We start from the raw sequence: 57671 nt of genomic DNA, 5'->3' as shown, positions 1-57671 counted from the left end.
GCAGTAATAAAGATAACAAACAAGGCGGCGGGTTCATTTTGACGTAAAGCGGCAAGTGCAATGGGAACCCATGCTAGGGGTGGCACTGTTCGCAAAAATTGGAACAATGGATCGAGGGCTTTATCAATAACTGCATTAGTCCCCACCAGAATCCCGACACTAATACCCACGATCGCCGCCAGTGAGTAACCCTTAGCAACGCGCTCAAAACTAGCGAGGGTTTGCCAGAACAAGCCTTTATCCGTACCACCGCGATCGAAGAAGGGATAAAGTAACAGGTTACGAGTGTTTTTTTCATAAATAATGTCGAATGGGCTAGGCAGTTTTAGTAAACCAGTAGCCGAGAGAACTTGCCAAACCAGTAAAAATCCTAATAGTCCGATGATTGGGAGCGCCCAGTTTTGAGCATTCTTTTGCCAAAATTTGCTGAGCGATCGCCCAAAGCTACCGTTACGATTACCAACACTTACTGCCATAATTTTTTAATCCTAGAGAATCAAGTAAATTGTTTTTTGATAAGAGCGAATCGCTTTTAACTATTCGCTCTTTTAGCTGTTATTTAGAACGTAAACGTAGTACGAACTACTCCAACGGTCGCGGTAGGTGCGTTGTTGATACCTTCGGGGTTAAAGACGAAGAACACTCCTGGGGTAACGCTGATATTTTTAGAAAGTTTGAAATTGAAATATCCTTCCAAGTGATAGGGTTTAGCGGTAATCCCAGTGGGATTAGCAAGCCCACCAACAGCATTACGTGCTAGAGGCTGTCCAAAGATAAGCCCAGCCGTGTTGCCTTCATTGAAGACATCATTGAAATGAAATCCTGTCATCCAACTAGTAAAGGTGGTGGAAGCATCCTTATTAGTAAGGTTGGCAAAAATCCAAGCGCCAGATAGATTAAAAGCAATCTTGGGAGTAATCCGCCATGTCAAAGTTGAACCGATAGAATTCATTTTGATTGGGTCGGTTAGTGCTGTCCCTGCTCCACTAATTGCATTAATGTCTGCGGAAGCTAAACCTGTTCCCAAAATATTAATCTGGTGATAGCTATTGGCATAGTTGAGTCCGATATCAAGAGTAGAAGTGGGTTTGAGGGTTAATTGGGCAGCTGCAACGCTACTACCGCCAAAGAAGCCCGCCCCAAGCAAAGTCGTGGCACTGTTGGTCGGAATCGCAGAGTTAACACTTCCATATAAAGCTCGAAAATCAACCTTATCGGAAGGAGTCCAGATAAAACCAACGGCAGCGGCTAGCCCAGTACCAGATGTCCCTCCAGATACACGGGTCGCAGCATTTAAACCCTGACCAAAGCGGGAGATAGAGCCTTGCCCTTCACTAGCAAATGGGCTAATTGCGGGGAAAGCATCAGAAACTTCCGCATTAGAACCTGCAAACATTGTCAACTTATCAGCAACTGGGAAAATGTAGAGTAACTTGTAAAGATTGACCGAGTTTGCGGCTGCTGTATTGGAGTTAGATGGATTGAAATTGAGGAATTGATTCTCAAATCCCAATTTCACGTTACTAGAACTGCCAAGGGGATCGGCATAGCCTAAAGGTGCAGCTAGACTGTTGATATTGGTAGCTTGTAAGCCTGTAATCAATAAGTCCTTACCAGAAAAACTGGTCAATAAATTTAGGCGTACACGGTTATTAAAAACAATGTTAGTGTTTGTGCCACTGTTGTTAGGATTTGCTCCTGTTGCGCCTGACACGCTGAAAATTGCTTCACCGCTTAGTTTGGTTGTAGTGGAGAACTGTTGAGCCTCAAGCTTGGCAGTCTTCGCGTCAAGGGCATCAACCCGACCTCTCAAAGTTGCAAGTTCCGCAGCAAATTCCTCTTGGAGCTTTTGCAAGGTTGCGAGGTCTTCTTTGCTAACCTTGTCAGCTAATCCCGCCGAAATAATCTCATTGATTTTGTCAAGACAAGCATTTAAACCAGCCGCAAATTCGTAGCGGGAGGTCGCTTGTTTGCCGCGAAATGTGCTATCGGGATAGCCTGCGATGCAGCCATAGCGCTCAACTAGCGATTGTAAGGCGGTAAAAGCCCAATCCGTAGGACGCACATCTGATAATTGAGAAACAGAGGTGACATTCTGAGCGATAGGATCGGTAGCGATCGCCTTAAGTTGAGTTTCGCTAGAAACTTGGGGGATAGTAGTTTTAGTTTCAGTGGATGCAACTGTTGAAGAACTAGTAGGATTTGCCTCTGCTGACAAAGATATCGAGCCTAAAGCTAGTGGCAAGCTTAGTAGAAGCAATCCGAGACGACTGGCATGAATTTTCAAGATTAATTTTCCTCACACAATACTTATTTGTTTTTTAAATTTTTTGACCGAATTTTTTGACCTATGCCTTCTTGATCTTTAGGCTGTCAAGATAGGCTTGAGGATTTTCGGGGTCGAACTTTGTACCGTCAAAGAATTCTTCAATACCGCGAGATGTGCTAGTGGGAATGTCGGCGGCGGTGAATCCTGCTTCCTTAGCTGCCTCGCGCCATAGATCCTCACGGTTGACCTTCTTAATCAAATCCTTAGCCGTAGCTAAAGACTCTTTTGGTAAGAAGCCCCAGCGCACACTCTCTGTAATGAACCAAAGATCATGACTTTGATAGGGATAGGAAACACTTCCCTTGGCATCTTTCCAATAGAGTGGAGCCATGCTCTTGTCATCGATAATGCGTCCGTCACCCATGTCATACTTGCCCATCATCGGATCGGCAAGTACCTCAGGTGCAACCCCAAAGTAGTTTTGACCAGAAACAATCTGGATTAGTTCTTTGCGATTATCGAAGTTATCACACCATTGCTGTGCTTCCATAATTGCCTTCAGCAAGGACTTAGTTGCTTTAGGATATTTATCGACCCAATCCGCACGTAGCGCTAGATATTCTTCAGGATGTCCCTTCCAAATTTCCGCAGTCAGTGCAGGAATGAAACCGATCTTCTCTTTGACGATGCGATAGGGCCAAGGGTCGCCTGTGCTGAAGGCATCCATTGAGCCAGTTTTCATGTTGGCTACGGTTTGCGCCGCAGGTACAGTCAATAATTCGACATCCGTATCAGGATCGACTCCATTGGCCGCTAACCAGTAACGAATCCAAAATTCTTGATTGGCTTTAGGGAAAGTGTAAGCAGCTTTAAATTTCGCTCCTTCAGATTTAGTTTTCTCAAAGAAATCCTTGGCTTTGTCGATTTTGAGGGTTAGTCCTTTGTTTTTGTGCTTATCAGCGATCGCGATCGCATTGCCATGGGTATTTAACTGCAACAGCACATACATTGGGATTTTGAGACTATCAGTAATAATTCCTTCGGAAATTAAATAGGGCATGGGCATTTGCCACTGACCGCCATCAATTCCACCTGCGGAGGAACCAATTTTGACATTATCTCTAGCGGCTCCCCAGTTGGCTTGCTTAGAGATTTCCACATTATCCATGCCATACTTCGCAAAGAAGCCCTTCTCTTTAGCAATAACTAATGGTGCAGCTTCAACAATTGGCAAATAGCCAAGTCTGGCTTTGTTAATTTCAGGAACTTGTTCAGGAGGCAGATTTATTTTGACCGCCTGTGCTGATGTAATCGTCGGTGTGTCTTCTGGAGGGTTACCAAGACATCCCTTAAGTAAGACTGAACTGAGAGCGGTAGCTCCTGCGGTTGCTAAAAAGCGCCGCCTTGAAAAGTTGTTATTGAAACCAGACATAGTTTCTCTCCTAAAACATAATAAATAGGTTTTTTCAAAAAAATAAGACAGCAAAAATTAAGCTGCGATCGCTCTTGAAGTTAATTTGCAAATTTGACTTGCACATTTCAAGGCAATCTCAACGGATCGTGATTAAGAAGCTAAGTTATAAGGTGACTTAGCAAAAATCTTTGAGAACGATTGATTGGTTGCTATTGATATATTAGAGTTAAGTCTTGATAGAGTAAAGTCTATTATTTTTATAATTATCATAGATAATACTCTATTTAACTTACCCTATCAATTACAAACTTCGATTACACATCTCTGTAATACCAATTCGCGAAAGTGTGACAACACTTTTGTGAATTAAAAACTAAACCCCGTAAGGATTTTCAAGTTAAGCAATAGCGTAGCCATTGCTTAACTTGGCACAAAGTAGTTGTCATAAAAGAAGAAGGGAGCAAGAAATTAGAGCGACTCAAGTTTTGCTATACAATTGCCATAGCAACAACACATGAATTAAGTATGGATACAGCAAGTCTCAATGCTCTGCTCAATAGTGGTGCGATCTTGCCAGAACTAATCGTCATTGGGACATTGGTACTCGTATTGATTGTCGATCTGATTGCATCAGGGCGAAAGTCGGTAAATGTTCTACCCTATATTGCGATCGCAGGTTTAGCAGCTTCTACTGCGGCTCTTGTGTGGCAATGGACGGGCTTAGAAAATCCAATCGCCTTTTTGGGCAGTTTTAATAGTGACAAACTCAGCATTATTTTTCGTGGCATTATTGCCCTATCAGCTCTCCTAACGATTCTCGTTTCGGTACGTTATCTAGAGCAGTCAGGTGTGGTAGTTGGCGAGTATCTCGTAATTTTGCTCAGTGCGACCCTCGGCGGTATGTTCCTCACTGGCTCCGACGAAATGGTGATGGTATTTGTCTCCCTTGAAACCCTGAGTATTTCGTCTTACTTGCTGTCGGGTTATACCAAACGCGATCCGCGCTCCAATGAAGCGGCGCTCAAATATTTATTAGTCGGTGCGGCTAGCTCGGCGATTTTTCTTTATGGGATGTCTTTGCTATACGGACTTTCGGGCGGCGAAACCTCTCTGTCGGCGATCGCCTCAAAGATCACCGTTAGCAACACAGCCCTAATCATCTCGATGGTGTTTGTAATTGCAGGGGTTTCCTTCAAGCTCTCCGCAGTACCTTTTCACCAATGGACTCCTGATGTATATGAAGGTTCACCCACGCCTGTAGTAGCCTTTTTATCAATCGGCTCGAAAGTTGCAGGTTTTGGACTTGCTCTCAGATTTTTAATTACCGTTTTTCCTCTGGCTTCTTTGCAGTGGCATTACGTGTTTGTGGTCTTAACCGTTTTGAGCATGGTCTTGGGTAATGTGGTGGCGATCGCTCAAACAAGCATGAAGCGGATGTTGGCATACTCCTCCATCGGTCAAGCAGGATTTGTAATGCTCGGCATGGCTATCGACTCCGAAGCGGGTTACGCCAGCATGATCTTTTACTTGATCCTGTATCTATTCATGAACATGGGGGCTTTCGCCTGTGTGATCCTGTTTGCTTCTCGCACAGGAACTGATCAAATTAGTGAATACAGTGGTCTCTACCAAAAAGATCCTCTTCTCACCTTGGCTTTAAGCGTTTGCCTCCTATCCCTCGGAGGTATTCCGCCCCTTGCAGGTTTCTTTGGTAAGCTCTACATTTTCTGGGCAGGTTGGCAAGCTCAAGCTTACGGCTTGGTATTGCTAGCTCTAGTCATGAGTGTAGTTTCTCTCTATTACTACATCCGCGTTGTCAAGATGATGGTAGTTAAGGAGCCTCAAGAAATGTCTGAGTCGATTAAGAACTATCCTGAGATCACATGGACTCAGGTAGGTATGAAGCCTTTACAAGCGGCGCTTGTATTTACGCTGATCTTTACAGCGATCGCTGGTATTGCATCTAATCCTCTCTTCTCTCTATCCAATCAAGCTGTAAAAGAAACCAAGTTTCTCCAAGCTAAAGCACCAATATCAAAACCAGTTGCAGTCTTACCAACAACTGCACAATAAAGCAAAAGAAAGGGGCGCGTCGCGCCCCTTTCTTTTGCTAATTAATAAGCAATACCATTTTGTTTAAAAATCATGAAAAGCAATTCTTCGCAACAAACCGATAATTACTTACAATACGAAGAAAAGATTGTTTGGCTTAAGGATGTAGAAAAATATCCATGGGTTCGAGTTTCCGAACCTTTCTACCATAAACAAAAAGGTCTTTCCGAATCTAAACTAAAAGAGTTTTCACGTAATGGAGAAATTGTTGTTGGTTATGCAGATCTTTCAGAAGATGCTCCGTCAATGGAGCAAATAAAAGGGGTCAGAAAACACTTCAAAAGACGTATTTTTATTGTTCAGAAATCTGACTATGAAGTTTATGATAAACGTGAAGATTCCCCTTTAGAAGCTGTCATTACTAAAAGTTTAGAACCTAAACTTAAAGGAGTACCTCAAAGCCAACATTTATCATATTCGGAATACTTAAAAAACAAGACTGAAGTCGAAGTCAATATAGTTCTTCCCGATGAAGAAATTACTACAATTTTTCCTGATGAAGAAATCATAGCTAGTTCTCCTGATGAAGAAACTGATAATATTATCTCTGGCGGAGAGATTACTGCTATTTTCCCTGATGAAATAGATTCAACACAAGAGTTTCGTGAGGGTTCCATACGCCAGATTTTAGTCAATGCCTATGAAAGAGATCCAAAAGCGCGACAAAAATGTATCGATTATTACGGGGTGAGTTGCTCAGTTTGTGATTTTAACTTTGGTCAAATGTTTGGAGAATTGGGGGAAGGTTTTATCCATGTTCATCATTTGCGACCTATTTCAGAAATTGGAGAAGAGTATGTAGTTGATCCCATTGAAGATTTACGTCCTGTTTGTCCAAACTGTCACGCAATGATTCATCGACGCTCACCACCACTGAGCATTCAGGAAATTAAGGATTTACTGCGATTCCCAAACAAATATCTGAGCTAAGATAGCACTTACATAGAAGAGTCAATACCTATACTTTTTGAAGACTATTTCGACTTTCTCAGTCCAGATGACATCCACATTAAAGTTCATCGTATTGGCATCCAAGATGTTATCAAAAAATATCCATAGGAAGTAAGACAATGCAAACAATCCAAACGACAGCCCAAGTTGATGAAAAAGGCATACTCCAAATACAACTTCCCGAACATTCAGGAGAAAAACTAGATATTTTATTGGTGTATCAAATTGTTCAGAAGACTCAAAAGCGCCGATGGTCACAACGATTTCTGAGTACATTTGGATCATGGCAAGGAGAACTGTTGGAAAGAGACCCACAGCCCTAATTGGCGGAATAATACGCGCCAAATTACAAAAGCTGAGAACTCCGATTGGAAGCTATGATTTACAGATCGCTGCGATCGCTTTAGCCAATGATATTATCCTTGTAACCCATAACACTAGAGAATTTGAGCGTGTTGAAGGATTAAAACTTGAAGATTAGCAAGAATAAAGGTTTCCTCTCATTTCTTGAAAATATATCTATTTGACGGAGGTGGCGATCACCTTCAAAATACAGGCACAGCCCTATCAAGAATGGTTAAAAAAGAACCTTTAGAAGCGATCGTAAGACTGCGATCGCATAGAGAGCAGGCAAAAAAAGAACTTTTACTCATTTCATGAAGATACGTTTTTTACTTGATGAAAACCTCTCACCAACATTAAAGATAAACTTCAATTTATTTATCTCTCAATAAAGCAATAAAACCTTCCTGTTGGAAATGATGATCGTGGGTCAGCACTTGATCAATCTCCTTTTCCTTCATAATCACCATCGAAGCACAATCCGTGAGGCTATATTGCTTATCTGGTCGTTGTCTGTAATATTGACAAGCCTACTCAAACAATTCACTAGATTGCGGGATAATCTCAACGTTGGAATCGGATCGTAAATCATCTAGAACATTTAGAACCATCTGCCGAAAAAATTTCCCTCTAGTACAGAACGCATTTAGCAATTCAGTCAAAACCATTTCGCTGGTTACTTGTTGATAACCGTCTAAAGACCGTGATACAGTTTTTGCCTTTTCATGTCGATCATCAGTAGGTTCAAGAATTGCAATTAGATAAGATGTATCAACAAATACTCTCATTATTCTTCTTTCTTTGCACCATACATATAATGCTCAAAGTTGCGAGACAAGTCTGTTGGTAGTTTTGCCCACTCCTCATCTGGAACTTGCCGACCGATTTCGACAAGGCGCACCCATAAAGGTGGTTTCTCTTCCCCGAAACTAGCGATTACAATATCAAAATATTCTGAGGCTTCTTTAGAGAGTTCACCATCATCAATTAAAGCGATCGCCGCATTTTTGATTAGCTTAATCAACCGAACAACAAAGAAAGGCAAAATATTGAGAGCAGTATAAACTTCCTTCAAACCATTCAAACATCGATCCAAAACAGATGAATCCTTAGCTAATATTGCATAGCTAATGTAACGGAGAATAACCCAACAATCAGGAAAATCAGGAATATAGGAAGCGGATTGATATGTGGAGATAAGGTATTCTAAGTAGCTATATTCACTAGCTAAAGACTTTAAAGCATCAGTAACGAGGTTGTTAGCATTGACTGTAATTTTTTGAGCCGTTGCAGATCTAATCGAACTTGCTTGCACAATTTTTTGGAAAGATGCAAAATCTTGATGACTGAATACATCACTTTTAGCTTCTATGTTATCTATAGTTGGTAAAGCATTCGTCATTGATTTGCCCTCTTTCAAAAAATCAAATCATCAAAAAGTTTTGCAATCTTTTTCTGTGAGTATTATAGCAACCCATTCAAAGGATAGACAGTAAAGTGATCGCAAAAATTTCTTCCCGCAAATTTCTTAGGCAACCTGTAAAATAGCAATATTGATGAGCTGACAATACTCTTATGGCTGTCACATTACCTATTTCTAAAACTATTTTGTCTGTAGCGGATGTTGAAGACAAATTTCAACTGTTTCCTTGCACCGCACCTACATTTTTTAGAGAGTGGCAGGACAATTTACCAGAACTCAACGAGATTGAAAAAGCTGCACTTGATCGCCTATTAGTAAGATTTGCAGCCCATAGAAGGCGAAGGCGTGGCATTTTAGCCGAAGGTGCTGTTGACAAGCTCATGATCTCGCCATTGCTAGATTTAGTAGGATTTTATGAGCCTGAATACGAGGTGCGAACTGAAGAATCAGTTGAATTTGCACTAGAAAGTGATGAAGAAGTTTTACGCGGTAGAATTGACACCTTAATTGTGCGAGATTGCTTTTGGATATTAGTGATTGAAGTAAAACGCACGATTATGGCTTCATTAGCAATGCCACAAGCTTTGTCATATATGTGTAACCTACAACATGGTATTCCATCGTTTGGAATGATCACAAATGGTGATGAGTTTATTTTTCTGAAGGCGATCGCTCAGCCAACGCCACTCTACAGTGCTTCGCGATCGTATTCTATATTTTCCCTACTGGCAGTCAAGATTTAGTCGAAGTGTTCCGTGTCTTAAAAAAGATTAAGAATCTTCAGAAGTAATCGCAAGATCGCGATCGCATAGAGAACAGACAAAAAATGTTATGCATCTCATGAAAATGCGCTTTTTACTCGACAAAAACCTCTCACCAGCATTGATGAAAAATCTTAATCTATTTATAGCAATGTAATACCAATTCACAAAAGTGTGGCTACACTTTTGTGAATTAAAAACCAAACCCAGTAAGGGTTTTAAAAACACAAAATGGCGTAGCCATTTTGTGTTTTGGTATAAGTTTTGCTTAGGACATCAAACCCAAAAGATGAGTGGTGGCGCGAAGCGCCACCACTCATCTTTTGGGTTTTGATTATACTTTGCCAATGTCATCAAACTGTAATCACATTCTGTAATCACATTATTTACGATTGAAAACTTCTAAGGTTTGACGGCTAAACTCGCGCAAATTTTCAATTCCATCTTCCATTGGCATCTTATCGCCAAAAAATTGCCAGTTATCCACCGTCGAGAAGCGCCAGCATTCGCCCTTATAGTCATGTCCACTTGCCTCAATCCCGATCGCTCGCAAATCTCCATCGACAGGATCTTCGTACAGTCGAATTTGGAAGAGAATGCTGCGAACCTTGAGCCGCCAACTTACCCCTGGGAAATGGAAGCCGACATCAATCGAGTCTGGATCGAGTAGTCTGCGTGTATCGGAATTATTTAGCCAAGGTTTCAAATCAGAGCGTGCAGCAGGGTAAATAGCTTTAAACAAATTGACAATCGTGGCGATTTTGGTCGCTACTTCGACATTTCTAGCTTGTTCAGCAGCATTCACAGGTCATACCCTCACATAAAACCTACAAAACCAATATTTATCAGCTTGTAATTGCTGATTTTAGCATCTGCCAACAATAAACTTTATTAACTCGCGATCGCTGTAGCAATTCTGACTATAAAGCCAATTTGAGGGATTTGCTGCGAAATCCCTCAATTGCTTCTGGTAGGGACTAAATCAGGAATAGACTCAAAGTTTGGCAGTACAGACGGATCAAGACTTAAGCGATCAAGTAATTTGGCAAACTCCTTACAGCACTGGGCTGAGCTTTGCAAGATTTGCTTTTGCGAGAACTTGATCATAATCCAGCCTGAATCTACTAAAAAGCGATCGGCAAGGTCATTTTGCATCACATTTGCTGCACTTTCCGAAGGCGCACTAATCTCGATCGCAATATGCACATTCAACGCAGGATCAATATAGGTCAAAGCAGGAACCCAATCATGATTAATACTAGGAATATAAATCTTGACACCTTGATAGAGAGTTCCCGATAAATACCGTTGAAGGGTCATACCAAAATCATAAATAGCCGATTGATCTCGATCCGCAGGGTTAAGACTCTTGGTTAAGGCGATCGCATTTTCGGCAGTTGGAATCTTTGCAAAGAACTTCTGAAATTGCTGATGGCGAAACTCAAGGATACGTTCAGGCGCGTGGGCGATCGCCAATTGTTGCTGATAACTCACCTCTTCGCGGGAATAAGCTTCTAGCTTTGTAAAGTAGTTTTGTAGAGTGTTTTGGTAAGTTTGGTAACGTCTTTTGTAAGACAGAAACTGAAATCTAATCCGCAGGACAATTGCTACTGTTCCAACAATAAGCATCATTATTCCTAATTCTTTAGCGAACGCGGTTACCAGTGCTACTAAGACAATTAGCCCCAAGCTCAAGGCGATCGCTTCTTGAATTTGAATCGGTGTTGGCTGTTGATTAGAGGGCAAACTTGGTAATGCCATACTTAGCTTAGGCGCAACAGGTTTAGACTGAGCAATGCGCTGCACTTCTGGAGGGATAAGAATAATAGGAAACTGACGCATTGATAGATTGCCTGAAAGATTGATTAAATTTAATTCAAGGTAATTCTTACAGTGCTTTGAGAGATTTGCAAGCCGCTAACGAGAGGGGCGCATAGCGCCCCCTCTTTATCTAGACATTAATATACTTGATGCACCAAATCTCTAGCCCCCCCTCTAACTCTCCTTTGGAAGAGGGAGAACTTAGACTCCCTTCTCAGGGGGGGCTGAGGGGGGTGAAAAATTTGCATGTGCGTCAGTTATTAATGCCTTTATCTAGGCGTTATCTAGCCCAGGGATAGAACGGTATAGCTGGATATACTTCTCGGCGGAAGCTTGCCAACTGAAGTTGTTATTCATGCCACGTTGTTGTAATAAACGCCATGCATCGGTGTAGCGATAGCTTTCCCAAGCACGTACCATGCAGGTATACATATCCAAAGGCTCATAGCGATCGAAGCTAAAGCCCGTACCTGTCTGCCCAATTGGATCATGGAAGGAAACAGTATCTACCAATCCACCAGTACGACGGACAATCGGTACACAACCATAGCGCAGTGCAATTAGTTGGCTCAGTCCACATGGCTCAAAACGACTAGGCATCAAAAAGGCATCGGAACCAGCATAAACACGGTGGGAAAGTGCTGAATTAAATAAGATCTGTGCCGACATACGACCTGGGTAACGGGACGCGATTTGCCAGAGTTGCGATTCGTAATAACGCTCACCTGTTCCTAAAACTACAAATTGAGCATCGGTGTAGGCTAAGTAACGTTCGAGAGTTTGTAGTAGTAGATCAATACCTTTTTGTTCTACCAAACGTCCGACCATGCCAATCAAGAAAGTCGCAGGATTTACGGCTAGTCCTAACTCTTTTTGCAAAGCAATTTTATTTGCCATGCGATCGTCAAGGGTTTCTACAGAATAGTTCTGCACCAAAGATTGATCGGTGGCAGGATTTTCTAGTTCGGTATCGATACCATTTAAAATACCCCAAGGCTTCAGGAACGATAGTAAACCTTCTAAACCTTCCCCATAGGTGGGTGTACAAATTTGCTGGGCATAGGTTGGGGATACAGTATTTACGCGATCGGCATACTTTATACCTGCTGCCATCGTGTTGTGGGCATCCATATACCAAGGAGTCCAAGTAATTTTATCGAGGAACCATTTCCAAGGTCCTTGATAGGCTAAGTTATGAATCGTGAATACTGTGCCAATGTCAGAGACTTGGTGCATCCACACAGGAATCATCCCCGTGTGCCAATCATGACAGTGAATAATATTTGGCTTCCAATAGTTCCATGCAAATTCCGCAACGGCATTGGCAAACATCGTGAACCGCCAATCTTCATCTTCACCGCCATACACACGGGCAGGAATAAATGATCCATGCCCCATTAAGTACAAGGGGACATCCGTACCTGGTAATACTGTCTCAAAAATATCAAACTCCTGAAACATGGCATAGCCTTTCCATTTCCATTCAGGGTTTTCCTTGAGTTTGTCTGGGATTACGCCGTAGTAAGGCATGATGATCCGCACGTCATGTCCCATCTTCTTGAGAATCGGCGGGAGTGCACCCACCACATCTCCCATGCCACCAACTTTGGCAAGAGGTGCAACTTCAGCCGCCGCAAATAAAATTTTCATTTGTTGATCATTACTCGTATGTCAGGCTATCTAAATTATTTTCAGGCATATAGCGATCGCTATAGCAGCAATTTTTACAAGCATGGCTTGAGAGACAAAAAAGAAACCTTACACAGTGGGGTTTCTTTTGATGATGGGCGAGATCGCTACAGCAGTAATTTCTACAAGCTATAGCAATGTAAGAATAGCTAGGACAAATCAAAACCCAAAAGATGAATGGCAGCGATTCGCGCCGCCATTCATCTTTTGGGTTTTATGTCCTAAGCAAAACTTACGTTGCTATACAATTCACCAAACAAAAAGAAAACCCACAAAGCGGGTTTTCTTTTTGTTTGCTAAGGAAATGTGCAAGCCGCATTAGGAATTTGCACAGTATTACTTTGGACTCTGTATTTACTTGCAGTACCTGTATTACCTCTAGCTGTTAGTTCAGTTACCAATGTTGGACTGGGATTTCCAGTATTGATTGCGGTGGTTAACCCTGCTAGTTGCAATGTTGAAGTACCATCCTCCCGACGGAAGAGATAATCTAGACTAGAAGTAGGATTATTGAGCTTATTGCCCTCAAATCTCACGCAAAGGGTAGCCGTCCCATGAGTACGCATGGTTACAGCCGAAGCATCTTCATTGCCAGTCTCTGTATTGGTGAGGTTGTTATTTAAAACTGCTGCCCTCACCGATGGATTATTGAGGACCACTGCGGGATCGACATCGGCTGGATTGCCGAGGCGTACTTGGATGCCTGCACCACGAACATTGCTGATGTTGTTATTAGCAATCGTGGTAGTCGCGATCGCACCATTCACAGCACCAAAGCTAATGCCCTTATTCACAATATTATCGAGGGTATTATTCGTAATATTGACAGTGGCATTGGCAAAATTACCCAAGTTAATATCGATACCATCTGCCCCATCAAGAGCGCCTGTAATATTTTTAACCGTATTACCCGTGATATTTACAGTTGCATTGGCAGTCGCAGTACAAGCAGGCAAATCAGCATAGACACGACAGAGACTAAACTCGATTCCGTCGATTTCGACAATACCTACGGTAGCGGTATTGTCTCTGACGATGTTGTTGGAGATCGTCAGATCGACATTGCCTGTGTTATTACGAACGAGAATACCTGCTTCCACATTGGTTTGAGTGTTGGGCTGGATCGTATTAACGACCGTGTTACCCGAAATTACAGCTTTACCAGTGATATTATCTAGACGAATGCCTTCAGCGATCGCATTGTTAACTTGGTTATTCAAAACATTGGTATTGCCGCTCGCACCAATCAACACAATCCCGCGACCCGAAGTGCCGACACCTGTAGTCGATGGAGCCGTGATCGTGACGATATTAGAAGCGATCGTCGGATTGATATTATTATTGCCGATAATCCCTGCACCCGCACCCGTTGCCACATTTTTATTAATCGCAAAACCAATCAAAGCTTGATTTGTACCAGCCGTTGCCAAGGTCACAGTATCGGTAATGACTGGGAAAACGCCAGTATTAGAAGGTAACGGTAAACTTGGAAGAGTTGTGCCACCAACAAGACTAGCAAGATTAATCGTCGCTGGTGCGCTGGAAATCACGCGCACTTGGTCAGGAATGGTAAAGCCGCCCAAGGTTGGAGCCGCCGAACCTGCTGGCACATGGGCAAACACAATGCCATCTGAGCCTAACGCCCCTGCATTTGCTACAGCATTCGCAAAGTTGGCATAACTTACGACATTGGGATTTCCCTCCAAACCTGAAGTATTATCGGCAACAACAAAAAAGCTGTAGGGACGACCCGTAGCAGGATTAGTCGCAATTACTTGATCGCGGACAACTTGATTCTCGATCATGACTGAGCCATTTCGCGCCACCGACTCATTCATGCGATCCAACAAAGTTGGGGGCTTCGATGATGGACTGTTGCCAATATTCACGCCAATATTAAAAAGAATGCTAGTGCCGAAAACACGGTCATTCTGAACTGAAATCCCCGCATTAATTAGACTGCCATAATATCCAAATCCACCCCGAATCCCTAACGCCCCAGCGCTATTTGCCGCCGTATAAAAATACGTACCTGCGTAAGGACGCAAATAGCCATCGAGTCCTTCGATATTAACGATTGTGCCAGCTTCGACATCCACTCCTCCCATTGCGGCATCAATACGACGATCGCGATCGACCCCAAACTGATTGCCAATAAATTTGCCCGAACCCAGTAAGGTCTCGCCTAACTGCACGGTACTCTGACCAACAGGCATATAAGCATTAAGACGCAAGTCAAATGTCTCAGCAAAAAATTCTAGCCCTGCGGAAACCTGTTGAAAAAAACGCGCCCCCGTATCACGGTTGTCGTAGGCAATATAGCCACCCAGAATATGCTTAGCAGCTTCATCAAGCGATCGATAGCCCACAATCAAATTAGAGCCAATCTTGCCATTGTTAAAAATCCTCACTTGAGGCGTGACATAAAAAAAGTTGTCGGGAGTTTGATTGAGCGGAATTCGTAATCCAACGTTAGTATTGCCATCGATACCAGCACCACTGCCGTTGTAGCGGAGTTGAGCATCTAAGGGAAATGGACTAGTTTGACTGAAGGCTTCCGATGCAAACCCTAGACCTATGCATACTAAGGATAAACAACAAGGTTTAAAGATTCTAGATACTGATATTTTACGCATAGCCCTGACGATCTATCTCTCTATAGGAAAATCCACACTTTCCTATTCTGAAAGGTAAGGGCTTAAAAGCCATGTGTTGCCTAACACTTGGCTTTATAGAAATAAAAAAAAGAACTTGCGAAACAAGTTCTTTTTGGTTTATTCAGCGATCGCCCCTTCGTCTGGATGGTTATCATCGTCTTTGGGAAGCTCCAAGCAATAGCCAGCACCATATACAGTTTTAATATATTTAGGATGCCGAGGATCTGGTTCTAACTTGGTGCGTAAATGTCGAATATGCACCCGAATAGTTTCGATATCATCATCGGGTTCATAGCCCCAGACTTCTTTGAGAATCTCACTAGGCGATACTGTCTGACCATGACGCTGTAACAGACAATGCAATAACTCAAACTCTAAATGAGTCAACTTGACGGTCTTATTAAACCAAATCGCCTCAAAGCGCTCAGGCACAAGTGTCAGCGAACCAAAGATTAAAATTTCACCATGCTTAGCAGTGTCAATAATCCGATTTGTCCGCCGTAGCAACGCACGGACTCGCGCTAGCATCTCTTCAAGCTCAAAGGGCTTGGTCAGATAGTCATCTGCGCCAGCATTAAATCCTTCGACCTTATCTTGGGTCTGCCCCATAGCCGTCAGCATCATCACAGGAATTTCTTTAGTCCGTTCATCACGGCGCAATCTTTGACAGACTGTAAACCCATCTACTCTAGGCAGCATCAAGTCAAGAATGATCATATCTGGCATCAATTGAATGGCAAGCGCTTGTCCTTTGATGCCATCACTCGCTTGACTAACTTGATATCCAGCATGTTCGAGGTTCAGCGTCACCATTTCAGAGATTATCGGATCATCATCGATCAAGAGCAGCCTAGGCATCATTAGTCAAAGTTCCATCTATACGATTGGATTACGATTTGTTAAATAATATATATCATTGCGATACATAACGAGTAAAGGTTATGAAGTGCGTTATCCCTACTCACTGATACTTATAGCGATCGCCAAAAAATTTCTGGCTAAAGGAGTAGTAGGTACAGAGTATCAGCCGTTTGCAGTCGTTTGAATGATGATGACCATAAAAACAAACTAAGTCGGACTTTAACTCTTACAACATTACTCATACAATATATGAAGATATGTAAAAATCGATTTAATATTTAATACTGGTTTATTCGCATGAGCCTTCCAACTACTTCTGTCACCGAACTTTTTGCACCAGTCAAAGATGACTTGCGTATGCTCACGGATAATCTGAAGCAGTTGGTTGGGGCAAGACATCCAATTTTGTATGCTGCTGCTGAGCATTTGTTTGAAGCTAAAGGCAAGAGTATGCGCCCCGCACTTGTCTTATTGGCTTCACGGGCGACCATGAGCGATCGCGATATTACCTCACGCCATCGCCGCCTTGCGGAGATCACGGAAATGATCCACACTGCAAGTCTGGTGCATGACGATGTGATTGACTCGGCTGATTTACGGCGCGGTATGCCCACTGTGAATAGCAGTTTTGGTAATCGCATTGCAGTATTAGCAGGAGACTTTCTGTTTGCTCAAGCATCTTGGTATCTTGCCAATTTGGATCATCTGGAAGTCGTTAAGCTTTTGTCAAAGGTGATCACTGATTTTGCCGAGGGTGAAATTCGGCAGAGCTTGACTGCGTTTGATAGTAGTTTGACCTTAGAGGATTATCTAGAAAAAAGTTTTTATAAGACGGCTTCGTTGATGGCAGGTAGTGCTAAGGCGGCGGGGGTGTTGAGTGGTGTTAGTCAAGTACAGGCTGAGCAATTATTTAACTTTGGTAAGCATTTTGGCATTGCCTTTCAAGTTGTCGATGACATTCTTGATTTCACCAGTTCCACTGAGACTTTAGGTAAACCTGCTGGCTCTGACCTCAAGCAAGGTAATTTGACAGCACCAGTGTTATTTGCGATAGAGGAATATCCACAGTTGCGCGGCTTGATTGAGAGAGAGTTTAGTGAAGTGGATGATCTCGATAAGGCTCTAGAACTAGTGAATAAAAGTGAAGGTATTTCGCGATCGCGTGATTTAGCAAAGAGTCATGTTAAGTCTGCGCTAACGGCGATCGAGTGGTTGCCATCTTCTGCGCCTAAGCACTCTCTTATTGGCTTAACCAACTACGTTTTAGATCGTTTGTATTAAGAGGATCTCGCTATACTCATAAGTGCCATAGGCTTATTTATCGCGGTTAACCAAATTGGCTATGCGACTGAAGAGTTGTATTGCATATCAATCACGGGTTAATCAAAAAAGAAAGAAGTGAGAAACAAGAAGCATAGGAGTTTAACCCATGCAAATTACCACTGAAATACCCGATAAACTCAGCAACATCATCCAAAACAAAGGGAAACTCTCTAATGGTTTCTATTATTGAAGTACTAGGGCTATACGTCCAACATGACACGCCATTCTAAATCCCATATATCCAGAAGTCGACTGAGCAGCAAAATAGGAACAATGGTTTGCAGAATCTGAAACTATTTCTTCTTGCTAAACCAAAGTTCCAAATTTGCAAGACTGTGAAAATCCAAAATCGCTTCAGCAAGACTCTCTAGACGAGGGATATGTAACCGTGTAATTCTTGTATGTAGCTTTGGTGGCAAAGTCCAAAACTTGTGGGTCAACAATCTTAAAACAATCGCCACTAACCCTTCCTTGCGACCTTCTTGAAGCCCCTCCTGCAAAATTTCTTGATATGTCACAGATTCACGCATGATATCTCTCCTCAAAATTTTCTTAATGATATTTTCTTTATTTTAAATAGGAACACCAGTCGCTCCAACTTCCTGCATAGAGTCTGCCAGTCTCAATTTCTGCCAATTTCAGCGATAGCAAATTTACGCAAGCCGTTACACCTGAGCCACAATAGACGATCGCTTCTTGAGCATTTTTTACATCTTGCCAGCGATCGCTTTGATTCTCAATTACAAAACCCTGATCATTGGTAACTTCCATCCAAGGATAATTGACTGCACCTTCGATATGACCAGCGATCGGGTCGATCGGTTCACGCTCACCTCGATAGCGATCGCCTTCTCGCGAATCAATTAAAACTACTTCTGGCAGATCTTTGCGAGACTTCACCGTTTCGATATCAACGACTAATTCAGGTTGGAATCTAGGAATAAACTTCCCAATTCTATCGTCAGGTATTGCGGAACTAGTTGCATAATTCTGAGCTTTCCATCCTGCAAAGCCCCCATCTAAAACTGCTACTTGCTCATGTCCCATATAGCGTAAAAGCCACCAAAGTCTTGAAGCAAAAGCAAATCGTGAGTCATCATAGGCAACCACCATAGTTCCGCTTGAATTTATACCTATTTGCGAAAGCTTTTTGGCAAGTTTGTCAAAATCGGGCAGAGGATGTCTACCGCCGTGTTTTTGAACGGGACTAGACAAGTCAAGATTGAGATCAAGATAATAAGCGCCTTCGATGTGGTTCTCTTGATATTGCTTACGACCTAGTTCTCTATCCATTAACGAAAATCGACAATCTACTACAACCACCTGTGGATCGTGAAGATGATCGTGGAGCCATTTAGCAGAAACAATATGCAGATTATTCATGGTTTTAAGATAAGTATCTAATTCTCTGGTTTGAGGTCGCGTTCCATTAATCCTTCAACGGCTTGTTGTAATGTAATTTCTCCTTGCAGTAAACGATAAACATAACGTGATACAGGTACGCTAATTTTTTCGCGATCGCTAATTTCGATTAACACATTAGCTGTATTTACACCTTCAGCCGTACCTTGCACATTCGCGATCGCCTCCTCTAGACTCAGTCCCTGCGCGATCGCATAGCCCACTTGATAATTCCGACTGAGATTGCTATTGCAAGTTGCTAAGAGATCGCCTAAGCCCGACAATCCCCAAAATGTTTCAGGTTGCGCCCCAAAGTAAACACCAACGCGAATAATTTCAATCAGAGATCGCGTGATTAGGGCTGATTTGGCATTTGTACCAAGGTTTAAGCCATCACAAGCTCCAACGGCGATCGCAATCACATTTTTGAGTGTACCGCCCAATTCCACACCAATGGGATCGGAATTTGTGTAGACCCTGAAATTTCTGGATGCAAAAATATTTTGAATAAATTGGGCGGCGGATGCATCGGTACTTGCCACCACCGTCGCCGCAGGTTGTCCCATCATAATTTCTTTAGAAAGATTCGGTCCCGATAACACTACAAGCGGATGATCGGGAAGTAGCGATCGCCAAATTTGTGATGGGGTTTGTCTAGTAACTGGCTCCAGTCCCTTAGTGGCACTGACTAAAACTGTATGGGGCTGAAATTTTGCTGTTTGTAATTTTTCGGCGATCGCCCGTACCCCTTTGATCGATACTGCGGAGATGATGGCATCACTATTACTAACCATTTCTGCTAGAGATGATTGACTTTGGCGAGACCAAATTTGCACATGATGCTGATTAGTTTGTACTAGAGTTGCGAGTGCCGATCCCCATGCACCAGAGCCAATGATCGTCACATTTTTTAAGTCTGATTTCATGTTTTCGGTAGTAGTTGGACAGCAATTGCCATAGTGCTTAAACTCAACCCAGAAAGAATTTAAAAACGTTGTCAAGCAACGTTTTTAAATTCTTTCTGGGTAGTTATACCAATTCACGAAAGTGTTGTCACACTTTCGTGAATTAAAAGCCAAACCCCGTAAGGGTTTTTAAAACACAAAATAGCGTATCCATTTTGTGTTTTGGTATTAATTGGTCGAGATTTACAGTGATAAGGGATCGGCGACTTAATAAAGAACCCGTTTTTATGATGGGCGGCAAAGCCACCCATCATAAAAGTCAATCACTAGCAAAAACAAGACTAGAAGCCAGACTCCAGATCACGACGGTGATATAATAACGTGTAGAAGCCTCTCAAGCACTAAAACCCTTGCTAGATAGATATTGATCGTCTTTAATTATCAATATCACATCAAGAGCTTTGATGGATGAGGGGTACTTTCGCTCATTTCTTGAGGAAGGCTAGCAACAATGATCGAAATGAATGTGGCTGGGATTGCTATTGATGCTGTGAGCCGTAATCCTATTGTCCTATTACGAGACACTTTAGAACGCAGAGCATTGCCAATCTGGATTGGGGAAGCTGAAGCTAAAGCAATCATTGGGGCATTAGATGGCAGACCGCTAGAGCGCCCAATGACCCATGATCTCATGCTAAATTTCTTGGATGCGTGGGGTATAACGGTTGAGCGAATTGTCGTTCATGCACTTAAAAATAGTACTTTTTATGCTGTGATTACGGTTTCTCAGGGAGATATAAAAAAAGAAATAGATGCTCGTCCTAGTGATGCGATCGCGATCGCGGTGCGGGCAAAATGTCCGATCTGGGTGATGGAGGAGGTCATTCTCGAAGCCTCGATTCCTGTGGATCAGGATGCAGATGAAGCCGAGAGAAGAGCATTTCGTGAATTTTTGGCAAAGCTTACGCCCGAAGAATTAGTTAAAAAAAGTGGGCTTGAGAGCAATTAAAAAAAGCCACTAAAAAAACTTGCTTTTCAAGATTTTTTAGTGGCTTTTAGTTAGCAGAGTTGCTGGAATTGCCGTTAGACATTACCTCTACAAGTCCACGTAATCGCGCATCATTAGATCTGGTATTACTCGCTTGATTCATACCAAATAGTCTTTCCGCGACTTCTCCTTCTTTGCCAAGTACTTTAATTGGTTGATTGTTATAGCTAAGAGCTACTGACGATGCATTCCCAGCTCGAATGGAAATTTGGCGATCGCCTGACCAAGATAACTTTTTACCTTCATTAAGTACACCCTCAAACTCGGTCTGCCCATCAACGGTAATCCTTAGCCAAGATTCACCTTGCATGACAATACCGACATTAACGGGCTTATTCCCCACAAATTCAAAATTACCATTGGCGAGTGTAGTGCTATTGGGAGATGAATTATCCGAGACAAGACTACTATTCGCCCAAGCCGAGAGCATATTGTTTAGGGTAGGGGTTGCTCCCACAGGATTAGCTTGAGCCTGTGGTTTATTGAGAATATCTGTAGGATCTTGCTTTTTGACTTCTATCGGTATCGTAGCTGTAGAAACCGATGCAGGGGTTGTCATACCGACTGCTACTGATCCTGTCTGGCGCAAAACTTCTAGACCACCAACTTTTGGCAACAAAATTTCTGTCGGTTCGATCGCCTTGTTTGTTTTTGCGGAACTTATTTGAGCAGCATCCCCAAAATTAGTTTGATTGTCATTAATCTTGTTAGTCTCAGGTGAGTTGAGGAATGTTGCTAACAAACTGACTGCTCCTGCAATCACACCAACATATAGGGCATACAGATGCAGGGGACGAAGTTCGGCAGCGGCACTACCTGCCCACTTTTGTTCAGGTAAAACAGGATTTAAAGGAAAATCTTCTGAAAGATCCCCAACCCCCAAAGCATCACCATACTTACGGATAAATCCACGCACGTATACAGGTTCAGGCAAGGACTCCATTTGACCATCTTCGATCGCTCGTAAATAGCGCTCAGAAATTAATGTAGTCGCAGTTAGATGTGGAATTGACAGATCCTTGTCTTCTCGAATTCGCTTAAATTGCGCTCCGATTTCTGCTAATTTCTCTGCTTGCTTCGAGGTTGTAATATTCACAATACTCACAGACATGTAGGAAGAGATTGGACTGACTGACTTCAAGTTAGCTTGCAGTCGAACTTGGACAACCACAAGTTCTATGTAGAGCGTCGTTGGCGATTTTAATTAATCTGGCGATTTAAGTAATCTAATGTAATTATATTACCTAACCTAAAGTAATATAACATTCTGCAAAGTTTTCACAGCAAGTTACTGCGTCTCCAATTATATATCAAGGGCTATCTTGCTTACTGTGATTTGTTTTGAGATAAAAAATAATTTTTCGATAAAAGCTTTGCAAGACAAAGCTCTCTATATCCAGTCTCAAATCCAATAGAGAGTTGCGCCGCAACTCTCTATTGGATTTGAGTTTTTTTTCTTATTGAAAAATTGGGCGCTTATTTAAATGAAACTTGCTGTAAATAATCCCTATAGCAATGTAAGTTTTGTTTAGGACATAAAACCCAAAAGATGAGTGGCGGCGCAAAGCGCCGCCACTCATCTTTTGGGTTTTGATTTGTCTTAGCTATCTCTTGCGTTGCTATATTAAAGATCGATGTTGAGGCTTTACACGAGGGTTGTGAGAGTGCATCCCTTCGGGGCGCACTCTCACAACCCATTTAGGATTGCTATGTTCAAGATTGGATTGGATATAATGTCTTGATTTCATCATCGCCTAATAGTCGATAAGCGCCTGATTTGAGAGTTTCAAGGGCAATAGTCGCGATCGCTACACGGTGTAGAGCTAGAACAGGGTGACCTAAATTTTCGGCAACCCGACGAATTTGGCGGTTACGACCTTCTGACAAAATTATCTGCAATTGAGTACGTGGAGTTTGGTATTTATTCTCTTCAATTTGCAGAATGTTTACAGTCGCTGGGAGGGTGAGTTTATCGTCAAGAATAATTCCCTCTTGCCATTGTTGAATGATGTGATGGTCAGGAATATCTTTGACCCAAACTTCATAGGTTTTGGCGACATGATGGCGAGGATGCATTAGATAATTTGCAAAATCACCATTGTTAGTCAAGATCAAAGCCCCACTGCTGTTATAGTCCAGCCTTCCCACTGGATAGACATGTTGATATTGTGATGGTAGAAGGTCTAAAACTGTCTTTCTTCCTTGGGGATCATCGCAGGTACTGACTACACCTGTGGGCTTATTAATTAATAGATATACAAATTCTGGAGCCTTAGTTTGGAGTAACTTGCCATCAACTTCAATGCGATCGCGCTCAGGATCAGCTTTTGTTCCTAATTCAGTAATAGTTTTTCCATTTACCGCAACTCGTCCCGCCAAAATGATCTGTTCTGCTTCTCTTCGGGAAGCTATACCATGTCTAGACAGAATTTTTTGAAGGCGATCGCTCATAAAACAAATAATAGGATGAAAGGCGGCACGATGTGCCGCCTTTCATCTAAAAAAACGCAAGCGCTTATGCGGTTAATGCATTAAGTTATTGCAATTATTAAATAAAGTTTAAAAATATGTAGTTTCTTATACGAATCGGGATCGAAACGTTAAGTAGTGTAAATCCTATACAAAGTCGAAATAGAGCTTGAGAACTAGAAATTTAGGATTTCGCTATATTCAGCGATCGCTAAACCTAGACTTCCCAAGTATGAGCCAAGGATAAATCACATGGCAAACAAAATTGAAGCCCTTAAAGCAGCGAAAGATGGTTTGGCGATCAAAGCCGAGATTGCGCGCTTTGCCGAAATTGGTTGGGAAGCGATCGACGATGACGATTTGCAACATCGCTTGAAATGGTTAGGTGTATTCTTTCGCAAAAGTACTCCTGGTCGATTTATGGTCAGAATGCGAATTCCCAATGGATTACTGAGTAGTGATCAGATGCGCGTTCTGGCTTCGGTAGTCGAAAAGTGTGGTGAGCATGGTGTTGCGGACATCACCACCCGCCAGAATATTCAGATGCGCGGTATTCTGCTCGAAGATGTTCCTGAAATGTTCGATAAGTTCCGATCAGTTGGTCTGACTAGCGTGCAGTCAGCGATGGATAACATCCGTAATATTACAGGTTCACCTGTGGCGGGTATTGATGCCAACGAGCTTTACGACACTCGCGAGTTAGCTATCCAAGTTCAAAATTTACTTACTAATAACGGAGAAGGTAATCCTGCCTTTACGAACTTACCTCGCAAGTTTAATATTGCGATCGCGGGTTGTCGTGATAACTCCACCCATGCCGAAATCAACGATTTAGCCTTTGTCCCCGCTTTTAAAGAAGAATCTAAAGAAACCTTTGGATTTAATGTTTTGGTTGGTGGTTTCTTCTCAGCCAAGCGAATCGCTGCTGCAATTCCTCTAAATGTTTGGGTTGCTCCTGAAGATGTAGTGGCTCTTTGCGAGGCGTTGCTAATTGTGTTTCGGGACAATGGACTGCGTGATAGCCGCCAAAAATCTCGCCTGATGTATTTAATCGATGAGTGGGGAATTGAGAAATTCCGCATGGAAGTCGAGAAGCAAATGGGCAAGCCTTTAGCCGCCGCCGCCGCTAAGGACGAAATTGAATGGGAAAAGCGCGATCATATCGGTGTCCATAAGCAAAAACAAGCGGGATTAAATTACGTTGGGCTGCAAATTCCTGTAGGTCGGATGTATGCGCCTGATATGTATGAATTTGCGCGTCTTGCTGAAACTTACGGTAATGGCGATATGCGTCTTACCGTTGAGCAGAATCTAATCATTACCCATGTTAGTGATGCAAACGTAACTGAGCTGCTGCAAGAACCTCTACTTCAGAAGTTCCCCGTTGATCCAGACAACCTCATGCGCGGACTGGTTTCCTGCACGGGTAATCAGTTCTGTCCTGTGGCGATCGTTGAGACCAAAAACCGTTCTCTCGCGCTTACTAAGCAGCTTGCTGAAGATTACGAACTCAAGAAAGTAGTTCGTATTCATTGGAGCGGCTGTCCGAACTCTTGTGCTCAGCCACAGGTTGCTGATATCGGCTTCACTGGCTGTAAGGCTCGCAAAGATGGCAAGGTTGTCGATGGTGTGGACATATATATGGGCGGCACTGTCGGCAAAGATGCTCATCTAGGCACTTGCGTAATGGAGAAGGTTCCCTGTGAGGACTTGCGCGAAGTAGTTGGCAAACTTTTAGTGGAACGCTTTGGCGCTATTCCGAGAACTACATCTACCAATGTGGCGATCGCTACTTCATCAGCAGAACTTGTTTCGGTCAATTAATTTTGACTAGTTAACAAGCAATTCAGAAAATTTAATTCAACAATTTAATCAAGGATACCAATGAGTACATTCTCTCGTCGCAAATTTTTAACCACCGCAGGACTTTCTACTGTAGGTGCGATCGCCCTTAATGCTTGTACTAGCACTGAAACTCCTACGGCTACAACGACAACAGCCGCTAGTCCCACCGCTACCGCTACTACTGCTGCTCCAGTCAATGCCGCTGATGCACCTGAAGTTACCAAGGCGAAACTAGGATTTATTGCGCTTACTGATGCTTCACCTCTAATCATTGCATTGGAAAAAGGCTTCTTCGCAAAATATGGTATGAAAGATGTCGAAGTTCTTAAACAAGCTTCTTGGGGAACTACCCGCGACAATATTGTGCTTGGCTCTGATGCAGGTGGCATTGATGGCGCTCACATCTTAAGCCCCATGCCATACTTAATCTCCGAAGGGAAGATTACCAATGGCAATAAAGTGCCAATGTACATTTTGGCAAGACTTAATACCAATGGACAAGCGATTTCCATCGCCAACGACTTTAAAGATGCCAAGATTGCTTTGAAGAGCGAATCTCTTAAAGAAAGTTTTGCCAAAATCAAAGCTGGTGGGAAAGACATTAAATGTGCAGTAACTTTCCCTGGTGGAACCCATGACCTCTGGATGCGCTACTGGCTATCTGCTAATGGCGTTGACCCCGATAAAGATGTTTCCACAATCGTTGTGCCACCACCACAAATGGTTGCCAATATGAAGGCAGGAAATATGCAGGCTTTTTGCGTGGGTGAGCCTTGGAATGCGCGTCTAGTTGCCCAAAACTCTGGTTACACTGCCCTCATTACAGGTGAACTTTGGAAAGATCACCCCGAAAAAGCATTTTCCCTCCGTGCTGACTGGGTAGACAAGAATCCTAAGGCGGCGAAGGCTTTATTGGCAGGTGTTCTCGAAGCTCAGGTATGGTGCGAAGATCCAGCCAATAAGGAAGAGATGTGCAAAATCGTCGGTGCTGATAAGTGGTTTAAAGTCCCTGCCGCCGAAATTTTGGGTAGACAACAGGGCAAGGTTGACTACGGTGATGGTAGAACCATTGACAATCTTGACCTATCGATGAAATTCTGGAAAGATAGCGCTTCCTATCCATTTAAGAGCCATGACCTTTGGTTTGTGACTGAAGACATGCGTTGGGGATATTTCGATGCTAGTACCGATGCTAAGGCAATGGTTGACAAGGTAAACCGTGAAGACCTGTGGAAAGAAGCCGCGAAAATGATTGGCAAGGAAGCAGATATTCCTAAGAGTACTTCTCGCGGTATTGAAACCTTCTTTGATGGTGTGAAGTTTGATCCTGAAAATCCTAAGGCTTATTTAGAAGGTCTCAAAATCAAGAAGGCTTAAGGATTATCTCTAACTCAACAGTTTTAACAAGGGGCTTAAGCCCCTTGTGATCATTTCAACGATTCATCTTTAGTCCTCAAATTAGCATCTAGGAAATAACCAAAATGGCGGCAGGAAGCTTAAGTTCTAAATTTACCTCTAACAAGATTGGTGAATGGTTTCAGCAACAAGCAAAATATATTATTCCTCCAGCGATCGCCCTAATATTTCTATTAGGTATCTGGCAAATTCTCTGCTCTGGAGCTAAGCCACCTTTGCCACCACCGACCAAGGTTTGGCAAGAGACACAGCAGTATATCTGGCATCCATTTTTTGATCGCAACTACTTTGATGTCAATGAGAAAGAAAAAATTGATAGCCCTGCGCGTCAAGCTCTCAAGGAAAAGGTCACCATTGAGCAAGGCTTAGGCGTAAAAACGATGACTAGCTTGCGCCGTGTGGCAGTTGGCTATACCGCCTCAGCAATTATTGGTATTTCTCTTGGCATTGCGATCGGTACAAATGCCTTTTTATATCGAGCCTTTGACCCCATTTTCCAAGTTTTACGGACAATCCCACCCCTTGCATGGCTACCGATCGCCATGTCAGCATTCCAAGGTGTCAATGAATCTCTAAAAACTGTCGGCTTAGATGTTACCGAGGCAGCCGCGCTATTCGTAATTTTTGTAACTTCGATCTGGCCAATCTTGATGAATACGGCTGTTGGTGTACAGCAGGTTCCTCAAGATTATCGCAACGTGTCTAGAGTCCTGCGCCTCAGTAAAGTCGATTACTTCATTACCATTCTGATGCCATCGGCGGCTCCTTACATTTTCACAGGATTGCGTATTGCCGTTGGTCTATCATGGCTAGCGATCGTAGCTGCGGAAATGTTGACAGGTGGTGTTGGTATTGGCTTCTTTATTTGGGACAGCTACAACAGCCAAAAAAGCAGCGAACTGATTCTTGCTCTGTTTTATATTGGTGTAGTTGGTTTCCTATTAGACAAATTGATCTATTACATTAGCAAGTTTACGGTTCAGTCTGATTCTTAGATTTTGGGTAGAAGCTAAAAGCTAATAGCTTTTAGCTATCAAAGATTTTGGATACATCTAAACCAAAAAACTAGCCTTTATTTACCTTGTTAAATAGCCAAAAGCTAACAGCCAAAAGCTAAAACCCTTTTCACTCATCAAATTCCCTATGCAGACACTAGATATTACCGACAACGATCAGAAACACCATCAAGATCCATTTCTAGTTATTGATGGTGTTTCCAAAGTCTATCCAACTCCTCGTGGTCCCTACACGGTATTGCAGGATGTTAATCTCACAGTCTATGAAGGTGAGTTTATTTGTGTGATTGGTCACTCTGGCTGTGGCAAGTCAACGCTCCTGAATATGGTGGCAGGGTTTAATCGACCTACTGCTGGCGAAATTTGTTTGCGATCAAAGCCGATCCTGCGTCCAGGTCCCGATCGCATGGTGGTATTCCAAAACTATTCCCTATTACCTTGGATGACTGCCTTTGAGAATGTTTATCTTGCCGTCAAGCAAGTTTATACAGATAAGTCCAAGGAAGAGAAAATCAAGATTGCCAAAAACAGTCTGGAGATGGTGGGCTTGACAGAAGCAATGCACAAAAAACCAAAGCAACTCTCTGGAGGAATGCGTCAGAGAGTCTCGATCGCCCGTGCTTTGTCAATTCGTCCTGAGGTTCTCATCCTTGATGAACCCTTTGGAGCCTTAGATGTGATGACTCGCGAAGAACTTCAAGAAGAATTACTTGCAATCTGGCGCGAACATAGGGTAACGGCGCTGATGATCACCCATGAAATCGATGAAGCGTTATTTCTAGCCGATCGCATTGTGATGATGAGCAATGGACCCGCCGCCAACGTAGCCGAAATCATTGATGTTCCCTTTGCCCGTCCCCGTAATCGCAAAGCGATCGCCGATGATCCACGCTATTACACTCTCCGTAACTATATTCTCGAATTTTTGTATAACCGTTTTGCCCTAGCTGATGAAGCTGATTAAATTACGAATTAGGAATTAGGAATTACGAGTTATCAAGTTAATAGTTCATAATTCCTTAATTGCTAAATGGTAACGCTCAATCCGTAATTCCTAATTCTCAATTCGTAATTAATAATTCGTAACTTACCAACAAACCACCATGTCTAAATTTCTAGAAATTGACCACGTAACTCGTACTTTCAAAACCAACAATGGACAGCCCTATGTGGCGGTTAAAGATGTTTATTTTGAGATGAAGGAAGGTGAATTTGTCTCGATTATTGGACATTCTGGTTGTGGTAAATCCACGGTTTTGAATATTTTGTCTGGCTTGGACAAAGCCAGTGCTGGCGGGATTGTTTTAGAAGGTAGGGAAGTTAGCGAGCCAGGGCCCGATCGCATGTTGGTGTTCCAAAACCATTCGCTATTGCCTTGGCTAACGGTGCGTCAAAATATTGGGCTAGCCGTCAATCGGGTGTTAAGAGATCAATCGAAACAAGAACGCGATCGCATTATCCAAGAACATATTGATTTAGTTGGCTTAAGTCATGCTGCTGATAAATATCCTCGTGAGATTTCAGGTGGGATGAAACAGCGGGTGGGGATTGCCCGTGCTTTGGCGATTAAGCCGAAAATTCTTTTGTTAGATGAACCTTTTGGGGCTTTGGATGCTTTGACCAGAGGGCGCTTACAAGAAAAGTTAATGCATATTTGCGATGAAAGCAAAATTTCGGCAGTAATGATTACCCATGATGTGGATGAGGCTCTGCTGCTAAGCGATCGCATTATCATGATGACCAACGGGCCAGAAGCAAAAATCGGACAAGTTCTCACCGTTGATTTGCCGCATCCTCGCAAACGTCTAGAAGCAGTTAATCATCCTAATTACTATCGACTGAGAGGTGAAGTTGTTAATTTTCTGGATCGCCAGAAACAGATCAAACTTGAACGGGCTAAGAACAAGAGTAATGCAGCAATTAGTCTTGGTAGTATTGAGAAGACTAATCTCACGATTGGCTATATTCCTCTCACCGATTGCGCTCCCTTTGCGATCGCTCAAGAGAAAGGATTGTTTGCCAAATATGGGCTAGATGTTACTCTCTCCAAAGAAAATAGCTGGAATGATCTCGCTGAGGGAATTCGCGATGGTCGTCTCGATGCTGCCCAAATGGTTACAGGAATGCCCCTTGCTATTAGTCTAGGCATGGGTAACAAGATTCCCGTCCCCGTAGTTACTTCTTTAACCTTGAGTCGCAATGGCAATGCGATTACCCTCAGCAATAGGCTCCATGATGAGGGCGTACATGATCTCGCTTCCCTAAAAGCCTATGTGGATAAATTTGCTGATGCGTACAATCCTGCGATGGGAATGGTACATCATGCCTCAATGCATAACTTGCTACTGCGGCATTGGCTAGCTAGTGGTGGTATTCAACCTGATCAAGATGTGGATGTCATCGTGATTCCACCTCCACAAATGGTTTCTAACTTGATGGCAAATAATATCATCGGTTACTGTGTGGGCGAGCCTTGGAACGTTCGCGCAGTCAACAGTAATGTTGGCTTTGTGGTGGCGACAGATCTCGATATTTGGCGCGGACATCCAGAGAAAGTATTAGGTGTTCGGAAAGATTGGGCGGAACAATATCCCAATACCCATTTAGAGCTAGTCAAGGCTCTATTGGAAGCATCACAGTTCTGTGAGCCATTGGCAAATCGTGATGAGGTGGTGTTGACTTTGGCAAGCCCTAAATACCTCAATCTTGATCCTGTATACATTCGTCCAGGCTTTGCAGGTCCCTATCGCATCAATACGATGGAAGCGAAGTATGAGCAAGATTTCTGTCAATTTGGGGTTGGTAATATGCCATCACGAAAAGAGCAGTTATGGGTGCTGGCGCAAATGGCGCGTTGGGGATTAGTCAATTTTCCAGAAAATCATGCAGAAGTTATCTATAACTTGCTTGCCACGAGTGTTTATCAGCAAGCTGCGAAGGAGCTAGAGATTCCCATTATCGAAGAAGACAAATCGCCAATTGTTTTAGCCGATGGTTCCGTGTTTGATCCTAATGATCCGATCGCAGCATTGCACTCTATGCCATACTCAAAATTTACTGAAACTAGCTATTTTGATCCTGTTAAAGGTTTTGCCTCCAAAAAAGTAGCTGTTCGCCAATAGCTCAATAACCGTCTATGTCTGCACCTATTCCTGCCTCAACCACACCCCAAATCGTCAAAACCCTCTGTCCTTATTGTGGTGTTGGTTGCGGTTTGGAAATTGTGGAAACAACTAATCAACCAACAGTCAAATTTCCCGATCGCTTCAAAGTTAGAGGCGATCGCAGTCATCCCTCCAGTCAAGGTATGGTCTGCGTCAAAGGTGCAACGATTGCCGAATCCATTCAAAAAGATCGGCTATTGCATCCCATGATGCGCGATCGCCTTGATGATGAATTTCGCCAAGTCAGTTGGGATGAAGCTCTCGATGCGATCGTCACACGGATGCAGCAGGTAATCGCGACCAAGGGTGCAGATGCTCTCTGTATGTATGGTTCGGGACAATTTCAAACTGAGGATTATTACACGGCTCAGAAACTGTTTAAAGGCTGTTTGGGAACCAATAATTTTGATGCTAATTCGCGGCTTTGTATGTCGTCGGCAGTTTCGGGCTATGCCAAAAGTTTTGGCTCCGATGGACCGCCCTGTTGCTATGAAGATTTAGATATTACCGATTGTTTATTCGCGATTGGCACAAATACCGCCGAATGTCATCCGATTATTTTCAATCGCTTCCGTCGTCATCATAAAAAGAATTCCTATGTAAAACTAGTCGTCGTCGATCCGCGTCGTACCCAAACTGCTGAAGCTGCGGACTTACATTTAGCGATTCAACCAGGGACAGATATTGATTTATTAAATGGTATCGCTCATTTGTTATTGCAATGGGGAAAATGCGATCGCCAATTTATCGAGCAACACACTAATGGATTTGCCGAATTTGCGGAAATCACCCAACTCTATACACCTGAATTTGTGGCGCGGCGCTGTGGCATTAATGTTGACGATTTGGAACTAGCCGCAAAATATTGGGCGGAATCGTCACGAGTTCTCTCCATTTGGTCAATGGGAGTCAATCAATCCACTCAAGGTACAGCCAAAGTCCAATGCATCATTAATTTGCATTTACTAACGGCTCAAATTGGCAAAGCTGGCTCTGGTCCCTTCTCATTGACTGGTCAACCCAATGCGATGGGAGGCAGAGAAGCAGGGGGCTTAGCGCATTTACTGCCTGGGTATAGATTTGTTACTAATCCTCAACACCGAGCTGAATTAGAAACATTTTGGGATTTACCCTCTGGACAAATTTCTGCCCAAGTCGGGCGTACGGCTTGGGATATGATTCGCGGCTTAGAATCTGGTGAAGTAGATTTTCTCTGGATTGCGGCGACAAATCCCGCCGTTAGTTTTCCTGATCTGGTGAGAACAAAAGCGGCGCTAAGGCGATCGCCTTTCACCGTTTATCAAGATGCATATTATCCAATTGAAACCTCGGCTTTTGCTCATATTCTCCTTCCCGCTACGCAATGGAGTGAAAAGACTGGCACAATGACTAATTCTGAGCGCTGTGTCACTCTCTGCCAAGCCTTTCAGCTCCCACTAGGAGAAGCCCGTGATGATTGGGCAATTTTTGCTGAAGTCGGTCGCAGACTTGGATTTGCTGACAAATTCCAATTTCAAACTTCTGCTGATGTTCATGCCGAGTTTGTGCAGATCACTCGCGATCGCCCCTGTGATATGACAGGTATCAGCCATGCAAAGCTAGCTAAACTGGGGGCGATGCAATGGAATAGTTCCGATCAAAATCCTGAACAAGACGAAAATCATCACAAGCGTCTCTATACTGATTTGCAATTCCATACGAGCGATCGCAAGGCAAAATTTGGCGCTTATCATTCCCAAGGTGTGTTTGAAATTCCTGATGAGCAGTATCCATTTATTCTCACCACTGGTAGGCTATACGGGCATTGGCATACGCAAACTCGCACAGGTCGCATTGACAAAATCCGTCAGATGCATCCCAATCCCTTTATCGAAATTCATCCCAAGGATGCCAACAAGTTTGGCATTAATAACGGCGATCTAGTGGAAGTGCGATCGCGTCGTGGTTCTTCCAAATTTCCTGCGCTGGTAACTGAGGCGATCGCTAGAGGCGTATTATTTGTACCAATGCATTGGGGAACTCTCTGGGCAGATAACGCGGAGGCGAATGCCCTCACGCATCCTGAAGCCTGTCCAGACTCAAAGCAACCAGAGTTAAAAGCCTGTGCGGTGGCGATCTCAGTAGTTAATTCGCCTTAGTGGATTTGTAGTCCCCAAAGCATTTTCCTATGACTGATGTAAAATGAAGACATTAGTAAATTTGGTGGTGTAAATAATTTAACAGTGACAGGCGATATCAATTGCGTTGAACTGAGGTAAGAGGTGAATGCGATGGAAGAATTGTTAGAACTTAAGGGATTTTTACTTGGTGGCAATATCCATGAAGCTTTGCTGTTGGTTGAGGAAATGACGGAAATGAGCAAAGACGATAAGCTGAATAAAATCTCTAGTTTTGCCAAGATCCTCTTATTACATTTAATCAAACGCCAAGCAGAAGGAAGAACAACGAGATCGTGGGATGCTTCCATTGAGAATGCTGTGTATGAAATCCAAAAAACCAATCGTCGGCGCAAAGCTGGTGGTAATTATTTATCGATTGAGGAATTGAGAGAAGCTATCAGTGATGCCTATCGAGTAGCTTTGTCAGGCGCGGCGGCTGAGGCTTTTGGTGGTTGTTATACGGTGTCACAATTAGCCGCAATGGTCGATCGCAATGCCATTATCGATCAGGCGATCACCTTGATTTTGGCAGATAGTGAATAAGCGATCGCCAAAATCCTAAAAATCGTAATTTTTCTAGCTATTACTTTCATTGGTATGATGGCATTATTTGCTTACCTAGCTATTATCTGCGGCAATTATGGATCTTGAACTTCTCGCAAAATTTCAACAAATTTATAAAGACTTGGATCTGTTCCCGCTAGTTGAAGCCGAGGATATTGCAAAATTTCGGGTGGACTATGGGCTAGAGGTCAAGGTTAGACTGAGGCGAGAAATTGAGGCATCTGAAAAAAATGGCAAATTTATTTTTGCGGGGCATCGTGGTTGTGGTAAGTCAACTCTGTTGAAGCGATTAGCCAATGAAATGTCCGATCAACATTATGTGGTGTTTTTCTCGATCGCCGATCTGATCGAGATGACAGCGGTAACACATACGAATATTTTGTACGCGATCGCTTTGTTAATGCTTAGCCATGCTCAAAAACTAGGAGACATAGACAAAGATATTCATGAAACTATTTTAGGATGGACTGCTCACCAGCAAACAAAAGACGAAGAAGCTAGAGGCAAATCAGGGGTTGAGATTGAATTTTTGCCTGTACTTACGTCAAAATTGCAAACAGAAATGAGTTTTCGTGATGAATTAGAGACAAACTTTGTTAAAAAGATTTCTGACTTAGTTAGCAAAATTGATCGCCTTGCTGCCACTATTCAAATTAAGACGCAAAAGCCTGTAATTGTGATTATTGACGATCTTGACAAGTTAGATTTGTCCTTAGTCGAAGCGATTTATCGCAATAACATTAAGGCTCTTTTTTTGCCCCAGATTCGGATTGTCTTTACAATTTCTATTCCCGCAATTCGAGATCCGCAGATAATGGGAGCGCTTAATTCGGAAGGGGTGGTGCGTCCGCATCTGTTCCCTGTGACTAAGTTCTTTCCAAAAGATGATCGCCATAATCCAGAAGTGGAACCAATTGCTAAAAATCTCAATGTATTTCTGAAGGTGTTAGAAAAGCGCATTCCTGAAGGATTGATCGAGCCGCAAACTGCCCGTGCGATGGTGTTAAAGAGTGGTGGGGTGATGCGGGAATTGGTGCGGATTGCGCGGGAATGCTGTACGGAATGTATGGTGCAAATCGAGATTGAATCAGATCGCGAAGATATTATGATCGATGAAGAGATTCTTAATGCAGCCTTACAGAATTTGCGGCATGACTTTACGCGGCAGATTGGTCTTAGCCTCTATGACTTGCTAGTGGAAGTTTATGAAACGGCAGAAGCTGTAAATGATGCTAATTTCATTAGGATGTTGCAGGCGTTGATGATATTAGAGTATGAAAATGCTTCTCTTTGGTATGATCTCCATCCGATTGTGGCTGATTTACTGAAACAGAAAAAACTCATCGATTCTGAAATCAGTAGAGCAAGTTTCAACGATTCTGAAATCAGTGGAGCAAGTTTCAACTTTAATATCAGTCATGATTCACATCGAAGAAAAGAAGCTCTACTAGAAAGAATAAATAAAGAACTAGCAAAGCTTGAGGAATAGAGTTAATGAGTAAAATCTATAAACGCTTTGCAAATTTCAAAAAACTCAGAGTTAAACAAATTCAGAATCTTTCTGGCGCTTTATCTGAACAAATTATTATGGTTATTGATAATGAAATTATGAGAGTTAAAGAAGAGATATCTGAACAGATTACAGAAATTACTGAGGACATCAACGACAACCAGTCTATGGCAGTTCTAGATTTAAAACGTCTAAAACAAAAGCTTTTGCTGTTAGCAGTAGACATTGTTTACGAACCAGAAGAAGACCAGTTTATTAGAGGGATAACCTATAATATCAATGCCCCTGTTGGTCAGCTAAATACTGGTAAAGTTGATGTTCAGGGCGATAGTATAGGTAGAAAAGAATAAATTTTAATCACAGAAAACACAAATCAAAATGTCAGAATCTACTTTCAACTTTAATGCTGCGGTTGGTCAGATAATTACGGGTGACATTAGTGTCAGTGGTGACAATATTGGCATTCAAAATAATTGTCCTGAAGCAAATCAAGAACTTACTGAACTAACCAATCAACTCGAAAGTATTATCAGAAATATTCAAGATCAAATGAATCTTGATCCAATTAAACGAGCAGATCAAATCATTACTATTCAAGTTGCCCAACAAGAAATTGAAAAGCAAACTAATCTTAGAGATCGCCTTGTTGCTGCTATAAAAGCTGGTACTTTTGAAACTATTAAGCAATTGACTCAACATCCCTTGGTTCAGATTTTACTCGAAGCTTTTAGAGCAGGGATTGAAATTTAAATAATAATCGCAAGTAGTTTGACAGTAAGAATTAAGTACATAAAATAATAATCGCAAGAGAACTACAGCGAAGCCGAACCTCTCTATGTGCGATCGCTATCGATTTTGGAACGCCAACTAGGAGCAGACCATCCCTCTGTCGCCGCCAGTCTCAACAATCTTGCATTACTTTACGAAGCGCAAGGGAAGTACAGCGAAGCCGAACCTCTCTATCTGCGAGCTATCCAAATTTTTAAAAAAGCCCTTGGTTCCGGGCATCCCAATACAGTCACAGTCCGCCAAAATTATGAGATTATGTGCAAAACCATGGAGGAGACATAAATGGGAAAATACGAAAAATTCAGACAAAAACTGCTTGATGGTGGCAGTGACAACAGTATTGATTTTGAAACCCTCTGCCAATTTTTAAAGCGACTAGGCTTTAGTGAAAGGATCAACGGTAGTCATCATATTTTTTACAAAGACGACATTCCTGAGATTCTCAATATACAATCAAAGCAAGGCAAAGCCAAAGCCTACCAAGTCAAACAAATCAGAAATGCAATCCTCAGATATAAACTCAAAGAAAATGACACCAATTAAGTACGAATTGATTGTTTATTGGAGTGAAGCAGATGAAGCCTTCATCGTTGAAGTTCCCGAACTTGCAGGTTGCATGGCAGACGGACAAAGCTATGCCGAAGCCGTAGCCAACGCCGAAATCATCATTCAAGAATGGATAGAAACAGCGAAAACACTAGGAAGAATCATCCCCACACCCAAAGGACGATTGATGTACGCCTAATTTTACTCTTTGCAAGGGAAGTACAGCGAAGCAGAACCTCTCTATCTGCGATCGCTCGAAAACTTGAAACGGCAACTGATCCTATTCCAATAAACCAGATCTAAAGGCTTGTAAGGTAGCGATTAAATTATTTCACTGAGACAAGTGCAAGGTTACGCAGAAGAACGCAAAGCGCTGTAGATTAATGACAATAAGCAATCAGCCCATAGATGCAATGCTCAATGGCATTTGTGAGACTATGATATGTAGAGATTTTAAAAAACAAACCCAGTAAGGGTTTTAAAAACGCAAAATAGCTATGCCATTTTGTGTTTTGGTTTTAGTTAGGGCTGATAGCGCTATATTCACAACAATGAAATCACATAGAGCAGGATTGACTATATGAAATGGGATGAAATGCGTGAAAGCGACAATGTAGAAGACCAGCGTGATGGTTCAGACGAGTCATCAGAATCATCGAACTTAAGCACATCATCAGTAGGAAAGTTGGGCGGTTTAGGTGCTGGTGTTATTGCGCTCGCGATCATCGCTGGTCTAATTTTTAAAATTGATCCCGCTCAGCTTTTGAGTTTAATTGGTGGCACTAATAAAACTGCACCTGCACCCCAAGCTTTAGTCAAAACACCAATCAAAGACCGTGACTCGGCTTTTGTCAAATCTGTTCTTGGTGATACTGAAGATACATGGGAGCAGATCTTTAAAAAACAGCTCAAAACTAACTACCAAGCACCAAAATTAGTTCTTTTTGATGGTTATGTTAACTCAGCCTGCGGATCGGCAAAAACTTCGGCGGGCCCATTTTATTGCCCTGCTGACAAAAAGGTTTATCTAGATATGGGTTTCTTTAAATATCTAGAAGCTACGGCTGGCAATGATGCTGACTTTGCGCGAGCCTATGCGATCGCCCATGAAGTTGGACATCACATTCAAAATTTGCGCGGTACATCAGGCAAGGTAAGACAGTTAAAATCTAGTTCCAGTAAGGCTAAAGCCAACGAGCTATCGGTGAGAATAGAATTACAAGCCGATTGCCTTGCTGGCGTTTGGGGGCATTTTACGGCTCAACGGGGCTTAATCTCCGATCAGGACATCACCAAAGCTCTGAACACAGCGACGCAAATAGGCGACGACTATTTGCAACAACAATCTAAGCGTGGGCATGTGATTCCAGAATCCTTTACCCACGGCACTTCTCAACAAAGGGTAACTTGGTTCAAGCGGGGCTTAGATACTGGCAATATCGATCAATGCGATACCTTTGCAACGAGTCAGTTATAACAAAGGAGAAGCTTTGCTTCTCCTTTGTTATGGACAAATCAAAACCCAAAATAAAAGTGGCGGCGCTTCGCGCCGCCACTTTTATTTTGGGTTTTGATTGATCTTAGCGATCACTTTTACTGCTATAAATCCTGATCTGTCCATGATTTGGGATCTTCTAAGGGTTCCAAATGGGTGAACACGTTAACATGTGGTAAAACCTTGCTAATAGCAGTTTCAATCTCTTCACAGAGGTCATGCCCCTGTTGAACTGACCAAGTACCTGAAACTAGAATATGAAAAGATACAAACTTCTTTGTACCTGCCATTCTGGTGCGGATCGCATGAAACTGGACTTGATGGCGATCGTAATGAGACAAAATTTCATCAATCATTTGTCTCTCTTCTAGAGGAATAGAAGCATCTAAAAGTGCTGAGCCGCTCTCTTGTATCAGCTTTACGCCAGTCCAGACAATGTTTGCCGCAACTAATAAAGCAATCAAGGGATCAAGAATTAGCCAGCCTGTGACAGAAACTAATAATAATCCGAGGATTACGCCCACAGAAGTCCAGACATCGGTTAGCAAGTGGTGAGCATCAGCCCGTAAAGTAATTGAGCGTAGGCGCTTGCTTGCTTTAAGTAAGATCAGAGCCGTTATGCCATTGATGGCTGAAGCAACTATTGAAAGGACTAGACCAAAACTAAGCTGTTCGAGAGGTTGAGGATTTAATAATCTCGGAATTGCGGCGATCGCGATACTTACGGCTGCAACTAAGATCAATGCACCTTCAAATCCACTAGAGAAATATTCAGCTTTAGAATGTCCAAAGGCATGTTCTTCATCTGGTGGCTTTGCAGCATAGGTTAACGCCCATACTGCCCCGATCGCGGCGACGAGATTAACGCCCGACTCAAGGGAATCCGATAAAAAACCTACGGAATTAGTCAACAGATAAGCGCCTAATTTCAGAGCGATCGTCAAGAGTGCCGCTCCGATCGAGAGAAACCCATAATAACGAGCAGATTGATTGTGCATATCGCCATCTATTGAAAATTAGGGAATGAAGCCAAAAATTTAGATACAGTCTGTTTAGAGCGTGTTTGAGAAGTTAATATACATGCAGTTTTTAGCTAAAGCCAATGTTTTAGCCCCCTAAATCCCCCAATTCTGGGGGACTTGAATCTGGTTCCCCCCAGAATTGGGGGGCTAGGGGGGGCTAAAGCAAAACTTCTCAAACACGCTCTTAGGTTTTATGTAGTCCAGAGAAATTTTTAAAAAGCTTGCTTTGCAAGCTTTTTAAAAATTTCTCTGGTTTTTCAAGAAAGCACACAGCGCTGTATAAAAAGCGATCGCCATATAATTGTAATTGTATAATTGTCGCCAAACCAGAGACAGCGCTTTGCATTGACTCTGGTTTTTGATTTTTATTGCTCTGAAGTGAACGTTTGATCGAGTATAAGTGTCTAAACCCATTAACCATTGACGTAACTCTTATGCAAACAGAGAAACAACTAAAACCGCAGGAAATGGATTTAACCGAAGAGCCAGATCTAGACGACTTGGAGCAGCCCAAAAAAACGCTCATTGGGCGTTGGGGATGGCGGATTGCCATCATCTTGATCCTGATTGCGGTTGGTGGTGGTGGTTACTATGCCTATACCCAATTGACTGCACCTGCGAATAATCGGGAAACGCGCCGACGCGATCGCACCGTGGCGATCAATCGAGCAAATTTACCAATTATCGTGACTGCCAACGGGACAATTCAGCCCGAAAAGTCGATTAATGTCAGTCCTAAAAGCTCAGGGAGACTCAAGAGTTTACTAGTCAAGGAAGGCGAAAATGTACGCACAGGGCAAATTCTTGCCTATATGGATGAGTCCAATACGTTAGGACAAATCACCCAAGCGGATGGAAATCTGGCGGCAGCGCAGGCAAGTCTCGATCTATTAATGGCTGGAAACCGCGCTCAAGATATTGCCCAAGCTCAAGCAAATTTGACTAATGCCCAAGCGACCCTCGAACAATCAGAGATCGTCTATCGCCAAAATCAACAGCTTTATCAGGAAGGGGCGATCGCCTCGCGAGATCTGGATGCTTCCAGAACCACGATGGAAGCCAATCGCGCAAGGGTAATGCAGACGAGAGAGGCTCTATCTTTACAGCAATCAGGTTCACGTCCTGAAGAAATAGATCGCGCACAAGCGCAAGTTGTTGCCGCCGCAGGATCTTTGCAAAGTGTGCAGTCTCAGTTAGAAGACACAATAATTCGCGCTCCTTTTGATGGCGTGGTAGTCCGCAAATACGCTGACCCTGGGGCTTTTGTGACACCCACAACATCAGGAAGTGCGGTGAGTTCGGCGACAGCTTCTTCGATTCTTGCCCTTGCTAGCAACAATCAAGTTGTGGCGAATGTGGCTGAAGCCGATATTGCGCGGATTGCGATCGGTCAGGAGGTGACGCTGCAAGTTGATGCCTATCCAACCAAAAAGTTTCGAGGTCGAGTAGTGTCGATTTCACCACAGGCGATCGTTAACCAGAATGTCACCAGTTTTGAAGTGAAAGCCGAAATCACTTCTGAAGACAAGCAAGTGCTGCGAGCTGGGATGAATGCTAGTTTAGAATTTAAAGCTGGTGAATTGAAGAATGTGCTAGTTGTCCCCACTGTAGCGATCGTTCGAGAGAAGGGACTTACAGGCGTATATGTTAAGACAGAGCAGAGTGAAACTTCTGTGTTCACAGCTATTGAAACTGGGCTTACTGTCGATGACAAAACCGAGGTGAAATCAGGATTAACAGGTAATGAGAAGATTTTTGTTTCTTTCCCTGAAGGTTCTGCGCGTCCACGGACTGAGCCTAGAGGTGTTCCGGGTTTATCGCCTTCACCACAAAGAAGTCGGGGTTAAGCACATATGCAAAAGTCAAAGCCATTAGCAAAACCACGCATTCAAGTTGCTAAGGTTCCCTTTGCCGAAATTCTGACCATGGCGGCGGAGTCTCTCTGGAATAACCGACTGCGAACTGCCCTAACCATGTTGGGAGTAGTGATTGGAATAGCAGCCGTAATTGCGATTACATCGATTGGTCAAGGTATTCAAAAGTCAACGGAAAATCAACTACAGGCTCTTGGCACAAATTCGATTAATGTTCTCACAGGTTCCGCGCGGACAGGTGGTATTAGTCAGGGTGGTGGTACTGCATCTACTTTGACCCTCGAAGATGCTCAGGCTGTGGCAAAAGCTCCTGCGGTGAAGTTGGTGTCGGCGTATTTGCAGCGGACTCGACAGGTTTCCTATGGCAATAAAAACACTTCGACAACGGTGATCGGTACGGATGTTAACTATTCTCCAATTCGCAATACTTACCCAACGGAAGGGCGATATTTTGATCAGGAAGATATTGATAATGCTCGATCAGTAGTGGTGCTTGGCTCGAAGGTAAAATCAGATTTATTCGGACAAGCAAATGCAATTGGTGGGCGGATTCGGATTCAAGGGGAGCAGTATCAAGTTATTGGCGTAATGGAGTCAAAAGGAGCTTCAGGTGGCTTCGATCAGGACGATCGCGTATTTATCCCTTTAAAAAATATGTCATCGCGACAGGTGGGCAATAATGCTTTGCAAGGTATTTCGGTGAATGGATTTTGGGTGCAAGCTTTTGACGAATCAGAAATTGATGCCGCACAATTCCAGTTAACTAACCTCTTACGGCTCCGCCACAAGATTTATCCACCTCAACCCGATGACTTTCGGATCGTTAACCAGACCGATATTGTCAGTGCTTTTACAAATATTGTTGGGTTATTAACGCTCATGGTCGGCGCGATCGCCGCAATATCGCTGATCGTTGGCGGCATCGGTATCGCGAATATCATGCTGGTTTCGGTAGTGGAACGTACTCGCGAAATCGGTGTCAGGAAAGCATTAGGAGCAACGCGATCGGCGATTCTGAATCAGTTTCTCACTGAAGCAATTCTAGTGTCGGGGCTGGGCGGTGTCGTGGGGATTGGGTTTGGAGTAGCGATCGCCTATACTTCGGCAACAGTTTTTGGATTTCCCTTTCTGGTGTCGATCTGGGCAGTTGTAGCAGGTTTTGGCTTATCGATGGTAGTGGGTTTAGTGGCTGGGGTAATTCCTGCAAGGAGTGCCGCTAAGTTAGATCCCATTCAAGCGCTTAGAAGTGATTAAGATAAGAACCTCAAAGAGGTTCTTATCTTGGTTATAAAAATACAATTTTAGGAAATCTATGATTCGTCTAAATAATATTCGTAAAGCTTATCGCCTTGGCGAAGTTGATGTACCAATTCTCAAAGGAATTGATCTAGAGATTCAGTCGGGCGAATATGCGGCGATTATGGGCATGTCAGGTTCTGGCAAATCGACACTGATGAATATTATCGGCTGCCTCGATCGCCCTACGTCAGGGAAATACTATCTTGAAGATCGCGAATTAACGACCTATAACGATGATGAACTGGCTTTCATTCGCAATCGTCGAATTGGATTTGTGTTTCAGCAATTTAATCTGCTATCACGCTCAACGGCGATCGAGAATGTGATGCTGCCAATGATTTATTCCAATATCCCCAAAGAAAAACGTCATCGCCTTGCCTCTGAAGCCTTAACAAAAGTCGGACTGAGCGATCGCATGTCCAATCGTCCTAATCAACTATCAGGTGGACAACAACAACGTGTAGCGATCGCCCGTGCCTTAGCTAATCGACCTGCGTTAATTCTGGCGGATGAACCGACGGGAGCGCTAGATTCGCAAACATCCCATGAGGTAATGGAACTATTAGGGGAGTTAAATTCACAGGGAATTACGATTGTGTTAGTTACCCATGAGCATGATGTTGCAGAAAGAACTCGTCGGATTATTCGGATTCAAGATGGTTTGATCGTTAAAGCCGAACAGGTGGCGGCTCTCAAATGAACTTCGGTATCTTAGCGATCACTATATTATAGCAAATTCCAGCCTAGTGAGGTACATTATAGAGGCAAAGTCAAGAAAGTTTTTTAGTCATAGTAAAGAATGAAGGCATATTCAATAGACTTGAGAAAAAAAAATTGTGTAAAGTCTAAAAGCTAGATATGGAGACAATCCAAGAGGATAGCAAATCGATTAAGAGCAGGTTTCCAATCACGAATCGAGCCTTGTCCATTTCTTAGAAATATTCCGCATCGCCAAATAAACCAGCTTGAAAGCAGCCTCATCGGTCGGAAAAATCTGTTGAGATTTAATCACCTTCCGCAAACTGCTATTCATTGACTCAATCGCATTGGTGGTGTAAATCGCCCTGCGAATCTCAGGAGGGAAAGCAAAGGAGGGGATAATATTCGCCCAATGATTGCGCCAAGACTTGGAGATTGATGGATATTGCTTGTCCCACTTCTCAGCAAAGAGTTCAAGGTTAAACTCCGCCTCCGATTCCGTTGCCGCAGCATAAATAGCCTTGAGGTCGGCACAAACCTGCTTGCGTTGTTGCCAAGGAACAAAAGCGACTGAGTTTCTGACCATGTGGACAATGCATAACTGTACCTGCGTTTTGGGAAACATCGTTTCAATGGCATAGAGTTCTATACTACAGCGCAAAGTTAAGCAAAACCCAAAAACGTTACTTTGCAATGCTCTTACTATAAGATAATTGGTTCAAGTCATTATGAGGAATAACCTCTATGTCTTACTTGATTCATCGTGCTGGAGATCGCTTGGTTCTAGAAAATACGCTCACAGGCGCATTAGTTGGATTGATGGTTTGTCCTAGTCCTAATGAGTCTCGGCGCATGTTTGAGTATGACTTTGGCTCAACGGAAAGTCGCAATTCGTTAGTTAATGTCGATGGGTTTCCAGACCTAGATTATTTGCAATTTTATGGTGTGGAATCTCCTGATGCTTCTCACTACGATCTCTGCTATCGGGATCAGTCATGGCAGCATCTACGTCACTTATTCTATGCAGAAGGAAAAGCGATCGGGTATAACGCCAATAAATCTCCATCAGGTTCGACAATTAGTCCCATTTGGCAACATACTCCACCCAATGAAAAGGGAAGTTGGAAATTACCTGCATGGGCTTTGTATGCCGATCACCAAAATGTGTGGATGGGAAATCGTAATGGTTTAATTATGGCGCTTGATCATCAAGGACAAATTAATAATCAGTTTCAATTACCGAAAATGACTCGTTGCTTAATCGCAAATGAGCATAGTATCTATGCTACCTGTGATGATGGGAATCTCTATGATCTTGCTGGCAAATTACCACAGGCTGTCTATAATGCTCGCTCAGATGCAGTTTCCATCTGGTATGACTTCTTAATTTATGGGTTAGATTACAATCATGATTGCTTCCATATAGTCGATCTTTATGGACAAATTACGCAGTTAGATGCTCAACTACAACTGCAATGGAAAAAACAAGCAAATCAAGGACGTTCTTGGTTCTTTCAAGCGGATGATGATGCCATTTATCAAGGACATCCTAAAGGAGTTACTGCCTATGCGATCGCCTCTGGAAAGTTGCTCTGGAATTATGATACTGCGGCTGTGCTGTGTGGAGTTCTCACAGAAGATACGGTAATAGTAGGCACTAGCGATCTCCATATTTACGAACTATCCAAAACAGGAGATATCAAAGCAAAAACAAACGAAATTAAAATATTGGCAGTCTGTGATGGTGCGCCCTATGCTTGTGCAATTTCTGAGGATCAACAGGTGTTTTTTGTTGCCGATCATCAGGGTGGTCTATACGCATTTAATCGCCGTGGTGAAAAGCTTTGGCAGCAGTCATTAAGCTGTGGGGTGATCCTATCCATGCGTTGTGTAGGCGATCGCCTCTATGGAACTACCACCGAAGGAACAATCCTTTGCTTTGAGATCGCATCAGCTATGCTAAAAATACCGATTTCCCCACTGCCTCAGCCTCTAACAAGTATGCCATCACCTTCTGCATCTATCCCCAAGCGTAATCGTCGTAAACAAGAGCCTGCTCCTATTAGCACGCTCAGTTCTCTGCAAACCGATTTGCAAGCGCTAGCCAATCCCCAGAAAGCGATCGCCCTTGCTCGTTATTTCCAGACAGGACAAGGACAATATGCTGAAGGCGATCGCTTCTTAGGAATTACCATGCCTGAGCAGCGGAAGCTTGCCAAAAAGTATCGTGACTTAGGTTTTGCAGAAATTTCTGAACTCCTCAACAGTGAATGGCATGAATATCGATTGACTGGGCTGTTAATTTTGACCTATCAGTTTGCGAAGGCAACGCCTACCCAACAGCAAGCGATTGTTGATTTCTATCTTGCTAATACCCATGCTATTAACAATTGGGATTTAGTCGATGTGACTTGTCAGCCAATTTTGGGTCTGTATTTATTGCAGTGCGATCGCCAAATTTTGTATCAGTTGGCGAATTCTGCTAGCCTTTGGGAGCAAAGGATTGCTATTGTCACAACGGGTAAATTTATTAAGCATGGACAATACCAAGACACCCTAGCGATCGCTGAATTATTACTGCAACATCCTCATCATCTCATTCATAAAGCCGTAGGCTGGATGTTGCGGGAAGTCGGGAAACAGGATCGTTCTGTCCTATTGGAATTTTTAGATCAACATGCTAGCCAAATGCCCCGTGTGATGTTGCGCTATGCGATCGAGCATTTTGATCAGCCTCAACGACAAGCATATTTGCAGCGCTCTGCGCTTAAATAAAAAAGGGTCGCGAAGCGACCCTTTTTTATTCTGGCTTGCTTTCAGTTTTAAAGCTGAACTCTGTGCCGTTGAGGATGCGTTGGATATTAGAGCGATGCAGCCAAATTATAAAGATGCAGCCCACAGTGACAAAACTTGAATAAATAATATCCCCTTGCAATGTCCACATGAAAACAGGGGCTACCGCCGCAGCCGAGATCGAGCTAATCGAAACAGTACGCCAAATCGCCATAGTCGCCAGCCAAATGCTAAAAGCGGCGATCGCCACGATCCAATTCAACATACACAAAATCCCCACCCCTGTCGCCACGGACTTACCACCTTTAAACCCTAACCAAACTGGGCGACTATGACCAATCAGAGCCAGCATTCCTGCCCCAATCACAAATAGCGATAAATTATTGGTAATTTGTGCTTGAGTATAGCCAAAAGTTGAAGCTAAGAGCGCTTGCAAGTAATTCGCCGATTGCATCATGTAAATGGCGATTGCCCCCTTCGCAAAATCGGTCACAAATACAGTAATTCCTGCCAACTTGCCCACATTGCGCCAGACATTAGTTGCTCCTGTCGAGCCTGAGCCAAGCTCACGAATGTCTATACCCGCCATCCGTCCCACCAAATAACCTGTGGGGAAAGATCCTAAAAGATAGGCGATCGCAAGCAAGAGATAGGGAAACCACATAAGCAGTATTTTATAAACAATAGGGGCTAGCGCAGGCGCTAACCCTATTCTCTAATATTGTGGTAATTACAGCGCTTTACGCTTTCTGAAAACCAAAGGAAATTTTTTAAAGCCCTGCTTTACAGGGCTTTAAAGCGTGTTTGAGAAGTCAATGATCCACGCATTTTTTAGCAAAAGCCAATGTTTTAGCACCTCTAAATCCCCCAATTCTGGGGGACTTTAATCTGTTTCCCCCCAGAATTGGGGGACTAGGGGGGCTAAAGCAAAACTTCTCAAACATGCGCTTAAAAAATTTTCTTTGCTAAAAAAAGGAGACGCGATGCGTCTCCTTTTTTTAATCGATAGAAATAGATTGCGGCCCGTCATTTTTGCCATTATTGCTAGCAGAAGTCCCCGTAGTCGGTGTTGCTCCCTGCTTTTCTAGCCAACCCTTTAAAGGATCTTGTTGAAGATCGAGCTTGAGAAAGCCCGACACGAGTCCACCAAAGAAAGCAACGGGTTGCCCTAAGAACTCATTAAAAATCGGTTTTAGCTCGTCCATAAAATGCAGAAATATGTTTTGGGTTATTTTAGTTATCGGTTACAGCCTTTTGCTTACAAAAGGCATACAAAGGACTTTTTAAAAGTTCTTTGAGTTTGATCACAGCGCTTTACACTGTAATTTTTAAGTCGTAACTATAGCAATTGTATCTTTAAAATCTAGAAAGTTGGAAGGATTACATCCCTCTAGGCTATTTTCTAACTAGTGATTGCTATAATTTCTGATCAAATCTAGCAATTTCTCACCATATCGTAGTTAAATCGATCAATGCACTCTTACTAATTTCTTTAAGAGTGGCAAATCTAGAGAATATTTTCGATGACCACGCTAAACCGATCTACTCTTCGTCGCCTCAAAAAACTCAAGCAGTCATCTGCGGTTTGGGAAGGAGATCGCCGTGCCTTACCAGCCAAGATCCGCCAACCACAAGACTCTTCTAACATTATCCCCCTCCATGCCCATGATGAAGAGTCTAAGCCCCATTGCATTTTGTGGGTAGATGGCTCGATGGGTATGGTACGTTCTATGGACGTAGTCGATTCGGCTGTGGGGCAAGAAGCCTTTGTCCGTGCTTTGCTACAGGCGATCGAACATCCTCAAAGTCCTGCTCAGCCATCTCTGCCCCAAAAGATCTTGGTATGCGATCGCGAACTCCAGTTCTATTTGCGCGGAGTGCTACAGGACTTAGGAATATCGGTTGAATATGTCGAGCGATTACCTTTAATTGACGAAATTTTCTCGCATATTTTAGAAAGCTTTACGGCAAATCCGCCTGTTGTGCCAGAGAAGTTTGCCGCAGCTTTGCATAAGCAATCCGAGCATTTATGGCGAAATGCTCCTTGGAATACACTTTGGGATCATCAAGTAATTTCGATCAAGCTCGATCATTGGGATCTCGACACCCTTTATGCGATCGTCATGGGCAAAATGGGATTAGAGCAGGGCGTAATTTTTTACCGTTCCGAAGAGTCGTTAGTCAAATTTCGGCATCGAATTGTATCAGGCAGTTCCGAAGATGAGATCGAAGAGACATTTTTGCATCAAGACTGCTTATTTAATCTCTTTGAAACCCCTGAGTTAGAAATGGAAGATGATTTTCCTCCTTTTCCATTTCGAGGCAAAATCAGATCTTTACCTACAACAGTCACACCGATGAAGCCGATCTATGGGGCTTTGCATCCTCTGGAAGGCGGTAGACCCTATCTCTATGACGAAGAGGCGATCGCCTTGACCGTGGCGCTAGAGGCTTTAAATAAATTTTGGGAACAGTACCATAAGCGCTTGAATGCTAATTTTGGTAGTCTCTCTGGTACTTATACAATTTATGCACCCAGCATTGATAGTGATGTTGAAGAAGCAATCAAGATTGTTGTTAAGACTATGCCCGATCTGGCTAATGAGTTACATCAATTAGTCGATGAAGATGACGACGATGATGATGCACCCTTAATCAATGAGGATCTTTGGCCAGAAAATGCCCTGATTCATATGATGACCATCCCTTGGGAACAGGTGGAGTTTTTGCGAAATGCGTCAATTCATCAACAGTTATCTGAGGCTATTACCGCGATCGCCCCAGCCCGTAAAGGTGAAGGCTTACCGGGGCTAATGATTCAAACTTCGCGCCCCAAAGCTTTGGAATTGATCGAAGAAATCAACGAGTTTGGTGGGATTCAGTCTTTGTGTTTTAATCCTGCTGAGGATATCTTTGGTAATCCTTGTCAGCTTGGCTTAATGGTGATGGGTAATGATGATCTCCATCTATTTGGCGAGTTTGACAAACAAACCCTTAATGGTGAACATCACAAACGTTGGAAACAACGCGCCAAAACCACCAAAGGCAATGTCTGTGTAATCATCGCGATGGGCATCACTGGGGCTTCTCGCGGTAATCCTGCACCGCATCATATTTTGGGCTATTACGAAATCAAGATCATCGACGATAAAGAATTAGGCTTAGGCAAGTTACGCGCCGAACCTGCCTTTGACTTTGAATTTTAGAGTTGGAGCGCTTAGCGCTCCATTAATAGCGTGCAAAGCACGCTGCTTAAATCCATTAATGGCGTGCTTTGCACGCCACTTAAGAATATGGTTTTTATATGTCTCAACAAATCATTTATCGCATCCTCGATGCTAACCTCGATCGCGCCCGTGAAGCCCTACGCACCATCGAAGAATGGTGTCGCTTTGGTTTAGAAGATGTGAACTTGTGCGATCGGTGCAAACACATGCGCCAAGAACTCGCTCAATGGCACAAAGAAGAATTTCGTCGCGCCCGTAATACTCCCGACGATCCCGCTACAGGGTTGAGCCATGCAAATGAGTCTGTTCGTGCGGATGTCCAAGCTGTTCTCAGAGCGAATATGGGACGCTTACAGGAAGCGCTCAGGGTTTTAGAAGAATATAGCAAAGTTGTTGATCCCACTATGGGAGAAGCAATGAAACAAATGCGCTATCAGGTCTATACCATTGAGAGCCAATTACTGACCCATGAAGTTACCAATATTGGTGAAATTCGTCGCCACAAATTACAAGCTGCAAGTTTATATCTAGTGACAATGCCTGTGGAAAATATTGTTTCCGTTGTGGAGTCGGCTCTCCAAGGTGGTGTACAGATCGTGCAGTATCGAGAAAAGGATGGGGAGGATGGCACTCGCTATGCGATCGCCCAACAGCTTTGTGATCTCTGCCATAAATACGATGCTTTGTTTTTAGTTAATGATCGCGTTGATATCGCGATCGCTGTGGGAGCTGATGGTATCCATGTTGGACAAACGGATTTACCAGTTTCTGTAGTCCGTCAAATTCTCAATGCTAACGGCGGCGATGCTTCACAGTACATCATTGGGCAGTCAACCACCAATCCCCAAGAATTAGAGATCGCCCTAAATAATCAGGTGGATTATGTCGGTGTGGGGCCAGTCCATGCCACGCCCACAAAACCCAACAAAGCAGCCTCTGGACATGAATATGTCAACTATGCTGCTCAAAATATCAATATTCCTTGGTTTGCGATCGGTGGTCTGGATGAACACAATTTAGAAGATGCGATCGCGGCGGGAGCAAAACGAGTTGCCGTAGTCCGTGCCTTAATGAAAGCTGAACATCCCGATCGCATCGCCAAACAAATGCGATCGCTTTTACAAATCAATAATTGAGGGGCAGCGCTTCGCGTCGCCTCTCACTGAATAAAAAAGGTAGCAATGCGAAGCATTGCTACCTTTTTTATTCGGTTTGTTTCTTCGCAGTAATATCTCTGATCGTAACTGTAAAACCATCACCCAACTTGACCACTACTACCTGATACCAGCCAGAAGGTTCTGAAGCGTAATATATTTCTTCATCCAGAGGAACCCCAGTCTCCACCACATTAACTAAGCGCTCAAACAGTTGGCGATTAAATTTTTCGAGAAATCGCCTTAGCACTAACTTACCAATTAAATCTTCACGACTGCGATCGAAGATTCTCGATATCATCGGATTCAGGACTAAGCAACGGAAATCGATAATATTGCCTGTAATCGGGTCGCGAACAGCCTGCATCGCTGCAATACCATCGGACACACTATTTAAAACACTAGTAACCAAAGCTCGCGATTGATAGAGCATTTCTTCAGTTTCTTTGTGCCTAGCAATTTCGTCCTGCAACAACCGTTTCTGGCGCTGAATGGTCAATTGGTTTTCAAGACGGACTAATACTTCTTCGCTTTGAAAAGGTTTGCAAATATAATCAACGCCTCCAGACCAAAAGGCTTTTACTTTATCAAAAACATCATCTAAAGAGCTAATAAAAATAACTGGAATATCACGTAAATCTTCATCATCTTTGAGTGCTTGACAGACTTGATATCCATCCATTTCTGGCATTTTGATATCTAAAAGAATCAAATCTGGGCGTTTTACCTTTGCTGTTTTAAGAGCCATCCGTCCGCTAGTTACACTGCGGACGGTATAGCCAAGGGTTAGCAATAAATCACTAAGTAGCTGCAAATTTTCTGGAAGATCATCTACTAAGAGGATATTGCCTGTTAGTTCAAGCGAAGGATTGTAGATCATGAATTATGTTGCCGATATGAGCAGAGTACAGAGCGCTATTCGATATATGTGGAAAGTAAAGGCTCGGTGAGATCAATTAATTTCTCAAATTGGAAATTACGCACTAGTTTAGTTAGCGATCTAACTAAGAAAATTTCCTTGTCTGGAATTTCCCCAATTAAGTTTATAACAATATTTTTATCAGCTTCAAGAGCCGATCTATATAATTGCATAATCCAGCTATCTGGCATAATTTTTAAATTTTCAGAAGTTAATGATATTTCCGAGAAAAAATCACTATCAAGCTCATGGGGTTGGATGTTTTCGTATGTATACTTCACGCCAAGATGTTTGGCTAGGGTATCAAAAATAGTTTGTTCACTAAAGGGCTTACGCACAAAATCGTCACAGCCTGCTGAAAGCACGATCGCTTTCTCTTCTTCTAAAACACTAGCAGTTAAGGCGATCACGGCAGTGGCATTGCCTTTAACAGTGGACTTAATGTGCTTAGTTGCTTCATAGCCATCCATTACAGGCATTCGCATATCCATCCAAATTAAGTGTGGCTCCCACTGATCCCAAATGGCGATCGCCTCCAGTCCATTACTAGCCTCTTGGACTTCAAAGCCCATAGGAATTAGCATCTTGACCAGCAATTGGCTATTAATCGGTTTATCATCAACGACTAAGATTCGGTAAGTAGGCTGATCAGGTGCAAGGGCTAATGTCCGCCTTTTTTGGCTTGGATCAATAATTAAAGGTGTACCAACTTGGGCTTGAATCTGAAACTGGAAAGTTGTGCCTTTACCAAGTTCGCTAGTAACCGAAATATCACCACCCATCAACTGCACAAACCTACGGCTAATCGCTAACCCCAATCCTGTACCTTCTTGTTTTTCACGACCAGCCTGAGCCTGAGAAAAGGATGCAAATAGTTGAGGTAATTCTTCAGCCGCAATACCTACACCTGTATCTCTAATGCTGAAATTGAGGATACATTCATCGCTGACTACGCTAACGGCATTTTCTAATGTATTTGTGGGAGCACTCTTCAAAGTAACAACGACTGAACCCTCTTTGGTGAATTTAATGGCATTGCCAATTAAGTTAATTAAAACTTGACGCAGTTTGACTTCATCAGTGCAAATATAACGAGGTACTTGGGGATCGCGTTCAAAGATAAGATCTAAACCTGCATTAGTAGCCCGTAGCTGGAGCATGTCTTCAACATCCTCCAACAAATGATCGAGATCGAAACTTTGAAGATAGAGAGTAGTCTTGCCTGCTTCAATTTTTGACAGATCGAGAATATTGTTAATTAATGTCAATAAGTAATCACCACTGCGATTAATAATACTGGCATTTTCGTAATGTTCTTTTGCTAGGTTATTAGCTCGCATCATTAACTGAGAGAAACCAAGAACTGCATTTAGTGGCGATCGCAATTCATGACTCATATTCGCAATAAAAGTACTTTTAGCTTGGTTCGCTGACTCGGCTTTAGCCGCAAGTTCTAGAGCTTTCGATTCACTTTGTTGTAAGTCGATCGTTCGATCTAGAACGCGCTTTTCTAGGTCAGTATTCGCTCTCTGTAAACTCAAATTTGCTTGCTTATTTTCATCAACGATCGCCAAGATCGCCAAGGTCATAATCGAAATCACCCCCATAAAGATTTGTAATAGCAGGAGTGAATCTCCCCCAGTAATCGCTTTATAAAATATCCCAAACCCATTAGCAGTAGCGATCGAAGCTGTCATCGATATAAACAAAACAAACAAAGTCGTCAGTCTATGACCAAAGCGAAAAGCTGACCAAATTAATGGTGGTAACAGGAGGTATTCAAGGGGTTGAGCTTCGTAAAAAGAGAAATAGGCAACCACAATTATGCTGATGAAAGCTACCACTACTTCCCAACTAAGATAGGATTTAATCGCCGCCTTCTGTTGTTTTGGTTGTAGCCACGTTAGAGCCAGCGAAGCAAAGATTAAAACGCCAACCGAATCACCAATCCACCAAGGAAGTAAGAAGTTTGTAATAAAATTAGCACCTTCATATCTCCTGGTTAGGGCGTAAATACCAACTCCAGTTATGGTTTGGAGGATTGTTCCACTAAATATAGAACAAACTACAAATGTAACTACATGGCGAACTTTAAGGAATGGGTATCTAGTATGGGTAAACTTTAAAATCAGAGAAACAGTGATCAATGTGCCGATTGTGGAACCGATAGCTGCTCCTGAAGCAGGTATCAAAACCTTCAACCAGTTTCTATGTAAGTTATACAGCAATATTCCGCAAAACATTCCCAACCATCGCGATCGCCCAAAAAATAGGAGTAAGCCTGCATTTAGTCCAGACCCTGGCCAAACAGGAGAAGGTCCAAAGCTTGAGAAAATTGTGTTAGCCGCCAACCAAGATGACACAAAATAGGCAACTGCAATGCAAGCTGACTCAACCCACCAGCGCAGATTATGTACTTCTATCCCTAGTTTTGACAAATTCCACTGAAAGCTATTGTTTTTATGAGTGGACAATTTGTTGCTTTCCATTGCAGCTATTCCTTTTCAACTAAAGACAGTTTTTTAATGGAGCGAAGAGCGACGTTTTGCGCTGCCCTTGTTGTCCATTAAATTCGCTCGGCAAGTTCTAGCCAGCGCTCAGTGGATGTATTGATCGCCGTAGTTAATTCTGCTAAGCGATCGGATAGCTTCTGTAATTCTGTATGTCCTTTGGGTGGGTTGTGATAGAGTCTCTTCTCGATTTGAGTCTTTTCTTCTTCCAGTTTGGGGATTTTTGCTTCTAGTTCCTCATACTCGCGCTTCTCTTTGTAAGAAAGTTGCGAAGTTTTTTTGACTTCCACTTTGGATTTAGCAGTTTCAGGAACAGATGGTGCAACATTTGCGATATTACTGGACTTCAGCTCCTTAGTTGCTTTATTAGCTTGCTCCTTTGCTCCACTAGATTCTTTCTCTGCCTCGTCTTTTTTATATTCCAAATAGATAGAATAGTTTCCGGGATACAAACGCACTTCACCTTCTGCCTCAAAGGAAAAAACCATCTCAACAGTGCGATCAAGGAAATAGCGATCGTGGGAAACCACAATCACACAGCCGTTAAATTCTTCGAGATATTCTTCTAATACAGCGAGGGTCTGCACATCGAGATCATTCGTCGGTTCATCAAGAATCAATACGTTGGGAGCCGCCATCAATACTTTCAGCAGGAATAAGCGCCGCTTTTCGCCACCTGAGAGTTTGTTAATCGGCGCATATTGGGTATTGCCAGGGAAGAGAAATCGCTCTAGCATTTGCGAAGCAGTGATGATACTTCCATCAGAAGTTTTGACCAGTTCCGCGACATCCTTGAGATAGTCGATTACTCTCTGATTACCATGTTCAGCAAGATCATCGGAATGCTGATCGAAATAACCAAAATGAATCGTTGTGCCGATTTCCACAGTGCCTTCGTCGGGCTGTAAGCGTCCCGTCACAATATTCATCAGCGTGGACTTACCCGCGCCATTGCTACCGATAATGCCGATGCGATCTTCGGGCGTAAAGTTATAGGAGAAGTCTTTGATTAGGGTGCGATCGCCATAGGATTTACCGATGTGATCGAGTTCCACCACTTTTTTGCCGATGCGCCGTCCTGCGGTGGTGATATCGACCTTAGCATTGGCTTGCTTAAATTCGGTGGCTTGTAGTGCATGGGCGCGATCAATGCGTGCCTTTTGCTTGGTACTCCGCGCCTTTGGTCCTTTTTTCAGCCATTCCAATTCCCGCCGTAATAGTCCTGCATGTTTACGTTGCGTACTTAGAGATGACTCTTCCGCTTCCGCTTTTTTCTCTAAATAATAGGAATAATTGCCTGAATAGGAATATAAATCGCCGCGATCAATTTCGATAATGCGATTGGTGACGCGATCCAGAAAATAGCGATCGTGGGTGATCAGCAGTAATGCACCACGATAGCGATTGAGATAGCTCTGTAACCATTCCACTGAGAGCGCATCGAGATGGTTGGTCGGTTCGTCCATTAATAGAACATCAGGTGCTGAGAGTAGTGCCGAGGCGATCGCAATCCGTTTGCGATATCCACCTGAAAGGCTACCGATTTTTGCTTCTAAATCATCAATTCCTAATTTAGTTAACACAATTTTGGCGTTAGTTTCCAAATCCCAAGCCCCCGTCTGATCCATGCGTTCCGATACACGGGATAGCTGCTCTAGCAACCGATCCATATCGCCATGCCCGTGAGTTAACTTGTCGGAAATCTCTTCATATTCCTTGACTAGGGACATCTGTTCGCCACTATCGGCAAATACCTGTTCTAAAACCGTATTTTCTTCATTTAGGTCTGGCTGCTGTGGTAAATAGATGATTTTGGCGCTGGAATTTACCCAGAGTTCACCGCCATCGCTATGCTCTAGCCCCGCGATCATTTTAAGTAATGTGGATTTTCCTGAGCCATTTGTGCCGATCAGCCCTACTTTGTCGCCTTCATCAAGGCTAAAACTAGCATCCTTAAGGATTTCCTTGATGCCAAAATCTTTGCGGAGCGATCGCAGTGTAAAAAGTGCCATGCCTAATCATCATATGAACTTATGTCTTAGTGTAACTTCAGTTCGTATAGAAAATGGGAGGTATAGCAATTCCAACGCCAAATAAATGAAGGCGGCGCATTGCGCCGCCTTCATTTATTTGAGATTGGAGAAGAATTAAACCGATCCCAGAAAAATAAAAGCAAGGTGATCCCTGTCAACAATCCGTAAATTGCGCCGACCACAAGCGTTAAAAAATATCCCAACTTATTCATCAATAAACTCCCCACCATTACGCCCACATACCAACTGCCTGTAGTACCAACAATCCACCAGCCCGATCGCTTAAAGTGGTGTTTAATCAGCGTCCATTGCATAAATCCTGTCGAAAATCCTCGCAAACAAGCATATATCGCCAATAAATCAACGGCTTCGCCATAGGTAACTGCCAATTGAAAACTCGCCCAAGAACTTAGCGCTCCACCCACAGAGCCGCCCACTAAAGTTGTCCATAACCATCCAACGCCGCGAATATGTCGCCTGATCACTAGCCACTGGGCTATGGCGATCGCAAGGCTCATCACTGCAAAGCTCAGAAACACCCCAAAATCGTTCGTTATATAGTCTGTGACAAAAGCGCTAACTTTGCCTCCGCCTGCATAACTGAGAGATGTAGCCACAATCCACAGAGGCAAAAAACTCCAATGGAGTTTTTTGCTGGTTATCTCTTTTAACCTAAACTTGTTTAACAAGGATTTGAGCCTAATATTTGAGCTTAATAAATGAGAAGACTATACTTTTTATTACCAGGGACGACTGATAAATTTGCTTGTGGGGGCTTATGGGCTGAGCTAAAAACACTGGAGTTAGTTAAAAAAGTCTGTCCTGCGGAAGTAGTCACCTATCGTCAACGAGAGCAAGGACATCTATGGCTAGATGATTTGCTGAAGGGAGACGATACATTTCGAGCTTTGGATGATGTGATTTTTGTGATGAGTTGGGGGTTTGATGTTGCCAAGCTAGCCCCTAAACTAAAACGTTTGAATGCAATTTACCATGCCCATAGTGCGGAATATGGCTTTAATTTACCCGCGAGCGTGCCAATTATTACCGTCAGTCGTAATACGCTCGGATATTGGGGACAGCGATCGCCGCATTCGTTAATTTATTATTTACCAAACGAGATTTCCGACAAGTTTCAAGACTGGCAAGGCGATCGCGATATTGATGTACTAGTACAGGCTCGCAAATCCTCTAGTTATTTGATGCGCCAATTGATTCCTGCGCTCCAGCAAAAATGCCGCGTAGAAGTAATTGATTATTATGTTGAAGATTTAGAAGGATTGTTTAATCGCGCCAAGGTTTATCTATACGATTCCGCAGAATATTGGGCAGTTCAGGGCGTTACTGAAGGATTTGGGCTACAACCGATGGAAGCTCTAGCCTGTGGTTGCCAAGTTTTTTCTAGTGTCAATCATGGCTTATCAGATTATTTAGATCCAGCTTTTAACTGTTACAAGATTGCAGGATATTCACAAGAATTTGATATGCAACGGATTCTCAAAGTAATTCAGACCAATCAAAAATTATCTTTATCGCCAACATTATTAGAAGAGCATCGTCCCGAAAATATCATCATGCGGTTACAGGTGATTTTGGCAGAACTCAATGAGTTTTTTGATCACAAGCAGTTATATCAAAGCAATATTCCCAACTTGGGTTATTGGCAAGTGCTGAACCTGCGATCGCAAAGAATATTGGCAAAACTCAAAAAGAAACTTAAATTTTAGTTTGCCGATGTCTAGTTTTGGCTTCTTTTATCTTGGTGCTTTACGCCATCCACTAGCGATCGCCTCAGCCTCTGTACAGAACCATCGCTCTCCCTTGATTACATCAATGTTGGTTATAGCGTAATCTTCCATGTTTGGCAGATGATACAACTTACTCCCTGTATTTACCGAAATATTGCCTTTAATATTGCAACCACGCACAAAGTTCATGGCGGGAGAAATTAACCTACATTCCGCTCGTAATGGAAGGGTAAAATAATTACCGAAAATCAAAATCATCGAAAATCAAAAAAGAGGAGGTAAATATTAATACAGAGATGAAAGTATCGAATCTAGACCATCTAGGGATCGTGGCAGGGATGATCGACGAGATGGGAATCGTGGAGGAAATAAACATGAGAATCGGGAGAAGCTCAAGAGAAAAAGTAAGCGCAGGGGTAATCGTCAAAGCCATGCTACTGAAT

General features: G+C 43.0%; 51 protein-coding genes and 3 pseudogenes (1 of these 54 running past the window's edge). 30 read left to right on the top strand and 24 right to left on the bottom strand.

Annotated elements, in window-relative coordinates; translation table 11 throughout:
- The 3 genes from ntrB (B9G53_RS14005) to B9G53_RS13995 form a co-directional block, all read right to left on the bottom strand.
- Window positions 1-476, bottom strand: the 5' portion of a protein-coding gene (gene ntrB / locus B9G53_RS14005; protein WP_094533321.1) for a nitrate ABC transporter permease. It extends 367 nt beyond the left edge of the window; 476 of the gene's 843 nt are visible here — the first part of the coding sequence; its start codon is at window positions 474-476; the stop codon falls past the left edge of the window.
- A gap of 83 nt (window positions 477-559) precedes the next feature.
- On the bottom strand, window positions 560-2287 hold the full coding sequence (locus B9G53_RS14000) for an iron uptake porin (protein WP_094533319.1): 1728 nt from the start codon (window positions 2285-2287) through the stop codon (window positions 560-562).
- Between the two features lie 61 nt (window positions 2288-2348).
- Complete coding sequence (locus B9G53_RS13995) at window positions 2349-3701, bottom strand: CmpA/NrtA family ABC transporter substrate-binding protein (protein WP_094533317.1); 1353 nt, start codon at window positions 3699-3701, stop codon at window positions 2349-2351.
- 507 nt (window positions 3702-4208) lie between these two features.
- Between B9G53_RS13995 and B9G53_RS13990 the strand changes: the two genes are divergently transcribed.
- The 4 genes and pseudogenes from B9G53_RS13990 to B9G53_RS13975 form a co-directional block, all read left to right on the top strand.
- The gene (locus B9G53_RS13990; RefSeq protein WP_094533315.1) at window positions 4209-5756 is read left to right on the top strand and encodes an NAD(P)H-quinone oxidoreductase subunit N; all 1548 of its coding nucleotides are present in this window, start codon (window positions 4209-4211) and stop codon (window positions 5754-5756) included.
- Window positions 5757-5828: 72 nt separating this feature from the next.
- Window positions 5829-6725: a DUF6009 family protein gene (locus B9G53_RS13985; protein ID WP_217901584.1), complete on the top strand. Its 897-nt coding sequence runs from the start codon at window positions 5829-5831 to the stop codon at window positions 6723-6725.
- Between the two features lie 140 nt (window positions 6726-6865).
- Window positions 6866-7069: a hypothetical protein gene (locus B9G53_RS26825; RefSeq protein WP_141211780.1), complete on the top strand. Its 204-nt coding sequence runs from the start codon at window positions 6866-6868 to the stop codon at window positions 7067-7069.
- A pseudogene (locus B9G53_RS13975) lies at window positions 7063-7227 on the top strand (type II toxin-antitoxin system VapC family toxin); the annotation flags it as partial. The gene B9G53_RS26825 and the pseudogene B9G53_RS13975, both read left to right, overlap by 7 nt.
- Window positions 7228-7618: 391 nt before the next feature.
- Here the strand turns inward: B9G53_RS13975 and B9G53_RS28065 are convergent.
- A complete protein-coding gene (locus tag B9G53_RS28065) occupies window positions 7619-7876 on the bottom strand; it encodes a type II toxin-antitoxin system VapC family toxin (protein WP_217901583.1) in 258 nt (85 codons plus the stop codon).
- Window positions 7876-8490 (bottom strand): hypothetical protein, encoded by a 615-nt coding sequence (locus tag B9G53_RS13965; RefSeq protein WP_094533309.1) that lies wholly within the window; start codon window positions 8488-8490, stop codon window positions 7876-7878. The genes B9G53_RS28065 and B9G53_RS13965 overlap by 1 nt, the downstream gene beginning before the upstream one ends.
- A 173-nt stretch (window positions 8491-8663) precedes the next feature.
- Here B9G53_RS13965 and B9G53_RS13960 point away from each other — a divergent pair, with 173 nt between their 5' ends.
- The gene (locus tag B9G53_RS13960) at window positions 8664-9254 is read left to right on the top strand and encodes a type I restriction endonuclease (RefSeq protein WP_094533307.1); all 591 of its coding nucleotides are present in this window, start codon (window positions 8664-8666) and stop codon (window positions 9252-9254) included.
- A gap of 400 nt (window positions 9255-9654) precedes the next feature.
- On the opposite strand, the gene B9G53_RS13955 is transcribed toward B9G53_RS13960, so the two are convergent.
- The 3 genes from B9G53_RS13955 to glgA form a co-directional block, all read right to left on the bottom strand.
- Window positions 9655-10077 carry a hypothetical protein gene (locus B9G53_RS13955; RefSeq protein ID WP_094533305.1) on the bottom strand — a complete coding sequence of 141 codons (423 nt, stop codon included), beginning with the start codon at window positions 10075-10077 and terminating at the stop codon, window positions 9655-9657.
- A gap of 152 nt (window positions 10078-10229) precedes the next feature.
- Window positions 10230-11114: a hypothetical protein gene (locus B9G53_RS13950; protein ID WP_094533303.1), complete on the bottom strand. Its 885-nt coding sequence runs from the start codon at window positions 11112-11114 to the stop codon at window positions 10230-10232.
- Between the two features lie 252 nt (window positions 11115-11366).
- Window positions 11367-12743 (bottom strand): glycogen synthase GlgA, encoded by a 1377-nt coding sequence (gene glgA, locus B9G53_RS13945; protein ID WP_094533301.1) that lies wholly within the window; start codon window positions 12741-12743, stop codon window positions 11367-11369.
- 18 nt (window positions 12744-12761) lie between these two features.
- On the opposite strand from glgA, the gene B9G53_RS27425 reads away from it, so the two are divergent.
- Window positions 12762-12917 (top strand): hypothetical protein, encoded by a 156-nt coding sequence (locus tag B9G53_RS27425; RefSeq protein WP_176453215.1) that lies wholly within the window; start codon window positions 12762-12764, stop codon window positions 12915-12917.
- A gap of 161 nt (window positions 12918-13078) precedes the next feature.
- Here B9G53_RS27425 and B9G53_RS13940 read toward each other — a convergent pair whose 3' ends face one another.
- Together B9G53_RS13940 and B9G53_RS13935 are read right to left on the bottom strand one after the other, a co-directional pair.
- Window positions 13079-15418, bottom strand: coding sequence for a right-handed parallel beta-helix repeat-containing protein (locus tag B9G53_RS13940; RefSeq protein ID WP_094533299.1), 2340 nt, complete (start codon window positions 15416-15418; stop codon window positions 13079-13081).
- A gap of 138 nt (window positions 15419-15556) precedes the next feature.
- Entirely contained in the window at window positions 15557-16297 is a 741-nt protein-coding gene (locus B9G53_RS13935) for a response regulator transcription factor (protein WP_094533363.1), read from the bottom strand.
- 300 nt (window positions 16298-16597) lie between these two features.
- On the opposite strand from B9G53_RS13935, the gene sds reads away from it, so the two are divergent.
- Window positions 16598-17581, top strand: coding sequence for a solanesyl diphosphate synthase (gene sds, locus B9G53_RS13930; RefSeq protein WP_094533297.1), 984 nt, complete (start codon window positions 16598-16600; stop codon window positions 17579-17581).
- Window positions 17582-17916: 335 nt separating this feature from the next.
- On the opposite strand, the gene B9G53_RS13925 is transcribed toward sds, so the two are convergent.
- From B9G53_RS13925 to B9G53_RS13915, 3 genes are read right to left on the bottom strand one after another with little or no spacing between them, the layout of a single operon-like run.
- Window positions 17917-18153 carry a DUF4351 domain-containing protein gene (locus tag B9G53_RS13925; RefSeq protein ID WP_094533295.1) on the bottom strand — a complete coding sequence of 79 codons (237 nt, stop codon included), beginning with the start codon at window positions 18151-18153 and terminating at the stop codon, window positions 17917-17919.
- 37 nt (window positions 18154-18190) lie between these two features.
- The gene (locus B9G53_RS13920; protein ID WP_094533293.1) at window positions 18191-19006 is read right to left on the bottom strand and encodes a sulfurtransferase; all 816 of its coding nucleotides are present in this window, start codon (window positions 19004-19006) and stop codon (window positions 18191-18193) included.
- 17 nt (window positions 19007-19023) lie between these two features.
- Complete coding sequence (locus B9G53_RS13915) at window positions 19024-19950, bottom strand: NAD(P)H-dependent glycerol-3-phosphate dehydrogenase (protein ID WP_094533291.1); 927 nt, start codon at window positions 19948-19950, stop codon at window positions 19024-19026.
- Between the two features lie 490 nt (window positions 19951-20440).
- Between B9G53_RS13915 and B9G53_RS13910 the strand changes: the two genes are divergently transcribed.
- Window positions 20441-20938: a bifunctional nuclease family protein gene (locus B9G53_RS13910; RefSeq protein WP_094533289.1), complete on the top strand. Its 498-nt coding sequence runs from the start codon at window positions 20441-20443 to the stop codon at window positions 20936-20938.
- Window positions 20939-20984: 46 nt separating this feature from the next.
- Here the strand turns inward: B9G53_RS13910 and B9G53_RS13905 are convergent, their stop codons facing one another.
- Both B9G53_RS13905 and B9G53_RS13900 read right to left on the bottom strand, forming a co-directional pair.
- The gene (locus B9G53_RS13905; protein WP_141211779.1) at window positions 20985-22148 is read right to left on the bottom strand and encodes a helix-turn-helix domain-containing protein; all 1164 of its coding nucleotides are present in this window, start codon (window positions 22146-22148) and stop codon (window positions 20985-20987) included.
- A 542-nt stretch (window positions 22149-22690) separates the two neighbouring features.
- A complete protein-coding gene (locus B9G53_RS13900; RefSeq protein WP_094533285.1) occupies window positions 22691-23428 on the bottom strand; it encodes a pseudouridine synthase in 738 nt (245 codons plus the stop codon).
- A gap of 270 nt (window positions 23429-23698) precedes the next feature.
- Between B9G53_RS13900 and B9G53_RS13895 the strand changes: the two genes are divergently transcribed.
- From B9G53_RS13895 to B9G53_RS13830, 14 genes and pseudogenes are all read left to right on the top strand, one after another.
- Window positions 23699-25270: a ferredoxin--nitrite reductase gene (locus B9G53_RS13895; protein WP_094533283.1), complete on the top strand. Its 1572-nt coding sequence runs from the start codon at window positions 23699-23701 to the stop codon at window positions 25268-25270.
- A gap of 60 nt (window positions 25271-25330) precedes the next feature.
- Window positions 25331-26668 carry a CmpA/NrtA family ABC transporter substrate-binding protein gene (locus B9G53_RS13890; protein WP_094533281.1) on the top strand — a complete coding sequence of 446 codons (1338 nt, stop codon included), beginning with the start codon at window positions 25331-25333 and terminating at the stop codon, window positions 26666-26668.
- Between the two features lie 104 nt (window positions 26669-26772).
- Entirely contained in the window at window positions 26773-27702 is a 930-nt protein-coding gene (gene ntrB / locus B9G53_RS13885; RefSeq protein ID WP_094533279.1) for a nitrate ABC transporter permease, read from the top strand.
- 148 nt (window positions 27703-27850) lie between these two features.
- Window positions 27851-28687: an ABC transporter ATP-binding protein gene (locus tag B9G53_RS13880; protein ID WP_094533277.1), complete on the top strand. Its 837-nt coding sequence runs from the start codon at window positions 27851-27853 to the stop codon at window positions 28685-28687.
- A 139-nt stretch (window positions 28688-28826) separates the two neighbouring features.
- Complete coding sequence (locus B9G53_RS13875; protein ID WP_094533275.1) at window positions 28827-30845, top strand: nitrate ABC transporter ATP-binding protein; 2019 nt, start codon at window positions 28827-28829, stop codon at window positions 30843-30845.
- 14 nt (window positions 30846-30859) lie between these two features.
- Window positions 30860-33025, top strand: a complete 2166-nt coding sequence (locus tag B9G53_RS13870) for a molybdopterin oxidoreductase family protein (protein WP_094533273.1) — start codon at window positions 30860-30862, stop codon at window positions 33023-33025.
- 132 nt (window positions 33026-33157) lie between these two features.
- On the top strand, window positions 33158-33589 hold the full coding sequence (locus B9G53_RS13865; protein WP_094533271.1) for a DUF29 family protein: 432 nt from the start codon (window positions 33158-33160) through the stop codon (window positions 33587-33589).
- 97 nt (window positions 33590-33686) lie between these two features.
- Window positions 33687-35099, top strand: a complete 1413-nt coding sequence (locus tag B9G53_RS13860; RefSeq protein WP_094533269.1) for an ATP-binding protein — start codon at window positions 33687-33689, stop codon at window positions 35097-35099.
- A gap of 5 nt (window positions 35100-35104) precedes the next feature.
- Window positions 35105-35470: a hypothetical protein gene (locus B9G53_RS13855; protein WP_094533267.1), complete on the top strand. Its 366-nt coding sequence runs from the start codon at window positions 35105-35107 to the stop codon at window positions 35468-35470.
- Between the two features lie 28 nt (window positions 35471-35498).
- Window positions 35499-35870: a hypothetical protein gene (locus B9G53_RS13850; RefSeq protein WP_094533265.1), complete on the top strand. Its 372-nt coding sequence runs from the start codon at window positions 35499-35501 to the stop codon at window positions 35868-35870.
- A 63-nt stretch (window positions 35871-35933) separates the two neighbouring features.
- Window positions 35934-36191 (top strand): annotated as a pseudogene (locus tag B9G53_RS13845) (tetratricopeptide repeat protein); the annotation flags it as partial.
- The gene (locus B9G53_RS13840) at window positions 36192-36452 is read left to right on the top strand and encodes a type II toxin-antitoxin system HicA family toxin (RefSeq protein ID WP_094533261.1); all 261 of its coding nucleotides are present in this window, start codon (window positions 36192-36194) and stop codon (window positions 36450-36452) included.
- The gene (locus B9G53_RS13835) at window positions 36439-36654 is read left to right on the top strand and encodes a type II toxin-antitoxin system HicB family antitoxin (protein ID WP_094533259.1); all 216 of its coding nucleotides are present in this window, start codon (window positions 36439-36441) and stop codon (window positions 36652-36654) included. Before B9G53_RS13840 ends, B9G53_RS13835 begins: the two co-directional genes overlap by 14 nt.
- Before the next feature lie 381 nt (window positions 36655-37035).
- A complete protein-coding gene (locus B9G53_RS13830) occupies window positions 37036-37932 on the top strand; it encodes a neutral zinc metallopeptidase (protein ID WP_094533257.1) in 897 nt (298 codons plus the stop codon).
- Window positions 37933-38054: 122 nt separating this feature from the next.
- Here B9G53_RS13830 and B9G53_RS13825 read toward each other — a convergent pair whose 3' ends face one another.
- A complete protein-coding gene (locus B9G53_RS13825) occupies window positions 38055-38948 on the bottom strand; it encodes a cation diffusion facilitator family transporter (protein WP_094533255.1) in 894 nt (297 codons plus the stop codon).
- A 458-nt stretch (window positions 38949-39406) separates the two neighbouring features.
- Here B9G53_RS13825 and B9G53_RS13815 point away from each other — a divergent pair, with 458 nt between their 5' ends.
- Genes B9G53_RS13815 through B9G53_RS13805 form a run of 3 tightly spaced genes read left to right on the top strand, consistent with a single transcriptional unit; the run spans window position 39407 to window position 42845 of the window.
- Window positions 39407-40819 carry an efflux RND transporter periplasmic adaptor subunit gene (locus tag B9G53_RS13815; RefSeq protein ID WP_094533251.1) on the top strand — a complete coding sequence of 471 codons (1413 nt, stop codon included), beginning with the start codon at window positions 39407-39409 and terminating at the stop codon, window positions 40817-40819.
- A 6-nt stretch (window positions 40820-40825) separates the two neighbouring features.
- On the top strand, window positions 40826-42100 hold the full coding sequence (locus B9G53_RS13810) for an ABC transporter permease (protein ID WP_094533249.1): 1275 nt from the start codon (window positions 40826-40828) through the stop codon (window positions 42098-42100).
- A 58-nt stretch (window positions 42101-42158) separates the two neighbouring features.
- The gene (locus tag B9G53_RS13805; protein WP_094533247.1) at window positions 42159-42845 is read left to right on the top strand and encodes an ABC transporter ATP-binding protein; all 687 of its coding nucleotides are present in this window, start codon (window positions 42159-42161) and stop codon (window positions 42843-42845) included.
- 152 nt (window positions 42846-42997) lie between these two features.
- Here B9G53_RS13805 and B9G53_RS13800 read toward each other — a convergent pair.
- Window positions 42998-43544 (bottom strand): annotated as a pseudogene (locus B9G53_RS13800) (transposase); the annotation flags it as partial.
- 44 nt (window positions 43545-43588) lie between these two features.
- On the opposite strand from B9G53_RS13800, the gene B9G53_RS13795 reads away from it, so the two are divergent.
- Window positions 43589-45619 (top strand): DNA alkylation repair protein, encoded by a 2031-nt coding sequence (locus B9G53_RS13795; RefSeq protein ID WP_094533243.1) that lies wholly within the window; start codon window positions 43589-43591, stop codon window positions 45617-45619.
- Window positions 45620-45644: 25 nt separating this feature from the next.
- On the opposite strand, the gene plsY is transcribed toward B9G53_RS13795, so the two are convergent.
- Together plsY and B9G53_RS13785 are read right to left on the bottom strand one after the other, a co-directional pair.
- Window positions 45645-46301, bottom strand: coding sequence for a glycerol-3-phosphate 1-O-acyltransferase PlsY (gene plsY / locus B9G53_RS13790; protein ID WP_094533241.1), 657 nt, complete (start codon window positions 46299-46301; stop codon window positions 45645-45647).
- 334 nt (window positions 46302-46635) lie between these two features.
- A complete protein-coding gene (locus B9G53_RS13785) occupies window positions 46636-46842 on the bottom strand; it encodes a hypothetical protein (protein ID WP_094533239.1) in 207 nt (68 codons plus the stop codon).
- Between the two features lie 318 nt (window positions 46843-47160).
- Here B9G53_RS13785 and B9G53_RS13780 point away from each other — a divergent pair, with 318 nt between their 5' ends.
- Both B9G53_RS13780 and B9G53_RS13775 read left to right on the top strand, forming a co-directional pair.
- Entirely contained in the window at window positions 47161-48843 is a 1683-nt protein-coding gene (locus tag B9G53_RS13780; protein WP_094533237.1) for a hypothetical protein, read from the top strand.
- A gap of 98 nt (window positions 48844-48941) precedes the next feature.
- Window positions 48942-50000 carry a thiamine phosphate synthase gene (locus tag B9G53_RS13775; RefSeq protein ID WP_094533235.1) on the top strand — a complete coding sequence of 353 codons (1059 nt, stop codon included), beginning with the start codon at window positions 48942-48944 and terminating at the stop codon, window positions 49998-50000.
- Window positions 50001-50067: 67 nt separating this feature from the next.
- Here B9G53_RS13775 and B9G53_RS13770 read toward each other — a convergent pair whose 3' ends face one another.
- The 4 genes from B9G53_RS13770 to B9G53_RS13755 form a co-directional block, all read right to left on the bottom strand.
- Entirely contained in the window at window positions 50068-50898 is an 831-nt protein-coding gene (locus B9G53_RS13770) for a response regulator (protein WP_094533233.1), read from the bottom strand.
- A gap of 35 nt (window positions 50899-50933) precedes the next feature.
- Window positions 50934-53426, bottom strand: a complete 2493-nt coding sequence (locus tag B9G53_RS13765; protein WP_094533231.1) for an ATP-binding protein — start codon at window positions 53424-53426, stop codon at window positions 50934-50936.
- A gap of 77 nt (window positions 53427-53503) precedes the next feature.
- Entirely contained in the window at window positions 53504-55459 is a 1956-nt protein-coding gene (locus tag B9G53_RS13760) for an ABC-F family ATP-binding cassette domain-containing protein (protein WP_094533229.1), read from the bottom strand.
- A gap of 110 nt (window positions 55460-55569) precedes the next feature.
- The gene (locus tag B9G53_RS13755; RefSeq protein WP_141211778.1) at window positions 55570-56169 is read right to left on the bottom strand and encodes a hypothetical protein; all 600 of its coding nucleotides are present in this window, start codon (window positions 56167-56169) and stop codon (window positions 55570-55572) included.
- A 30-nt stretch (window positions 56170-56199) separates the two neighbouring features.
- Between B9G53_RS13755 and B9G53_RS13750 the strand changes: the two genes are divergently transcribed.
- Window positions 56200-57207: a glycosyltransferase gene (locus B9G53_RS13750; protein WP_094533225.1), complete on the top strand. Its 1008-nt coding sequence runs from the start codon at window positions 56200-56202 to the stop codon at window positions 57205-57207.
- 27 nt (window positions 57208-57234) lie between these two features.
- Here the strand turns inward: B9G53_RS13750 and B9G53_RS13745 are convergent, their stop codons facing one another.
- Window positions 57235-57486 (bottom strand): hypothetical protein, encoded by a 252-nt coding sequence (locus tag B9G53_RS13745; protein WP_217901582.1) that lies wholly within the window; start codon window positions 57484-57486, stop codon window positions 57235-57237.
- Window positions 57487-57524: 38 nt separating this feature from the next.
- Here B9G53_RS13745 and B9G53_RS13740 point away from each other — a divergent pair.
- Window positions 57525-57671: DUF4277 domain-containing protein (locus B9G53_RS13740; RefSeq protein ID WP_141211777.1), on the top strand; the 147-nt coding region annotated here is incomplete at its 3' end.

The sequence above is a fragment of the Pseudanabaena sp. SR411 genome, from assembly GCF_002251945.1.
Classification (GTDB): domain Bacteria; phylum Cyanobacteriota; class Cyanobacteriia; order Pseudanabaenales; family Pseudanabaenaceae; genus Pseudanabaena.
This window is presented reverse-complemented; position numbering and strand designations above follow the sequence as displayed.

What these genes read in the sequence shown, in the direction of transcription:
- B9G53_RS13995 (WP_094533317.1), bottom strand. Translation starts at nt 3,701, where the DNA reads ATGTCTGGTTTCAATAACAACTTTTCAAGGCGGCGCTTTTTAGCAACC.
- B9G53_RS13990 (WP_094533315.1), top strand. Translation starts at nt 4,209, where the DNA reads ATGGATACAGCAAGTCTCAATGCTCTGCTCAATAGTGGTGCGATCTTG.
- B9G53_RS13985 (WP_217901584.1), top strand. Translation starts at nt 5,829, where the DNA reads ATGAAAAGCAATTCTTCGCAACAAACCGATAATTACTTACAATACGAA.
- B9G53_RS26825 (WP_141211780.1), top strand. Translation starts at nt 6,866, where the DNA reads ATGCAAACAATCCAAACGACAGCCCAAGTTGATGAAAAAGGCATACTC.
- B9G53_RS28065 (WP_217901583.1), bottom strand. Translation starts at nt 7,876, where the DNA reads ATGAGAGTATTTGTTGATACATCTTATCTAATTGCAATTCTTGAACCT.
- B9G53_RS13965 (WP_094533309.1), bottom strand. Translation starts at nt 8,490, where the DNA reads ATGACGAATGCTTTACCAACTATAGATAACATAGAAGCTAAAAGTGAT.
- B9G53_RS13960 (WP_094533307.1), top strand. Translation starts at nt 8,664, where the DNA reads ATGGCTGTCACATTACCTATTTCTAAAACTATTTTGTCTGTAGCGGAT.
- B9G53_RS13950 (WP_094533303.1), bottom strand. Translation starts at nt 11,114, where the DNA reads ATGCGTCAGTTTCCTATTATTCTTATCCCTCCAGAAGTGCAGCGCATT.
- glgA (WP_094533301.1), bottom strand. Translation starts at nt 12,743, where the DNA reads ATGAAAATTTTATTTGCGGCGGCTGAAGTTGCACCTCTTGCCAAAGTT.
- B9G53_RS27425 (WP_176453215.1), top strand. Translation starts at nt 12,762, where the DNA reads ATGTCAGGCTATCTAAATTATTTTCAGGCATATAGCGATCGCTATAGC.
- B9G53_RS13940 (WP_094533299.1), bottom strand. Translation starts at nt 15,418, where the DNA reads ATGCGTAAAATATCAGTATCTAGAATCTTTAAACCTTGTTGTTTATCC.
- B9G53_RS13935 (WP_094533363.1), bottom strand. Translation starts at nt 16,297, where the DNA reads ATGCCTAGGCTGCTCTTGATCGATGATGATCCGATAATCTCTGAAATG.
- sds (WP_094533297.1), top strand. Translation starts at nt 16,598, where the DNA reads ATGAGCCTTCCAACTACTTCTGTCACCGAACTTTTTGCACCAGTCAAA.
- B9G53_RS13925 (WP_094533295.1), bottom strand. Translation starts at nt 18,153, where the DNA reads ATGCGTGAATCTGTGACATATCAAGAAATTTTGCAGGAGGGGCTTCAA.
- B9G53_RS13920 (WP_094533293.1), bottom strand. Translation starts at nt 19,006, where the DNA reads ATGAATAATCTGCATATTGTTTCTGCTAAATGGCTCCACGATCATCTT.
- B9G53_RS13915 (WP_094533291.1), bottom strand. Translation starts at nt 19,950, where the DNA reads ATGAAATCAGACTTAAAAAATGTGACGATCATTGGCTCTGGTGCATGG.
- B9G53_RS13910 (WP_094533289.1), top strand. Translation starts at nt 20,441, where the DNA reads ATGATCGAAATGAATGTGGCTGGGATTGCTATTGATGCTGTGAGCCGT.
- B9G53_RS13900 (WP_094533285.1), bottom strand. Translation starts at nt 23,428, where the DNA reads ATGAGCGATCGCCTTCAAAAAATTCTGTCTAGACATGGTATAGCTTCC.
- B9G53_RS13895 (WP_094533283.1), top strand. Translation starts at nt 23,699, where the DNA reads ATGGCAAACAAAATTGAAGCCCTTAAAGCAGCGAAAGATGGTTTGGCG.
- B9G53_RS13890 (WP_094533281.1), top strand. Translation starts at nt 25,331, where the DNA reads ATGAGTACATTCTCTCGTCGCAAATTTTTAACCACCGCAGGACTTTCT.
- ntrB (WP_094533279.1), top strand. Translation starts at nt 26,773, where the DNA reads ATGGCGGCAGGAAGCTTAAGTTCTAAATTTACCTCTAACAAGATTGGT.
- B9G53_RS13880 (WP_094533277.1), top strand. Translation starts at nt 27,851, where the DNA reads ATGCAGACACTAGATATTACCGACAACGATCAGAAACACCATCAAGAT.
- B9G53_RS13875 (WP_094533275.1), top strand. Translation starts at nt 28,827, where the DNA reads ATGTCTAAATTTCTAGAAATTGACCACGTAACTCGTACTTTCAAAACC.
- B9G53_RS13870 (WP_094533273.1), top strand. Translation starts at nt 30,860, where the DNA reads ATGTCTGCACCTATTCCTGCCTCAACCACACCCCAAATCGTCAAAACC.
- B9G53_RS13865 (WP_094533271.1), top strand. Translation starts at nt 33,158, where the DNA reads ATGGAAGAATTGTTAGAACTTAAGGGATTTTTACTTGGTGGCAATATC.
- B9G53_RS13860 (WP_094533269.1), top strand. Translation starts at nt 33,687, where the DNA reads ATGGATCTTGAACTTCTCGCAAAATTTCAACAAATTTATAAAGACTTG.
- B9G53_RS13855 (WP_094533267.1), top strand. Translation starts at nt 35,105, where the DNA reads ATGAGTAAAATCTATAAACGCTTTGCAAATTTCAAAAAACTCAGAGTT.
- B9G53_RS13850 (WP_094533265.1), top strand. Translation starts at nt 35,499, where the DNA reads ATGTCAGAATCTACTTTCAACTTTAATGCTGCGGTTGGTCAGATAATT.
- B9G53_RS13840 (WP_094533261.1), top strand. Translation starts at nt 36,192, where the DNA reads ATGGGAAAATACGAAAAATTCAGACAAAAACTGCTTGATGGTGGCAGT.
- B9G53_RS13835 (WP_094533259.1), top strand. Translation starts at nt 36,439, where the DNA reads ATGACACCAATTAAGTACGAATTGATTGTTTATTGGAGTGAAGCAGAT.
- B9G53_RS13830 (WP_094533257.1), top strand. Translation starts at nt 37,036, where the DNA reads ATGAAATGGGATGAAATGCGTGAAAGCGACAATGTAGAAGACCAGCGT.
- B9G53_RS13825 (WP_094533255.1), bottom strand. Translation starts at nt 38,948, where the DNA reads ATGCACAATCAATCTGCTCGTTATTATGGGTTTCTCTCGATCGGAGCG.
- B9G53_RS13815 (WP_094533251.1), top strand. Translation starts at nt 39,407, where the DNA reads ATGCAAACAGAGAAACAACTAAAACCGCAGGAAATGGATTTAACCGAA.
- B9G53_RS13810 (WP_094533249.1), top strand. Translation starts at nt 40,826, where the DNA reads ATGCAAAAGTCAAAGCCATTAGCAAAACCACGCATTCAAGTTGCTAAG.
- B9G53_RS13805 (WP_094533247.1), top strand. Translation starts at nt 42,159, where the DNA reads ATGATTCGTCTAAATAATATTCGTAAAGCTTATCGCCTTGGCGAAGTT.
- B9G53_RS13795 (WP_094533243.1), top strand. Translation starts at nt 43,589, where the DNA reads ATGTCTTACTTGATTCATCGTGCTGGAGATCGCTTGGTTCTAGAAAAT.
- plsY (WP_094533241.1), bottom strand. Translation starts at nt 46,301, where the DNA reads ATGTGGTTTCCCTATCTCTTGCTTGCGATCGCCTATCTTTTAGGATCT.
- B9G53_RS13785 (WP_094533239.1), bottom strand. Translation starts at nt 46,842, where the DNA reads ATGGACGAGCTAAAACCGATTTTTAATGAGTTCTTAGGGCAACCCGTT.
- B9G53_RS13780 (WP_094533237.1), top strand. Translation starts at nt 47,161, where the DNA reads ATGACCACGCTAAACCGATCTACTCTTCGTCGCCTCAAAAAACTCAAG.
- B9G53_RS13775 (WP_094533235.1), top strand. Translation starts at nt 48,942, where the DNA reads ATGTCTCAACAAATCATTTATCGCATCCTCGATGCTAACCTCGATCGC.
- B9G53_RS13770 (WP_094533233.1), bottom strand. Translation starts at nt 50,898, where the DNA reads ATGATCTACAATCCTTCGCTTGAACTAACAGGCAATATCCTCTTAGTA.
- B9G53_RS13765 (WP_094533231.1), bottom strand. Translation starts at nt 53,426, where the DNA reads ATGGAAAGCAACAAATTGTCCACTCATAAAAACAATAGCTTTCAGTGG.
- B9G53_RS13760 (WP_094533229.1), bottom strand. Translation starts at nt 55,459, where the DNA reads ATGGCACTTTTTACACTGCGATCGCTCCGCAAAGATTTTGGCATCAAG.
- B9G53_RS13750 (WP_094533225.1), top strand. Translation starts at nt 56,200, where the DNA reads ATGAGAAGACTATACTTTTTATTACCAGGGACGACTGATAAATTTGCT.
- B9G53_RS13745 (WP_217901582.1), bottom strand. Translation starts at nt 57,486, where the DNA reads ATGATTTTGATTTTCGGTAATTATTTTACCCTTCCATTACGAGCGGAA.